The sequence below is a fragment of the Comamonas sediminis genome (assembly GCF_041107495.1).
GTDB lineage: Bacteria > Pseudomonadota > Gammaproteobacteria > Burkholderiales > Burkholderiaceae_C > Comamonas > Comamonas sediminis.
Map to the genome: position 1 here is coordinate 230,687 of NZ_JBGBDC010000001.1, position 57,671 is coordinate 288,357.

The window sequence follows — 57,671 nt, forward strand, 5'->3', positions numbered from 1 at the left end:
TCCGCATGGAGTATTCCACCTGAATCCAACAGCGATTTCTGGATAGGTTCCGGCGGGGGAGCAGGTACATTGAGAATTCTTAATGGAGGTACAGTATCCACCTCCAGCGATATTTATACTTCTTATGATCTCGGCAGCTCTTCCACCATTGACATTGATGGTGCTAACTCGTCGCTCAGCGCTAATGCATGGTGCTACTTCGGAATGGCAGCTCCCAGCCATATAACGATTACCAATGGCGGGCAACTAAATTGCAATCGCAACACCTATTTAGCCTGGGGCAGCGTATCTCTTAGTGGAATTGGTTCCAAGTGGAAGGTAAACACCCACCTCGACATTGGCCGCAGCCAAATACCTACCAAAGGCACACTCAGCGTTGGAGAAGGAAGTACTGTGGAATTAGCCGGTAATTTAAGACTAGCAGCAGATAGCAATAACCGTGGTGGAAGTGGAACCTTAAATATTGAAGGTTCGCGTGCACCCGGTGTATTGCTTACCCAAAATGTGCTATTTGGAGTCAGCGGCTACAACACGATCAACTTCAAACATACTGACAGCACTGGGAATTATCAGTTCTCCCCATCCATTTCTGGCGGGGGCAATGTTAATATTCTCGGCACTGGCACCACAGTCATGATGGGCAACAATGCTTATACAGGCCACACGAGTATTCAGGCTGGAGTACTGCGAGCAGGATCAGCCACCGCACTATCCAGCACTTCTGGCTATTCTATAAGCCCCAGAGGCACACTTGATATCAATCGCCACAGCTCTACGTTATATAATCTAACCAATGCTGGCAATTTAATCATCGGAGCAGGTGATACCAACGCCACAGTTACCACAACCTATGACTATTCGGGCCTGGCGAGCACGATTCACATGAATGCGGCATTGGGTGGCAATAATTCTCCAACACAAAAGCTGATAGTTAACAGAAGCACCAATGGCTCGTCCACCCTCAATATCCGCAATCTAGGCGGCACCGGCGCCCAAACGACCGGCAATGGCATTTTGGTCGTGCAAGTGGGCTGGGAATCCAACGGCCAGTTCACCCTCCCCGCCCCTGGCTATATCCAGGCAGGCGCTTACCGCTATACCTTGCACAAGGTCGGCCGCAACTGGTACCTGCAATCGGCGCCCGCCAATGCCAAAGCGGCAGCGGCTGATGACAGCGCTGCCTGCGTAGCTGACCCGCTGGCACAGGGCTGTGCGTTGGCACCCGGCCAGGGCGCAGTGGCGAAGGCCCTGCCGGCAGCATTGAAGGCGGGCACCGCGAATGCGGCGGCCGCAGAGGCAGAGGCAGCAGCGCCTGCGGCCGATGCCTCGGCGCAGCTGGAGGCAGCGCTGGGCGCGGACGACCTCAAAGACGATGGCGCCGTGGGCTTTGCCGGTGCGGTGCCGGTGCCTGGTTTGGGTATGGTGGGGATGGTGTCGCTCTCGTCCCTTATCGGCGTGGCGGGCTTGCGCCGCGGCCGCAAAGCGGTGTAAGCCACCCAAGGTGATGGCGCTGCGGTCACCGTGATAGAGCGCCAGGCCAGCTGGGGCGTTGGCCCCGCTGGCCCCTGGCCTCGACAGAAGCGGGCTGCATCTGCAGCCCGCTTTTTTTGTGGCGTCAGCATGACTGAACAGGCTGTTGCACCACGGGGGACGGTTCTGCGCTTCAATGCCTGGTGCCAGCCGTTTCCTTTTCCCTTTGCCTGTGCCTTGGTTGGCAGGGCTGCTGCTTGCACCAGGCAGCGATCCGGATGCCATAACCCCCCCCGCTACGCATGCCCACAATGCCTTCGCTTTTGAACCCCTCGCCACGGGCGTTACTGCTGCCCGTTCAGCGGCTCGCTCCGCTGCTCTTTCCGCTGCTGGTGCCGGCCACTGCCCATGGCCAGGCGGTGGTGCCGGCAGGCGATACCCGCCCAACCGCCTTTGTGGGCACCTTGGGCGCCCCCTTCAACGCTGAGCAGCTGGTGGTGGGCAACACCAGCAGCGGCAGCTTGCAGATGCGCTCGGATGCGGGGGTGTTGCATACCGGGGAGGCGGTGGTAGGCGCCCAGGCGGGCAGCAGCGGGCTCGCGACCCTCACCAGCGGGGCGCAATGGCATACCGCCCTGATAACGGTGGGCGATGTGGGCAGCGCCACGCTGCACATCCAAAGCGGTGCCCAGCTTGTCTCGCGCGAGGCCATCATCGGCCACCGCGCCGGCAGCCAGGGCCTGGTGACCGTGGCGGGCCGCGCATCGGCCTGGCATAGCGATGCGCGGGCGGGCTTGTTGGTGGTGGGCGATGCGGGCCAGGGCACGCTGAGGGTGCTCGATGGTGCGGCTGTCTCGAGCAGCCACCATCTCCGCACCGCCGAGCTGCCAGGCGCCACCGCCCGCGTCGACGTCGATGGTGCCGGTTCCACCCTGGCTGCCGGCTACTGTTTTTTCAGCACCCAGGGGGTATCGGCGGTGCGGGTCAGCCGTGGGGGGCGCATCCACTGCCGCAGCGAAGCCTGGCTGCGCTTTGGCGATTTTTCTGTGCAAGGCGCGGGCGCGGCATGGGCCGTGGGCACGCAGCTGACGGTGGGGGCCGACAGCGGCCCCGCCGCTGCGGTGCTCCGCATCGGGCAAGGCGGCGTGGTGGAAGCGGGCACGGCCCTGCGGCTGGCGCACAACCCGGGCCACCGGCCGGCTGGCCGGGGAGCCATTCATCTGGAAGGCACGACCGCACCGGGCCGGTTGCTAACGCCCCAGGTGCTGTTTGGTACGGATGGGCTGGGGGCGGTGCACTTTGACCATCACGATAGCTCGGGCAGCTATATGTTTTCGCCCTCACTATCGGGCCCCGGCAGGGGCGAGGTATCGGTCAACCAGCCCGGCATGACCACGCTGACGGGCGATAACGATTACGCGGGTGTGACGCGCATCCAGGCCGGGGTGCTGCGTGCCGGCGCTGCCACGGGCTTGAGCCATGCATCGGACTACACCGTTGCCCGCGGGGCCACGCTGGACACCCAGGGCTACAGCACGCGCCTGAACAGCCTGGCCCATGCGGGCACCGTCACCACCGGGGCCAGCGGCACCAGCGCTACGCTGACGGTGCGCCACCACTACCGGGGCGACGGGGGCCGCATCGCACTGGGTACAGTCCTGGGCGGCAGTGATGCAGCCACCGAACGGCTGCGGGTGCAGGGCGATACCAGCGGAACCACCACCTTGCACATCCGCAACCTGGGCGGCAGCGGCGCCCCAACGACGGGGGCCGGCATTTTGGTGGTGCAGGTAGACGGGGCATCGAATGGCAGGTTCCGGCTGCCCAACCCGGGCTATCTGCAAGCCGGCGGTTTTCGCTACCGGCTTATTCAGCAAGGCAAAAACTGGTACTTGCAGTCCGAAGCCGAGGCACCCCAGCCTGCTTTGCATCACGGCGCCCACTGAAACCCGTCTGCCGATCCGGTGGGCCGCTCCGCCCCGGTTTGCGCGCCACCCGTGGAACCGCAGCCCAGGCACACCTTTGCTTGCATACCCAGGTAGCGCATCTACAACAGTCAGTTTGCAATTGCGCTGCTTTGCCGCCTGTAGGTCTAAGGCCTTGATCCGCAAACGTTTGCGGGCTGCCAGGAAGGGGCTTTACCGGGCGGGGGCGGCATTCTAGGCCGTTTACCTTACAAAAAACTTACATAATTCATAGCTATTGCCCGTGGTTAGTAATAATTTTAATTTATGATCGAGCTTCCTCTGGAGGGAGGAAAAGTGCTTCTTAGGAAGACGACCTTTTGGGCCCGCCTTGTGCGGGCCCCTTTTTTGCCGCCATGGTTGCGCATACAACTAGCTACATCCGTACATCTGCATACGGCTCGGCCCCCTGGCAGATGCGGTAGGCTCGGGCAACCCTGCAAAAACACATGCGCGACGCCGCCCGCGTTGCAGTGCTGGATGACCGCTTGCCGATAGGCGCAGGGCGCCGGCGCCTTGGCAGTGCAGCTGCAAAGCGCGGGAGTGCCTCCGGCCGGGTAGGTCCGGCCGAGTAGGCCCCGCCGGGTAGGCCCTGCCGGGCCGTCCCACGCGGTGGGAGCACCTGCTGGCTTGTAGGAACTCACTGACATCTTTGTAAACAATGGTACAAGTACAATTTGCGCGGCCCGCCCGCGCTTTGCGGCGGCCTGTTCCTGCCTTACCTCCTCCCTCCTTCCATGCCCCACTCCTCTTCTCCGCAGCCGCGCAGCCTGTTCCCCTTGCCGCTGCCGATGCTGCTGGGGTTTGCCGCTGCGGCCATCGCCGCGCTGGTGATCGCCATCGTCAATGTCTACTCGGCCGATGTGCGCGCCCAGGCGGTGACCAGTATTGGCCGCATGACGGCGGCGATGCGCCAGCTCAATGAGTTTTCCGCATCGCTCAAGGATGCAGAAACCGGGCAACGGGGCTTTTTGCTGACCGGCGATGCCGCCTACCTGGCGCCCTACCGCCGCGCGCAGGACGCGCTGGAGAGCCAGTTGCGCGGGCTCGCGGCCAGCAATGACAATGCGCCGCTGCGCCAGGAGCGCGTGCAGGCCATCGATACGCTGGCGCACCAGAAGCTGGCCGAGCTGGAGGCCACGATCGACCTCAAGCAGGCCGGCCGGGGCGATGAGGCGCTGGCGCTGGTGCGCACCGACAAGGGCAAGCAGGTGATGGACAACCTCAACAACGAGGTGGCCGACCTGTACCTGCTGCAAAACAATGAGCTGGACCTGCGCCGCCGCGCCTGGGAGCAGGCGGCCACCACGTCGACCTATATCACCTGGGGCGGCTCGCTGGTGATGCTGGCGCTGGTGCTGGCATCGGCGGCGGTGTCGATGCGCGAGTTCCGCGCCAAGGCGCGCCAGACCTGGGTGTCCGACGGGCTGTCGGGCCTGGGCCAGCGGCTGCAGGGCGACCATGGCCTCGAAGAAGTGGGCGCGCGGGCGCTGGATTTTCTGGCGTCGTACACGGGCGCCAAGGTGGGCGCCGGCTACGCGCGCCACGGCATGGATGACCGCTACCAGCTGTTTGGCGGCTATGCGCTGCCCAAGGATGCATTGCAGGAGCATTTGCTGGCTGGCGAAGGCCTGGCCGGGCAGGTGCTGCGCAGCGGCAAGCTGCTGCGCGTGGGCGGGCTCGACCAGAGCCACTTGAAGATCAGCTCCAGCACCGGGCAGTCGCAACCGCTGGAGCTGGTGCTGGCGCCGGCCGTCGAGAACGGCAAGGTGCATGCGCTGATCGAGCTGGGCTTTGTGCGGCCGACCACGCAGGCGGAGCTGGAGCTGCTCGAAGGCGCGTCGTCGATCCTGGCGGTTGCAGTGCGCTCGGCGCTGGACCGCACACGCCTGGAGAAACTGCTGGAAGAGACGCGCCAGCAATCGGAAGAGCTGCTGGTGCAGCAAGAGGAAATGCGCGCCAGCAATGAGGAGCTGGAGCAGCAAAGCCAGGCGCTGCAACGCTCGCAGGCGCAGATGGAGCAGCAGCAATCGGAGCTGGAGCAGACCAATGCCTACCTGGAAGAGCAGACGCAAAAGCTGGAGCACCAGCGCGAGCAGCTGCTGCGCGCCAAGGATGCATTGACCGACAAGGCGCGCGAGCTGGAAGTGGCCAGCCAGTACAAGAGCGAGTTCCTGGCCAACATGAGCCACGAGCTGCGCACGCCGCTGAATTCCACGTTGATCCTGGCCAAGCTGCTGGGCGACAACAAGCCGGGCAACCTGACGGCCGAGCAGGTCAAGTATGCGCACACGATCTACGCGGCCGGCAACGACCTGCTGGCGCTGATCAACGACATTCTGGACCTGGCCAAGATCGAGGCCGGCCAGGCGACCGTGGTGCTGGAGCCGGTCAACCTGGCCACGGCGATGCAGTCGCTGATCGAGCCGCTGCGCCCGATGGCCCAGCAAAAGGGGCTGGCGCTGACCTGCCATATTGCGCCAGGCGTGCCGGCCTACACGCAGACCGATGGCCAGCGCCTGGGCCAGATTCTGAAGAACCTGCTGTCCAACGCGATCAAGTTCACGGACCGGGGCAGCGTCAACCTGCAGCTGACGCAAAACCAGCCCGGCACGTTGACGTTTGCGGTGCACGACACCGGCATCGGCATTCCCGAGCACCAGCAGCAGCTGATTTTTGAAGCATTCCAGCAGGCCGATGGCAGCACCCACCGCAAGTACGGCGGCACGGGCCTGGGCCTGTCGATTGCGCGCGACCTGGCGCAGCTGCTGGGCGGCCAGATCACCGTGCAGAGCACGCCGGGCCAGGGCAGCGTGTTCAGCTTCCACATGCCGCTGGTCAAGGCCGGCACCCCCGCAGCAGAGGTGCCGATGGCGCCGAAGGCGGCCGATGCGCTGCGCCCCACATCGCCAGCGCTGGCGGCAGCCGGAGCTGCGGCAGCCGGAGCAGCAGCACCGATGGCGGCGCCGGGCAAGAGCGCAGCGGCCGCTGTGGCCCCCCGCGCCACGGCGGCGTTCCAGCCCGCCAACACCGCAGATGCTGCAACGGTTTTTGCAAGCACCTCGGCCACCGCCAGCACGGCAACCTTGGATGCGGCCGCGCACAGCATGCCTGCCAGCGCCCCGGCCACGGCGGCGGCGGCGGTGCTGGAGCTGCCGACAATCATCCAGGGCCGCCATCTGCTGGTGGTCGAGGACGACCCGCGTTTTGCCGACATCCTGCAGGAGCTGGCGCGCGAGATGGGCTTTAGCTGCCAGGTGGCGCGCAATGCGGCCGAGGGCCTGGCCGCTGCAGTGCAGTTCCTGCCCAATGCGATCGTGCTGGACATCAACCTGCCCGATTTCTCGGGCCTGGGCGTGCTGGACCAGCTCAAGCGCAACCCGGCCACGCGCCATATTCCCGTGCATATCGTCTCGGTGGCCGATTACTCGCAAGAGGCGCTGGTGCGCGGCGCGCTGGGCTACGCGCTCAAGCCCGTGCAGCGCGAGGAACTGGCCCAGGCCCTCAAGCGCCTGGAGGCCAAGTTCACGCAGAACATCCACCGCGTGCTGCTGGTGGAGGACGACGAGCGCCAGCGCGACAGCGTGCACAGCCTGCTGGGCAACAGCGAGGTCGATGTGGTCTGCGCCGGCACCGCCGGCCAGGCGCTGGAGTACCTGGCCCAGGGCACCTATGACTGCATGATCATGGACCTGAACCTGCCGGACATGAGCGGCTTTGCGCTGCTCGAGCGCATGTCGGAGCAGGATGGCGTGTCTTTCCCGCCGGTGATCGTCTACACCGGCCGCGCGCTGTCGCGCGACGAGGAGACGCAGCTGCGCCGCTTCTCGCACTCGATCATCATCAAGGATGCACGCTCGCCCGAGCGCCTGCTCGACGAGGTGACGCTGTTCCTGCACCAGGTCGAGTCGCGCCTGTCGCCCGAACACCAGCAGATGCTGGCCCAGGCGCGCAGCCGCGAGGCGGCGCTCGAAGGCCGCAAGGTGCTGGTGGTGGAAGACGATGTACGCAACGTGTTTGCGCTGACCAGCATCCTGGAGCCCACCGGCATCAGCGTGGACATTGCGCGCAACGGCCGCGAAGCGCTGGAGGCGCTGGACCGCGAGGACAGTGCCGTGGACCTGGTGCTGATGGACATCATGATGCCGGAGATGGACGGCTATACCGCCATGCGTGAAATACGCAACCGCCCGCATTTGAAGCGCCTGCCGATCATTGCGCTGACCGCCAAGGCCATGAAGGACGACCAGGAAAAATGCCTGGCCGCCGGTGCCAACGATTACATTGCCAAGCCGCTGGACGTGGAGAAACTGCTGTCCCTGGTGCGGGTGTGGATGCCCAAGTAAAACGCCGATGCCATTACGCAAGAAGGCCGAGATTGCCGAGATTGAGCAGCGCCTGCTGCTCGACGGTATTTATTACCGTTACCACTATGATTTTCGCGGTTATGCGCAGGGCTCGATCAAACGCGGGCTGGAGGCAGCGCTGGTCTCCTTTGGCTGCAAGACCCTGTCGCAGCTGCAGGACCGGATCATGCATGACCCGGCGGCGTTCACCGCGCTCCTGGGTTATCTGACGGTGCAGGTCAGCGACATGTTCCGCGACCCGGCGTATTTTCTGGCGCTGCGCCGCGAGGTGGTGCCGCTCTTGCGCACCTACCCGTCGCTGAAGATCTGGGTGGCCGGCTGCAGCACCGGCGAGGAGGTGTACTCGCTGGCGATCCTGCTGCACGAGGAAGGCCTGCTCGAGCGCAGCCTGATCTATGCGACCGATATCAACTCGCAGGCGCTGCGCATCGCCGAGCAAGGGATTTTTGCGATCGAGCGCGCCGAATCATTCTCGCAAAATTACCTGCGCGCGGGCTGCAAGCATTCGCTTGCCGATTATTACACCGCGCACTACGGCCATATTGTGCTGGACAAGGAATTGCGCAAGAACATGGTATTTGCCGACCACAGCCTGGCGACCGACAGCGTATTTGCGGAAATGCATTTGATATCCTGCCGCAATGTGCTGATTTATTTTGATTCGGATTTACAGAACCGGGCGCTGGACCTTTTCCGGCAGTCGCTGTGCCACCGCGGTTTTCTGGGCCTGGGCATGAAGGAATCGCTGCGTTTCTCCAACCAGGCAGCGGCATTTGAAGATGTGGCGACGGTTGAAAAAATATACCAGAAGAAACCAACCCTTGAGTAGTTTATAAAATACCCCCCGGGGCGGGCAGCAGGCGCTGCAGGGTGCTGCGGGGATTGTTTTGAGTTGTAGTTCATGAACACCACTGACGGCATCAAGTGCCTGATCGTTGACGACATTCCGCAGAACCTGGTCGCGCTGGAAGCGCTGCTGCAACGCGACGGGGTGCAGTTCCTCAAGGCGCACTCGGCCCGCGAGGCGCTGGAGCTGCTGCTGCAGCACAGCGATATCGCGCTGGCGCTGCTGGATGTGCAGATGCCCGAGATGAACGGCTTTGACCTGGCGGCGCTGATCCGGGGCAGCGAGCGCACACGCCACATTCCGCTGATCTTCATGACGGCGGGCACGCATGAGCAGAACTGGCAGTTCCAGGGCTACGAGAGCGGCGCGGTCGATTTTCTGTACAAGCCGATCGACCCGGACATGCTCAGTGCCAAGGTCAGCATCTTCTTCGAGCTGCACCGCCGCAAGCAGGAGCTGGCCCAGCAGTTGCAGGAGCGCACCGAGGCGCTGCGCGTCAACGAGATGTTCATGGCCGTGCTCAGCCACGACCTGCGCACGCCGCTGCAGTCGATCAAGGTGACCGCCAGCCTGCTCAAGCGCCAGCCCGATGCCAGCAGAAACGAGGAACTGGCCGAGCGGCTGCTGAGCAACAGCCAGCGCATGGGACGCATGGTGGAGGATCTGCTCGATGTGACCCGCATCCGCCAGGCCGGTGGCCTGCGGCTGACCTTGACCGACATGGACCTGGCCAGCCTCTGCGCAGCGGCGGTGGATGACGCGCGCCACAGCGCGGCCGACCGGGTACTGCACTACGAGGCGCTGGGCAGCACCGAAGGCCGCTGGGACAGCGAGCGCCTGGCGCAGGTCATCGGCAATATTCTGGGCAATGCGCTCAAGCATGGCACGGCAGACGAGCCGATCACCGTGACCATCGATGGCAGCGCAGCGGCGGAGGTGGTCGTGGGCATCGAGAACGGCGGCACGATCCCTGCGGCCTTGCTGCCCGACCTGTTCAAGCCGTTTCGCGGCGGGGAGCGCCAGCCCGGTCAGCGCGAAGGTCTGGGGCTGGGCCTCTATATTGCGCAGCAAATTGCGCGGGCGCATGGGGGCGGCATCCAGGTGCAGTCCGCAGACGGGCGGACCCGCTTTGAGCTGCGGCTGCCGCGCCAGCCGCTGGCATCGCACCGCCAGGCGCTGCTGTAAGGCGGCTGGACCCTAGGCGCTGCGCTGGCCTGAACACGGGTTCGGGCCAGCGGCGGTCATTCGGTAGGGAGGAGCAGGCGACTGGGAGGCGGCAGGCCCGTGGCGCGTACCGCCCTCCGGGCGGGCGCCCGGCCGCAGCACCGGAGCGGTGCGCTCCGGCGGGTACTTATTGGAGGGTACCGGTGTGCTGGGTCTGGATGTGGCCGAGCAGATCTTCCAGCTCTTCGATCTCGAACGGTTTGAGCAGGGTGCGCACGTTCGGGCCCCACTGGCTGGGGTAGTGCCCCAGGTCATAACCGCTGCACAGCACAATCCAGCGCTGGGGCGCCTGCTGCAGCAGACTTTGCGCCAGATCGGTGCCCGATTGGCCAGGCAGGCTGACATCGGTGACCACCAGGTCAAACGGCGCCTGGCCGTCGAGCTGCAGCGCTTCTTCCGCATTGGCGCAGCAGGTCACGCTGCGGCCAGGCCCTTCCATGAGACAGCCAATCGTCTCTCGCAGTTCGTCGTTGTCTTCTATGTAGACTATTCGCATTGCAAACCCAATAATCAATGTTAATTGCAATAAAAGCTATTGCCGACTGAGATTTGCATGAAGAAATTTATCCATGTAGGACATTTTCTTTTTATGCCGCTGGAATATAGCACAGGACGGTTTCAGAAAATATGCGTGGCACCACGAAAACCCCTGGCAAAAATCGGATTTGGCACTGTAGTCCTATTCTGACAATGACCGTATATGCGCACCCACAAACGGTTTGCAAACCATCGTTAAAATGAAGTTCTGGCCATTGAGGCTTTTGAAAAAAGGGTATGGAGCTGACCATTGCGGCCAATCCATACCCGGCATCAAATTAATAAATAAGCAATACGGCTCTGGATATTCTCGCAGCGCATTACAGTCGCATTATCTGCAGGCCGAAATTAATGGGTCTGCGGTTCCCCACCTGCGGTAATCCGGTCCGGTTGCGCCGTTTCAAAGAAGACCGCGAGCAAGCCAGCCAACGCTGTGCTGCCGCCACCAAGGAAGACCAATGATCAACGTAGGACTTGTCGATGACCACGCTATCGTTCGCTCGGGGCTGAAGCAATTTCTGGCGGATTTCGTGGATATCCGCGTCGTAGGAGAGGCTTCCAACGGACGCGAAGCCATTGACCTGGTACGCAATGAATCGATTGACGTGCTGGTAATGGATTTGTCGATGCCGGGCCAAAGCGGTATTGATGCGCTGACGATGTTGCGCGCCAAGGAGCCCGACATGGGCATCCTGATCCTGAGCGGCTACCCGGCCGAGCACTATGCGATCAACCTGATACGCCAGGGTGTCAACGGCTACCTGAACAAGGAATGCGACCCGAGCGAGATTGTCGAGGCGATCCGCACCATCTCGCTGGGCAAGCGCTACCTGACCCCGATGGTGGCCAACCTGCTGGCCCAGCAGCTGGGCCGCAAGGACGATGCGCCGCCGCATGAGCACCTGTCCGAGCGCGAGTTCCAGGTGTTCCTGAAGCTGGCCCAAGGCGAAACCGCCAGCAATGTGGCCGAGCAGCTGTCGCTGAGCGTCAAGACCGTCAGCACCTACCGCACCCGCCTGATGGAGAAGATGACCCTGAACTCCAACAGCGACCTGACCTACTACGCGCTGAAGAACGGCTTGATCAGCTGATCGCCCTCCCCACCCCGCTCCAACACACGCCACCTTCGGGTGGCGTTGTCGTTGGCGGGACGCGGCGCTTGCTTGGCCCTGTGCCGCACGCTGCCTTGCAGAGCGGCATAAAATGCGATTAATTCTCATTTGACATTGCTTGGTGCTGCGCGCATGCCCTCCCCGGATCTCTCCATCGACGATGACTTGAGCGGCCTCTATGCTGCGCACAGCACCTGGCTGCAGCAGTGGCTGCGCAGGCGTCTGGGCGACAGCTTTGCAGCAGCCGATCTGGCGCAGGACACCTTTGTCAGCCTGCTGTCCAGCGCCACCCCCCGCGAAGCGATCCGCGAGCCCCGGCCTTTTCTGGCGACCATTGCCAAGCGGCTGGTGGCCCACCGCCACCGCCGCCAGCTGCTGGAGCGCGCCTACCTGGAAGCGCTGGCCTGCCTGCCCGAGGCGCTGGCCCCGTCGCCCGAGACCCAGCTGATCGCAGTGCAAAGCCTGCAAGAGATCGACCGGGTGCTGGACGGCCTGCCCCCCAAGGTGCGCGAGGCCTTTTTGCTGGCCCACCTGGCCGGGCTGAGCTATGCCGAGATTGCCGGCAAGCTGGCGGTGTCCGCCAGCTCGGTCAAGCAGTACCTGGCGCGGGCCAACCGCGAATGCCTGTTTGCGATCGCGCTGTAGCCGCATGCCTGCCTCCCCCACCGTAACCCTGCCCGGCGGCCGCGTGATCAGCCGGGCCACGGCCGATGCCGCGGCGGACTGGCTGACGGTGTTGATGTCCGGCGATGCCGGCGCTGAAGAGCAGCAGCAGTGGACCGCCTGGCGCCAAGCCCATGCGGACCATGAGGCCGCCTGGCAGCATATCGAAGCCGTGACCGGCCGCATGCAGGCCTTGGGCCCGCACCCGGCCTACACCGCACTGACGGCCCGGGGCGCGCGCAAGCCGGTATCGGACGCGCGCCGGCGTGCCACGCGGCTGCTGCTGTGGGGCGGCCTCGCTACCGGCGCGGGCCTGCTGGCATCGCGCACCACCGCCTGGCAGCGCCAGGTGGCCGATTACCGCAGCGCCACCGGCGAGCAGCGCCGCTTGGCACTGGACGATGGCACCGAGCTGCTGCTGAACACCGGCAGCGCGCTGAACCTGCGCTTTGGTTCAACAGAGCGCCGCTTGGTGCTGCTGGCCGGGGAGGTCATGGTGACAACCGCCCATGCGCTGGGCGCTGCCGCCGACCCGCGCCCGCTGCTGGTGGAGACGGCGCAGGGCAGCATCCGCGCGCTAGGCACCCGGTTTACCGTGCGCCAGCAGGCAGCGCACACGGAGGTGGCGGTGCTGGAGAGCGCGGTAGAGATCCGCTGCCGCGATGGCGCGGGCGGCACGCGCTTGCTGCAGGCGGGCACGCAAACCCGGTTCAGCCACAGCGCCATCAATGCACCCAGCGCGGTGGATGCGCAAACGCAGGCCTGGACGCGGGGCCAGCTGATGGCCGATGCGCAGCGCCTGGACGACTTTCTGGCGGAGCTGGGCCGCTACCGGCCGGGCGTGCTGCGGGCCGATCCGCAGGTGGCAGGGCTGCGGCTGTCGGGGGTGTTCCCGCTGGGCGATACCGACCGCATTCTGTCCACCCTGCCCAGTGTGCTGCCGGTGCAGGTGCGCACGCGCAGCCGTTACTGGGTGACGGTTCTGCCGGCCAACGCGCCCGCTTGAGAAAAAATATTTGCGCTCCACCCTGCCCGATTCGCTGGCTTGCGGCACCTAGCTGATGAGGGACCTGCATTTGCCCAGGCCCGCCCAGAGGAACCACATGCCGACATTGCCACCCGCCCGCCATGCAGGGCGCCCCCACCCCTCCCCGATCGCGCTGGCCTGCCTGGCCATGGCGCTGGGCTTGAGCGCTGGCGCGCCCAGTCTGGCGAGCGCGCAGAGCAGCACAGCGAACGCCCCTACAGACAGCAACACCGCCGCCACGGCCACCGCCGAGCTGCACATCCCCGCCGGCCCCTTGGCCCCTGCGCTGCGCCAGCTGGCCAGCAGCACCAACACGATGCTGAGCTTTACCGCAGCGCAAAGCGATGGCAAACAGACTGCCGGCCTGAGCGGCCGCCACTCGGTGGCCGAGGCGCTGGCGCGGCTGCTGGCGGGCACGGGCCTGCAGGCAGTACAGCTGGACAATGGCGCCTATGTGCTGCGGGCCAGCAGCACGGCAAGCGCGCCAGCGGCTGCCGCAGCCAGCGCCGATGCAACTGCCAGCTACACCTTGCCGCAGATCACGGTAACCAGCACGGCCCCAGGCCTGGGCAGCAGCGATGGCCGCACCGAGGGCACGCAGTCGTACACGACAGGCAGCATGCGCACGGCAACGCGCCTGGACCTGTCGATGCGCGAGACGCCGCAGGCGGTGACCGTGGTCACCCGCGAGCGCATCCAGGACCAGGGGCTGGCAACGGTCAATGATGTGGTGCAGACGGCGCCCGGCCTGACCTACCGCCGCTTTGGGCCCGAGCGCGCGTCGTTCTTTGCGCGCGGCATGTATGTGGACAACATCATGTACGACGGCCTGCCGGTGAGCCTGGACAGCTCCAACCTGTCGCAGGACCTGCTGGCCACCGACATGGCGATTTACGACCGGGTGGAGATCGTGCGCGGCGCCACCGGGCTGTCGCAAGGGGCAGGCAACCCGTCAGCCGCGATCAATCTGGTGCGCAAGCGGCCCACCCGGGAGCGGCAGATATCGGCCAGCGTCAGCGCCGGCAGCTGGGACCGTTACCGCGCCGAGCTCGATGCCGCTGGGCCGCTGTCGGACGACGGCAGCCTGCGCGGCCGGCTGGTGGCGGCCACGCAGGACTACGGCAGCTACAAACGCGGCGAAAGCAGCCAGGGCCAGACCCTGTACGGCATTGTGGAGAAGGACCTGACCGCCCGCACCACGTTGACCCTGAGCGCGCTGCACCAGGAGAGCAAGCTGCATGGCAATGGCTTTACCGGCCTGCCGGTGGCCAGCGATGGCAGCGATCTGGGGCTGCCCCGCTCTACCTCGTACGCCAATGACTGGGAGCACTGGGACAAGACCACGAACTCGGCGTTCCTCGGTCTGGACCACCGCTTTGACAATGACTGGCGCCTGCAGCTGTCAGCCTACTACGCACAGGCAGAGATGGACATGCAAGGCCACTACCTGAGCCACAACCTGACGACCGGCCTCTACAGCCAGCTGGGCGCGCGCAATGCGCACCAGGAAAAGCAATCGAGCATCAACCTGTATGCCAACGGCCCGTTTGCGCTGCTGGGCCGCAAGCATGAGCTCGTGCTGGGCGCCAGCTACCGCCATATCGACTTTGATGGCAACAGCCGCCAAGGCCTGGTGCTCAACAACAACCTGGATCTGCGCAGCTTCAACCCCAGCGCCGTGGCCGACCCGCAGATTCCGCTGCGCGACTGGATGGACGCCAAGATCACCCAGCAAAGCCTGTATGCGACCACGCGGCTGAACCTGGCCGACCGCCTCAAGCTCATCGTCGGTGGCCGGGTGGACTGGTTTGACTACCGGGACACCGTCAACACCTACCCGAACTTTGCCGCGAACACGCCGTCCGTCAGCGCCCACAACCGCTACGAGATCGAACATCGCCTGAGCAAGTACGCCGGCCTGGTCTACGACCTGAACGACCAGCATGCGCTGTACGCCAGCTACACCGATATCTTCAAGCCGCAGAACTACCTGGATGCGAACAACCAGCTGCTGAGCCCGGTGGTGGGCCGCAACTATGAGCTGGGCATCAAGGGCGAGTACTTCAACGGCAGCCTGAATGCGTCGGCCAGCGTCTTCCGCATGGACCAGCAAAACCGCGCCTACCGCGCCAGCGACCAGACCCAGTGCGCGAGCTACCCCGCCACCACCTGCTACGCCGCTGCTGGCGAGGTGCGCAGCCAGGGTTTGGAGCTGGAGCTGCAAGGCGCGCTCACCCCCAACTGGCAGCTGGGCGCCGGCTACACCGTGGCCATTGCGCGCTACCGCAAGGATGCCAATGCCGCCAATGTGGGCGCGCTGTTTGATACCGACACGCCCCGGCATTTGTTCAAGCTCTCGACCATGTACCGACTGCCCGGCGCGCTGCAGGGCTGGCGCATTGGTGGCACGGTCTACCGCCAGGGCGGCATCTACAACCAGGGCACCACCAGCGGCGTGCCCTTTAACATCCGCCAGCATGCCTATGCCATTGCCGACCTGGTGATCGGCTGGCAGGCCACGCCGCAGCTGGACCTGCGCCTGAACATCAACAACCTGTTTGACAAGACCTACTACAACGCCTTGTCCGGCACGGCGACGTTCCCCAGCAATGTCTATGGCGAGCCGCGCCATGTGATGCTGACTGCGCGATACCAGTTCTAAGCCACTGCGCCAGCAGATGTGCTGAGGCCCCCGCCCTGAACCAGGTGGATGGGCAAGGGCCAGTCAGCCTCGCCTCCATCCAGCGTAAAGAGCTTGGCTCCGTTGGGGGATGTAGAGCGGTGTGGCTCGGCGTGGTCTGCGGAGGATCCCCAGCGCTGTGATTTATGCTGCGCTCGCTTTGTGCGCCTCGGCAGCTTTCTCATGGGCACGGTGCAGCACCGCCTGGGCATCCTCGGTCAAGGCATACAAAGCGCTGTGCAAGCCGCCCTGCAGCCACCGGCTCAGCTTGAATGCGCCCTCCTCATCGGCACCCACCAGCAGCGCCGCTATCGCACTCATGCCATACAAGCGTGTGTTGATCGCTTGGGCTTCGCACTCGGTCAGTGCCAGGTCTTCCGTCAAACCGCTGGCCCTGCGGCGCCTGCAAATGTCGTGAATGTCCAAAGGCGGCTCGCCCTGGCCTGCGATGGCCTGGAGGGCATCGGCATGGGCGGTATCCAGGCGGGAGGTATCCGAGCTGGCATCCGCATACGCGGCGGTTGTGGCCGTGCTGTTCATGAGGACGCCTCCATCAGCCACAGGTTGCGGCGTGCAGGCAGTGGGCGTACAGCCAAGTTCCGCGCGTGGTGCGCGTCGGCATGCCGTTGGATGTGGGCGGTTTCGCCTAGGGGGGAGGTGGGCGCAGAGATGCGCGCGGGGAAGGACTGAGTCATGAGGGATTCCAGGTTGTTCGGAAAGCCGCAGACGCTGCGAAACAGAGACCACGGCTTACGTCGCAGAGGATTCAACGGGAGACCAATCCCGGCTGCGCTTTACCGGCGCAGCGCCATGACTGTAGCACGGCAGAAATGGCATGGCTTAGCCAGGTCTGCATGTAGCGGCTGGGCGTTTTTGGTCATGCCTGTGCACCCTTGCCTTGGGCCAGCGCCAGCAGATGGATGGCCAGGTCGCGCAGGCTCGATCGGGAAGCGGCATGGTGCCGGTGGGCGCAGCCGTCCACCTTACACCTTTGTGTAAATTTTGTCATTAAATGTGATTTTTGTTTTAAAATTGCTTTTTTCGATGGGCCTCACCCTTCGCGCATAGCCGCTGGCGCCCGCCAGCCCCGTGTTGGTGATGCCGCTTTTAACCGGATCCGGCGCCTCGCTGGTTCGGCCACCCCACCCCTTTGGCACCTATTGACGATCGCTCGCCTGCCTCGGCGCGAGCGGGTTTTTTTCGCCCACATCGATACACATAAACGATCAGCACCGGGTGCTCTCTTTTTAATAATTTATGCGTTCTATCAGAAAAGTTTGCCAGGCTTCGTCCCTGGCCTGCGTTGCAGCGCTGGGCCTGAGCAATGCCCAAGCCAGTGAATTGACCCTCTACATTTCCCAGCCCGTGCGCAACGCAGCCCTCAACGCAGCCGTGCCCGAGGGCGCGCTGCCCTGGTCAGACACTTACGGCGAGTCGTACACCATCGAGACCTTCAACGGCGAGACGCTGGGCGCGAAAACGTCCGGCAACTGGGCCATCGGAACGTACGAGGTGGGCACCGGCGGCAACACCAATGTGGCCGCTGCCAATGTATATGGCGGCGCAGGCACCGGTACGGCAGTGGGCAGCGGGGGTTCCAACTTTCTCAATGCAGGGACGACCGGCAACCCGTTAGGTGTCACGGTCACGTTGACCAACCCGGCGCGCTATGTCGGCTTCTGGTGGTCGGCAGGCTCGAACGGCAACAACGTCGAGTTGCTCGATGAGAACGACAACGTGTTGACGGCGATGACCACCGACGGTCTGATGGCGTTTTTGAATTCGCCCTCCAACCGCACGATGAAGGCATTGGACGGTACCACCACCTACAGCCGCGCCCAGTACAACGGCAATCCCTTTATCGAGGGCAACAACGGTGAGCCCTATGTCTATCTGAACTATGTGCTGAAGGACACCACGGCATTCGGCTCCACGACGATCAAGAAGATCCGTTTCTGGGGGGCGGGCTTTGAGCTGGACAACATCGCAGTGCGGGCAGAAAAGCTGCCCGGTCTGCCAGCTGAAACGGGGCTGCCGCCCAGCTGGGTGCCGACCGAGATCAAGAATGTTTTTGCCGATCCGCCGGCCACCGCCGACGACAACGCGAGCACGCGCATCAACACGCCCTCTGCGCCATTGGACCTGACCGCCAACGATCCCCATGCGCCAGCGGGCAGCTCGGTGACGCCACAGGCGTCGTCTGCCCACGGCGGCACGATTGCGGCCGATCCCGCCCATCCTGGCCAGTTCATCTATACGCCTGCCCCGGGTTTTGTCGGCACCGACACCTTCAGCTACCAGGTGTGCCTGGCGGCGCCCGACCAGACCAAATGCGCGACGTCGCTGGTCACGATGACGGTCACGGCCCCGGATCTGGCCATCGACCTGAGCGGCATCGTGGCGACGGCGACCGTGGGTGTGCCGTACCAGGGGCAATTCAGCTGCACGAACCGGGGCAATGCGGATGCGCTGTCCGACACCACCTGCACCATCGGCGCGCTGCCAGAGGGTCTCCAGGTTCAGGCTTGCACGCTGAGCCCCGACAACAGCGCCTGGACCGCTGGCAACCCGATAGCGCAAGGCGCGGTGGTGACCTGCACGGTGGGCGGCACACCGGCCAATGTGAAGAAAACGACGACCACCACCGGCACGACCGGCACCACCGGCGACAGCGACCTGCGCAACAACCTGGCGAGCCAGGACATCACGGTCTTGGGCGCCCCAGCCATCGCCATCGACCTGGGCGGTTTGCCAGCCACCGGCACCATCGGCACGCCCTACAAGGGCAGCTTTACCTGCAGCAACCAGGGCAGTGCCGACCAGCCCGATGCGGCTTGCACGGTATCGGGCCTGCCAGCCGGCATCCGCCAAGGCGCCTGCACCATCGTGACGCCAGCGGTACCCGCAGCCAGCAGCTGGACATCGCCCTCTGCGATCCCCGAAGGCGCGGTGGTGACCTGCCCCGTGGAAGGCAAACCGACCGAAGCCGGAACGTCATTGGTCAGCGGCTCGGGCCTGACGAGCAAGGCGAGCCGGGACATCACCATCACGGCCGTCCCCGTGCCCACCCCGGTTCCATCGCTGTCCATGTGGGCGCTGATGCTGCTGGCCGCCTGCCTGGGCCTTACCGGCATCGGACGCGCACGCAAGCAGCGCTGATCCGCGCGCCGCTGCCAGAGAAACGCCAGTCAGTGCAACGCTGACTGGCGTTTTTTTGCGCGCTATGGGCTGGCTGCGCTGCGCACGTCAGGCCGTTCACTGCGAGCCCCTTCCACCTGGCAAGAAACCGGGCGGACAACGCGATGCACGGGGTATTGCAAAAAAGCAAAGCTTTTTCAGATAAACCAAATACAACATCGACGGGCTCCAACAGCGGGCCACAAGCGTCGTTGAACGCCCGCTGCAGCGCGCCCTTGAAAAACGCACCTGGACGCCGATCCCGGAACACGCGGCGGCTCACCCCGCTCAGGCTGAACCGTCGCCAGGGGCGCCATCCCGGTTGTCCTCGGCGGGCGGCTGGGCAGCAGCGCTGCGGTGCCAGGCCACACGGTACTGCTTGGGTGACTTCTGCCAGAACTTCTTGAACTCGGTCGAGAAATTGGCCGAGTTCGGGTAGCCCACCTCGGTCGCGATATCGGCAACGCCCAGCGTGGTTTGCTCCAGCATGCGCGCCGCCCGGGTCATGCGCTCGTTGCGGATGAACTCGAACACGGTGATGCCATCGACCGCTTCAAACACCATGTTCAAGCGGTGCATCGACAAGCCCAGCGTCGCCGCGACACCGCTGCCTTTGAGCGCCGAATCACTGATACGGCTCAGGATGAATTCCGTCGCAATCTGCCTGATGGTCAGATTGGCGGGCAGCAGCTCCGACACCGGCTGCGGCGCGGTGGGGCTGGCACCGCGCAAAGCCGCCGCACGTTTTTGCGCCAACGTGATGTGGATGTGAATGCGCTCCTGGACTTCCTCGACATAGTAGGGCTTGAGGATGTAATCCACCGCCCCGGCCCTGAGCCCCATGACCCGGTCGTTTTCTTCATAAAGCGATGACAGAAAAATAAGGGGTATGTGGGCGGTCGCGGGGTTTTCCTTCAGCGTGCGGGCGACTTTGAGGCCCTGGCGCTCCGGCAATCGCAGATCCAACACGATCAGATCCGGCAGCTGGTACTGCGCACGGCTATAGGCCTGGTTTTCATGCTCCAGCACCGTGATGTCATAAGGAATACTGCGAAGCGCCGCGACCAAAGGGCGGAGCTGCTGCAAATCACGGTCAACGATCAGTACATGGGGTATTTTGCCCGCGCTATTACTCATATATGTTTTTACAGAACCATGGCTACAACTGCAGCCATCCTCTGAAATGAATATCTGAGTTTCCAACCCCTGCGCTAGATTCGAATCCGTCCCATTTCAGCGCCATGCGATGGCGCATACAAAACCGGTTCGGCACAGAATATCCACCACCTTTTCAGCAGATGGCCGATTAATCATGGCGGTCTAAATAGCGAAAACGACGAAAGCGAGGCGAGTGCACACCGGCGAGCCATGCACTGGCGGGAGGGGGTGGCTGACCGGCAAACCAGAAGAGGTGCAGCGATTCGCGGTCAATATAGGGGGAGTCAGGCCACTAACATTACTATTTTAAAAATTACAATCAGAGACAGTCACCCATCGAATAATTAAATAGCAATTATCAAAAATGCGGCAAGAAACCAAATTAATTTAGATTTAAACAAAAAAACATTTTAGATTTCACTGCTAGATTGGGATGCGTTTATGCATAACCAAACGCCCCATAGAAATTTCAAATGATCACCTTTCAGTGATTGTGTGGATTGTTATGGGCGCGGACTTTCCTTTTGTTTGTCCTGGCGATGGAGTTTTATAGATGAGAACAATGAATAAACAAACTGCATTTTTTGCGGTGACGGTGGTGGCGCTGGGCGCTGCCAGCAGTGTGCAGGCGGCCACGCTGGCCTGCGGCACGCCATTGCGGATCAGCACCGCCAATGTGGCGAACTGGTCCACCGATGCACGCTATGTGAGTGCTCCCACTGGCGCACCCGCAACCATCCGCGATGACTACAAATGGAACGGCTGGTTTGATCCCGCCACCCAGACGCATGGAGCCAGCTCCGGCTCGCTCAATGGCCAGCCGTTTGCGGGCAAGTGGTTGTCCTTTGGTGATTCTTCGTTTGTGGATGGCGCTGCCAACGGTGGCAATACCGGCAGTGGCACCTATCCGGCCGTGATTACCAACGGCGATACCGACAACGGAGCGTGGGTTGCGGGCCGCGTGACCTTTATCTACAACGAGCCCATCAATATCGCCAGCAACGTGAACCTGTCCACTATTCGTATCCGGGGTGCGGGCGGCTTTGACGACAATACGCAGTTGGTGGTGCGCCCTGCCACCCCGCCATCAGGCGCCACCGACTGGCTGAGAATGCAGAACCTGGGCGGCTCCTACGCTGCGCCAGGGATCGTGAATGAGGATGGCAGCCAGGTAGGCCTGGGCTTTTACTACGGCGACAACACCCTTGGTTTTGCGGTACAGAATACTTTTTCGGCCCCCACCACTTCGCAAGGCAATCCCACCGGTCTGATGGCCGATATTGAGATCACCGCCGATTGCGCGGCCGAACCCGCTCCTCAGCCCACCACCATTCTGGCCTGCCCCGCAGGCAGCCAGGCCGGCGATGAAGTGCGCGTGGGCCCGTTCACCACCAATGCACGCGACTGGAAATGGCTCTGGCGCACGAACGCGGCGGGTACCGCGGTGGAGAATGTCGAGCAGCCCTTGTTCGATAACTACAGTTGGGCAGGTGCCTATGTCAATCCGGCTTCGCTGCCGGCGGGTCAGGAAACCAATGCACGTTGGATCAGCCCTGGCACGACCTCCCCGAGTGCAAGCGATATTCCTGGCGTGCCCTACCCTGCAGCGTCTGGTCAGTCCAAATCTGGGTTCCACGCTTCTGTCTTCGTGATGAACCAGCCCGTGACCGTGGGTAGCAACGTGGATCTGGCATCCATCAAGGTAGATGGCCGGTTCGGGTTTGACAACTATGGCAATTCCATCTTTGTGCAACCTGCAGGAGGAGCGCCCGTCTTTGATAATTCGGGTCTGTACCTGCCTAACGGCTGGACCTCACTCCAAACGGCCACAACCCCTGCCATTCCAGGCTTCGCGCGCGGCCAGAACACCATTGGGTTGATGTTGGATGGCGGGGAAGCTACCAATGACTGTGCCAATGGCGGCTGCGCGATGGCTGCGATTGCCGACTTCTATGTAACCGCTGCCTGCACCGGCGAGCCACCGAGCGCGGACCTGTCCATTACCAACACCAGTGCCTCCACCAGCGTGGCCCCCGGTGCGACGGTGACCTACACCATCACTGCAAGCAATGCCGGCCCGACGGATGCCACCGGTGCCACGGTGACCGCCACGCTGCCAGCCGCATTGACCGGCGCCACGTGGACCTGCGCCGGCGCGGGCGGCGGCACCTGCGCCGCATCGGGCAGCGGCAATATCAGCGACACGGTGAACCTGCCGGTGGGCGCCACCGTGACCTACACGGTGACCGCCAAGGTGGCTGCCACTGCATCGGGTTCGCTGACCAGCACTGCCAGCATTGCCGCCCCCGCAGGCGTCGATGACCCCACCCCCGCCAACAACAGCGCGACCGCCAGCAGCGTGGTGGCCACGCCGGGCGCTGCGACGCCCGTGCCGGCCCTCGATCTGGCCGCGTTGGCGCTGCTGGGCAGCCTGAGCGCAGGTATCGGCGCCTTCGCGCTGCGCCGCCGCCAACGCGGACAGTGACCACGCTGATGTACGGGCCGGCCAGCCCGTAATGCCGGCCGCGAACCGCTTCCTTCGGGAGGCGGTTCTTTTTTTATACTCGCCGGTGGTGGGCCAACTCTGGCCCCGGAAAGGCAAACCATGCAGCGCAACGGCCAGGCCGTCGTCGGGTCTCCGATCGCCGATGTGATTTTTGAAGACAAACGGGTATTGCTGCTGCTGGACGATGGCCGCCAACTGGCCGCACCGCTGTCCTGGGTGGGGCCCAAGGTAGTCGCGATGAACGCGCGAGAACGGTCGCAATGGGTGGCTACTGCAGACCGGCGCGGCGTCAACTGGCCCGGCGCCGGCCAGACCTCTGCCGATGGCGCGCTCCATGTCTGGATGCTGGAGCAGGATGCACTGTTTGAAGCAGCGCTGGCGGAGCTGAAGGCCTTGGACTGGAGGACAGACCAGCTCCCTCACCGCAGCCGGGCGCTGGTGGCGTTGTGGCGCCTGGTGGCCGATGGCTATAACGGCGGGCTGCTGCAGTTTCTGGGCAACTGGGGCATCGCGGAGATGGAGGTGGCGCTGGCCGCACTGGCGGAGATTCAGGCCAGCGCGACGCTGGACGTGGTGACGGAGTTCTGGCGGCTGGTGGGCCCCATCGCTCAGTCCGAAGAGGTCCACAGCATCGACGATGTGTACCGTGCCGTGGCCGGTGCGCTGTCAGAGCGGATCGAGGAACTGGACGAACAGTTCTGGGAAGCGGCTGAGGAGCTGGTCAAACGGGTGCCGGAATTTTTTGGGCCCGCGCCGTCGGCTGCCTGATTCGCGACCAAGCACAAACCCACAGCCCTCAACGTGAAGTGAGGGCTGCTGTGCGCCTGGGCGCTACTTGTCGTTGTTGGCGCTCAGGTTGTCCAGCAGGTCATCGAGCGACTTGAATTCGATGGTTTCCACACCGTCGTCCTCGTCGATGGAGATATCTTCCAGCGCCAGTTCTTCGCACAGCTGCGCGCGTACCCAGCACTGCGGAAACTGCTTGGGCGCGACAAAGGACAGCAGCACGGCATCGGCGAACACGGCCACCGAATGCAGGCTCAGGTCATCGCGCAGGTCGGTAGGCTCTTCGACCTCGTCTTCTTCCACGGCCTCTTCCACCTCCACCGCAATATCGTTGATCAGCCGCTTCCAGTCGTCGGCCGGCATGGCCAGAAAACGCTGGGTATTGGCGATCAGGGCCTCCACATCCATCTCGGGGTTGTCGGCCAACTCCGGGTCGACATTGACAGGGATATCGGCACCGGCCGCCTGGAAGTGCACGCTGCCAACCACAAAGCCGTCGTCGGCCTGCACGTCGTTGAGCAGCTGGCTCGCTGCCATGGCGTCACGAAGATGGGCAATCTGGTTCATGGGGGCCGTCCTTGCGTTGGAGTGAAGGGCCATCATAAGCGGCTGCTGGCGATGTAGCCACCGTGACCGTGAATGACTGTCATCCGGCGAACTGGCATCGGCCGCAAGGCCGCTATCTGGATCTCGTTCCTGGGCGTGGCGCCGTTTGCGCTGGCCCTGTCCTATGTGGGCCTGGTGTGGACCGCTGTGCTCGCCATCGCCATCGGCCTGGTGATGTCGTCGGCCTTTGCCGCGCTGGTGGTCTAAGCGCAAGAGGCCTTGCCCAGCCCCATCAGCCTGCCGTGGCAGCCGCGGGGCTGCAGCGAGTTTGCACATCGGCTTCTGGCTGCCGCCTGCGGAATCGCATGGATACCGGCAGGATCAAAAGTCGGCATGACGCCAAGATGCCCCTCGACAGCTTGGCCCATGGACCAATGGCGACCAGCGCCAAATGGCGGCCTCCCTGCCGCATACAGTCCCCGCAGAAGCGTTCCTCCGCCCCTTTCGTCCCAGGGTAATCCCCCAAATACAACAAAAAGTTGCAAACGCAATAACTGATGAATACGATTGAGAATGATTCTTGTTTGATTTTTATAACATCGTCACTCTCATGTCACACACCAAGCAACGCAGACTCCAACCCAACCGGATCGTGATGGCTCTGATGGCGGCAGCCGCCACAGCCAGCGCATCTGCCCAACAAACCCAGCCCACGCACCAAGGGCAAGAGGCAGGCACCACCGCAGAGACCACCGCCAGCCCATCGGTCAACCTGCCCCAGGTAACCGTGCGCGACCGCTATGAGCGCGAAGACCTGCCCGCGCTGGCCCCCGGCCGCAAGGCGGCCAAGGGTGCGCGGCTGGGCATTCTGGGGGCGACCTCGATCATGGAGGCACCGGTCCATGTCAATGCCTATACCCGCGAGCTGGCCGAGGACTGGTCGGCGCTGTCGCTGCAGGATGTGCTGGAGAATGATGCGGCGGTGGTCTTCACGACCAACAAGGGCCATTTGCTGCAGAACTTCAACCTGCGCGGGCTGGATGTGACGGCGATGGACATAGCGACCAATGGGCTCTACGGCATTGCGCCAGCCAACTCGGTGCCGATCGAGATGTTTGAGCGGGTCGAGGTGATGCGCGGCCCCAATGTGCTGCTGTCTGGCATGCCGCCGCTGGCCAGCGTGGCAGGCTCGGTCAATATGGTGACCAAGCGCGCACTGGCCCAGCCGATTGCCGACTTGACCGCCACCTATGTCTCCGATTCCTACTACCAGCTGCATGCCGATGTGGGCAAGCGCTTTGGGCCGGAGCAGCGCCTGGGCCTGCGTTTCAATGGCGTTTACGGATCGGGCGATATGGGTGCAGAGGACGAAAGGCAGAAACGCAATGTCGGTGCGCTGGGCCTCGATTACCTGGGCGATAACTACCGCCTCTATGTGGATGTGTACAACAGCGTCAACAAGATCGACGGTGGCAGCCCCGGCATGTTCAGCTTTCTGGGCAGTGCGGCCATCCCTGGTGTGGGTTACCTGCTGCCGCCGCCCGATGGCGATGTGAACCTGTTCAAGGGCACGCATGGCAAGTACGACAACAGCGGCTTGCTGGCGCGGGCGGAGTTCGATTTCAACAAAACCTGGCAAGGCTATGTGGCGGCCGGCGGCTCGGAGGCCGAAGGCCAGGGCCTGCTGTTTGGCACGCGCGCCATCGTGACCGGCGCTGACGGCACCACGCGCGGCGCGATCTACAACGTACACACCAAGTCGGAGCGCCGCACCGCCGAGGCGGGCGTCATCGGCAAGTTCGGCACCGGCAGCATGCAGCACCGCCTGCAGCTGTCCTTCAACATCCTCAAGCACAAGGAAGGCACGGTCAACACCGCCTGCAACTACTGCTACACCACCAATATGTACCGGCCAACCGAGCCGGCCTTCCCGGCCGCGCCAACCTGGAAGGACTACACGACGGAGAACGAATTCCGATCGTTCGCGATTGCCGACACGATGGGCTTCTGGGAAGAAAAACTGCTGCTGACCCTGGGCCTGCGCCACCAGACGGTGAAGACCCCGCTGGTCAATGGCGTTGCCTCCAACTACAGCGAAAACCGCGTCTCGCCGATGGTGGCCGCCGTGGTGCGCCCCTGGGGTGACCACATCGCGCTGTTCGCCAACTACACCGAAGGCCTGGAGCCCGGCCGCACCGTGGGCGCGGGCTATGCGAATACCGGTGACACGCTGGCCCCCATGCAGACCAAGCAGGGCGAAGTGGGGGTGAAGCTGCAGGCGGGCGAGACCACGCACACCGTCAGCGCATTCCAGATCAAGAAGCCGTCGATCGTGACGAACAGCGCCAACTTCCAGGTGCTCGATGGCGAGCAGCGCTTGCGCGGCCTGGAATGGAGCGCCTTTGGCAAGCTGAGCGAGACGGTGGCCTTGCTGGGCGGAGTGGAGTACATCCAATCCAAACAGATCAACACCGGGCTGGAGAACTACGGCGTGCCCAAGCTGCGCACCCGCATCGGGCTGGACTGGGACACCCCCGTGCAAGGCCTGTCGGTGGGCGGGCGCCTCTTCCACACCGGCTCGCAATGGGCCGATTCGGGCAACCGCCTCAAGGTGCCATCGTGGAACCGCATCGATGCGATGGCCCGCTATGCCACCAAGTTCGGATCAACGCCTGTGCGCTTCAACGCCAGTGTGGAGAACCTGACCAACAAGAACTACTGGATCGGTATGTTCAACGATGGCTTTGTGATGCCCGGGGCGCCGCGCACCTACCGCCTGTCGGCCACCGTGTCGTTCTGATCACCACCAAGGCTCTGGCTATGGCCAGGGCCCACCAACACCACAGCCCGCTGGCACGTGCATGCCAGCGGGCTGTTTTTATCAGGGGCGTGAAGCGCTTTACTTCGTCAGGATCAGCTTGCCCAGCTTGGTGGCCTGCAGGGTGTAGACCGAGCCGTTGTGGGCAATCTGCACGGTCTTGTGGCCGGCCAGCAGGCTGGCACTGTCCACGCTGCGCACCTGCAGGTTGGCATCGTTCAGCGGCCGGGGCTGCAGCGCGATGGTCAGGGGCTCGGCAGCATGGGACCCGGCCTCGCAGGCAGCGGGCGTATCCGCGGCGTCCTGCGGCTGTAGCACAGCGGGGCGGCGGAGTTGCAAGGTACGGCGGACGCTGGTGGCGGCATGCAGAGTGGTCATGGTGGCGCTTATGGCGGGTTGGAAGGTGGTCAGGCACATTACTGGGAGCGAGTCTAGCATCAAATGAGATTGATTATCATTTATAACCATGCCAACGAAGCAGTTTGAGGTCTGTCCCACCCTCTTCGGCACGACCCTGCAGCCCGCTGCGCCGAATCTTGCGGATCACAGGGTCTGCCGTAGACCGACGCCGAACTTGCGTTCCACCGCCATGCGCCTATGGAATCAGGTAAAGATGCTCAGGTGCCTGACCTTCGCTGCTCCACCAAGGCAAGCGTATGAATTCCTGCAAAGTCGAACTGATCTAACAGCTCATGGAGCAAGGTGGCGAATTGGGATGCGGCAATCTCCTTGGCATGGCGTTCCATCCAGTTTTCTATGTCCGTCAGACGTCCGTGAAGCGCATAGCTGGCCAGTTCCTCGAGCGATTCATTGCCTAAGTGGTCCTTGATATCAGTGGGGCTGAGAGGTCTCGTTTCTGCGGCATGTGCAGGGAACGGATAGGTCGGTTGAGGGGTACAGAAGCGGGCGTCAGGCCGGTAAGAACCAGTGCTGGAGACAGGAACGCGAAGGTTGAAGGAGAACCTGCAACCATGGCCGGGACTACTCTCGACGCTCAGAGTCCCTCCCATTTCTGAAACGATGCGCTGGGCAATAAATAGCCCCAGCCCGGTGCTATTGCTAGTGGCCTGGATTTGTTGAAAAGCTCCAAAGATATCGACCCCTTGTGTGAGATCGATTCCTGGGCCGGTATCACTGACAGCGAAGTAAAGCCTGCAATACCCACTGGCAGTTTCGGAGGTGACCGATAGCGTCACGGCCCCATCATGCGTGAATTTAGCGGCATTCGATAGTAAATTCAGGAGCACCTGTTGCAAACGATTGCCGTCCATTTGGACTGCTATCGGAAGGCCTGGAAATGGTTCATAGTGGTAGCTATTGCGCTGTTGAGAGCACAACGCCAATGCATATTCCGAAATCTCGTTTAATAGACGCGGCAAATCCGTAGGTATGGGTTTGAGATGTAGCGGCTGCAGCTCTACCTTTGAGAATACCTGCAGTTCATCGACCAAGCCGAGCTGGTAATCAATACTGCGTTGGATGGACAGCAGCGACTTTCGCTGCTCATCGTTGGCATCCTTGAGGAGCATCGCTGTATAGCCAGATATCGTGGCCAGCGGAGCTCGTAAATCGTGGCTGATAAAACCAATCGTTTCCGTTTTTTGCTGGCTCTTCTTTTTTTCTTCAGAGATATATTTTTCTTGTAGCAAGTGGGCGCCATTGATCATCAAGCATATAGCTGTTAGGGGCACCACCGCAGAAAAAACGAAAATATAAGATATCTGGATAATTGAAAAAGCAACGGGGCTACTTGGAACCAGATGGGGAATAAATAAGGTGCTGAAGCGGATTAAATATACTAGAAACTCTATACCCAACGATGCCGACAAAAGCCGGTTTGTAAATGATTTGCTACCATACCGGACGACAGTATAAAATTGAATAAAAACAAAAATCGCCAAGAAGAAAGTGAAACATTTCAACCGACTCGGGTAGTGGGGATCTATACGGAAAAAATAGAAACCCAACACTTCAGATGCCAGGGTGCAGGGTACTATCAGCAACCACAGCGACGATTGGTTGTAGAATTTTCTAATACCGATAGTTTGTATAGCCACTCCCAGCGTTAAAAAATAGTTTCCCAATGAAAAAACAGAGTGGTCATTAAAAAAATTTGCGTAAAGAAAAAGCGCGAACGTTACGATGAAAAATCCTAATGCATAAATACCTATTTTCTTGATTCCGATCGGCCGAACGGAAAAAAGCAATGGAACAAGCACCAAGGATGAAACGAATGCGGATACTGCAAAAAATAGCTTGTGATTGATGACGATCATTTTGAGTTCATCGTTATTTTTGGAATTGCAATACCATAGGTCATGACCCCTTTCACATGCCTATTCGATATCACAATGATTTGGATTGACCACACTACTTAAGTCGGCGCGCAGTAATTACACAGTAGGAGCCTGACTTTGGCAAAAGCTACCAATGCTAACGCTTCATGCAATGTATTTCTTACTCGGTTTCCCTCGGTCGCTAGGGTCAGACTGCGGATTGATAAGTGATGGCTATTGGCACAGAGCGACTACCACCGCTCCAATATCGTCCAAATGCAGCTCAAATCCCGCTGCACCGCCCCGCAGCACCTGGCATGGACTACGATAGCGGCACTTTCAGCCACCTTCCCCACCAGCCCGTGCAAGCCAGCAACCGACCGTCCAAGATCCAAGATGTAGCCCGCGCTGCGGGTGTGTCTGCGATGACGGTGTCGCGGGCCATCAACCACCCCGAGCGGCTCAACCCGGAGACCTTGCAGCGTGTGCGCGATGCCATCGCCAGCATGCGCTATGTGCCCAATGCGCAGCCCATGGCCTGGGCATGATCCTGGGGCCCTTGGTGGGCACCCTGGTCTATGACCTGCACCCCGGCGCGCCTTATTGCTGGTGGCGGTGCTGCTGGTGTTGGTAGCGCTGTGGCCGACGGATGCGCCGGAGTCGGCGCTGGAGGCGGGGCGGGTGGGCTAAACCGTCCCTGCGTTTGAGACTCCGGCTGGATAGCGGTAAAGCAGCTAGAGGTAATCGCTTTCCAGCTGGTGCCGGATGGCACCGATGATCACCGTGGTTGCATCGTGGATCTCGAAAAGCGCTACGTAGCCAGCGCCACCAAAAGCGATGACTAACTCGCGCAAAAACGCGCTAGACCCGGCTTTGCGACAGCTGAACGGACTGTGCTCCAGGAAGCGGCAGGAGCGCCTGATTGCGTCAAGCGCACGTGCAGGTGTATCCAGGTCTCCTGTCGCACTGGCCAGCTCCCGCTCCAGGATGTGGTCAAACAAGCGTTCCAGATCTTCTGCCGCTTCCGGGCTGAATATCACCTGGTACTGGCTCATGCGCGTTGCTTGGCTGCTGCGAGTTTGGCCTCCAGCTTGGCGATCACGCTGTCGGCAGGGATGCCGCTGCCTGCCGCAACCGTGCTCTGAATCGATGCGAGACCGCGCCGCATGAACTCCGATTGGACTTGCCGGCGCTTGACCTCATTGCGGACAGCTGTTTCTACCAGCGAGGCCAGGCTTTCGTTGGTCTCCAGAGAACGCTCCATTTCCTGACGGAACGAAGGTTCTACGCGGACGGGTGGGATGGTAGCGGTTTTCATCGGCAAATTGTATTGCATTTGTGATTCAGACCACAAGCCTGAGAAACCAGATCGCTGTAGGCATTGGGGGACTCTGGCCCGCTAAACGCGAGAGGAATCCCGCTGCACCGCCCCACACCACCTGGCATGGACTACGATAGCGGCACTTTCAGCCACCTTCCCCACCAGCCCGTGCAAGCCAGCAACCGACCGTCCAAGATCCAAGATGTAGCCCGCGCTGCGGGTGTGTCTGCGATGACGGTGTCGCGGGCCATCAACCACCCCGAGCGGCTCAACCCGGAGACCTTGCAGCGTGTGCGCGATGCCATCGCCAGCATGCGCTATGTGCCCAATGCGCTGGCCAGCGGGCTGCGGCTGTCGCGGGCGCGGCTGGTGGCGGCCTTGCTGCCGACCTTGGTGGGGCCTGTGTTTCAGGAGCTGATCCAGTCGCTGGACCATGCGCTGAACCAGCACGGCTACCAGCTGATGATTGGCCGCACCGGCTATGACGCCGCGCAGGAGGCGGACCTGATCCGGGCCATCATCCAGCGCCGGCCCGATGGCATTGTGATGATCGGCATGGCGGCATCCGAAGAAGGCCGGGCGCTGCTGCAGGCCTCGCGCATTCCGGTAGTGGAGACCTGGGATTTGACCGATTCGGCGATCGACATGCTGGTGGGCTTTTCGCACAGCGCCATTGGCCACGCGGTGGCGGCGCATTTCATCGCCAACGGGCACCGGCAGCTGGGTATGGTCAGCGGTGATGATGCGCGTGCCCGGGTGCGCGTGGCCGCCTATGCACAAGCGGCGCAAGCGGCCGGCCTGCCCGAGGTGACGGTGGCCTACACCCCGGCGCCCAGCACCTTGGGTGGCGGCCGGCGAGGACTGGCCGAGATCCTGGCCGAGCGCCCCGAAGTGACCGCCGTTTTCTGCAGCTCGGACACCCTCGCTTTGGGCGCCTTGGTCGAGGCGCAGCACCAGGGCCTGCAGGTGCCGCAGCAGCTGGCCGTGGTCGGACTGGGCGACCAGGAGTTTGCCAAGGACACCGACCCGCCGCTCACCACCGTGCGGCTGGATGGCACGCGCATTGGCCAGCTGGCCGCCGACATGATCGTCGCCCGCACCCTGGACCAGCCGGTGGATGCGCCGCGTGTCGATATCGGCTTTTCCATCACCCAGCGCAGCAGCGGCTAGACAGCTCCCCGACACAATTCCCTGCCCCGCCCCACTGGCGATTTCGGGTAATTACTGATTTCTCAGCCAAAGTTAACGTTAACAATACGACAAATTTCAATGTTAACGTTAACTATACGAAGCGAACCATCGCTCAGCCAGATTTCAGCAACGCCTTGAAAGCAGGAGACAAACATGACCACCACCCCCACCACCGGATGGAGAAAAATAGCGGCACTCGTCTGCGCCAGCGCTGCGGCCCTGGCCGCCAGCCCGAGCGCCTGGGCCTGGCCGGACAAGCCGATCACCATCATCGTGCCCTTCCCCGCAGGCGGCGCGACCGACACGGTGGCGCGCGCGATTGGCAACAACCTGGGCCAGCAATGGGGCCAGTCGGTGGTGGTGGAAAACAAGGCCGGAGCCACCGGCAGCATTGGCGCCGCGCAGGTGGTGCGCGCCCCGGCCGATGGCTATACCTTGCTGGTCTCGTCCTTGGCACCGCTGGTCGTCGCGCCCCATCTGATCAAGGGCCTGCCCTATGACCCGACGCGCGACTTCAGCTACATCACCGTGGCGGTACAAACGGCCAATGTACTGGTGGTCAACCCCAGTCTGGCGCCCAAGGTCAACAACGTGCAGGACGTCATCGCGATGCTCAAGGCCAAGCCCGACACGGTCAGTTTTGCGACCTCGGGCGCGGGCTCGTCGGACCATCTGACCGCCGAGCTGTTCTGGCAGAAGACGGGCACCAAGGGCCTGCATGTGCCCTACAAGGGCGGCGCGCCGGCCACCGCCGATCTGCTGGGCAGCCAGGTGGACATGTCGTTCCAGAACGTGAACAGCGTGTTCCCGCACATCAAGTCGGGCAAGCTCAAGGCGATTGCGGTGACGGGCAACAAGCGCTCGGCCGTGCTGCCCGATGTGCCGACAATGGCCGAGGCCGGCATCGATGGCATGGACGTCTATGCCTGGCAGGCCTTTGCCGCCCCCAAGAACCTGCCGGCCGATGTCAAGGCCAAGCTCTACGACGGCATTGTCAAAGCGCTGCATGACCCTGCCGTCAGCAAGCAGTTCACCGACATGGGCCTGGAAGTGGTCGGCAACAGCCCCGAGGTCTTCACCGAGTTTCAACGCAAGGAGTTTGCGCGTTGGAAGCAGGTGATCACCACCGGCAACATCACCGCACAATAAACACGGAACTGCCCCCGCAGTGGGCCAGCCCATCCGCCCGCTGCGCAACTCCCAACTTTTCATCTTTGCCCACCATGCAAGCCACCCCCACCGCCTCCCCCAGCTCCACCCCCCGCATCACCGGCTACCGCGTGGTGCCCGTGGCCGGGCATGACAGCATGCTGCTCAACCTGAGCGGCGCCCATGCGCCGTTCTTCACCCGCAACCTGCTGATCCTGACCGACAGCGAAGGGCACACGGGGGTGGGCGAGGTGCCCGGTGGCGAGAGCATTCGCAACACCTTGGAAGATGCACGCGAGCTGATCCTGGGCCAGCCGGTGGGCCACTACAACGCGATGCTGAACGCGATGCGCAGCAACTTTGCGAACCGCGACAGCGCTGGCCGTGGCTTGCAGACCTTTGACCTGCGCACCACCATCCATGCGGTGACCGCTGCCGAATCTGCCTTGCTGGACCTGCTGGGCCAGCATCTGGGCGTGCCGGTGGCAGCGCTGCTGGGCGAAGGCGTGCAGCGCACCTCGGTGCAGATGCTGGGCTATTTGTTTTACGTGGGTGACCGCAACCTGACCGATCTGCCCTACCAGAGCTTTCCCGACGAGGCCGACGACTGGAAGCGCCTGCGCCATGAAAAAGCCATGGACCCGCAGGCCATCGTGCGGCTGGCCGAAGCCGCCTATGCACGCTATGGCTTTGAAGACTTCAAGCTCAAGGGTGGCGTGCTGCGCGGTGAGGACGAGGTCGAGGCGATCCGCGCGCTGCACGAGCGCTTTCCAAAGGCCCGCATCACCCTGGACCCCAATGGCGGCTGGTTGCTCAAGGATGCGGTGCGCATCACCCGCGATCTGCACGGCATCCTCGCCTATGCCGAAGACCCCTGCGGTGCCGAAGAAGGTTTCTCCGGCCGCGAGGTGATGGCCGAGTTCCGCCGTGCGACCGGTCTGCCGACGGCGACCAATATGGTTGCCACCGACTGGCGCCAGATGGCGCATTCGCTGTCGCTGCAATCGGTCGATATTCCGCTGGCCGACCCGCATTTCTGGACCCTGTCGGGCTCGGTACGCGTGGCCCAGCTCTGCCAGGCCTTTGGGCTGACCTGGGGCTCGCATTCGAACAACCATTTCGATGTGTCGCTGGCCATGTTCACCCATGTGGGCGCGGCCGCGCCCGGCAAGGTCACCGCCATCGACACGCACTGGATCTGGCAGGACGGCCAGGGCCTCACCAAGCAACCGCTGCAGATCAACGGCGGCTACATCGCGCTGCCGCAAAAGGGCGGCCTGGGCATCGAGCTGGACATGGATGCCGTCGAACGCGCGCACCAGCTCTACCTGCAGCATGGCCTGGGCGCGCGCGATGATGCGATCGCGATGCAGTACCTGGTGCCCAACTGGCGCTTTGACAACAAGCGCCCTTGCATGGTGCGCTGAGCCGCTGCGGCAATCCCCTGTTCGGCAGGCAGCACGGGGGACGCGCCACGGGCATCCGCGCTGGACTCAGGGGTGCCAGTGGCTGGCCCGGACCAGGCTTGCCGAAGGCCCCGCATTGCCTGCCAATTCGTAGGAGATCTGGTTGGCGGCCGCGATGACGGTCTTGGACATTTCCTCCAGCTTGTGCTGCGGCAGGCGCGATGCAGGACCGGACACACAGACGGAGCCCAGCAGCCGCCAGTGCTTGCCGAACACCGGCGCGGAAATGGTGGCCACACCCTGCTCGCGCTCGCCAATCGACCAGTGGTAACCGCGCTGGCGTATCGCTTCGTACAGATCCCCCGGCTCGCCGGAGAACGCCAGAATCACCCGCCCGGGAGACCCTTTGTCCAACGGCAGGCCCTCGCCCATGCGCGCATGGTGGCGCAAGGCCTGCGGGCCTTCGACCCGCACCAGGCAGGTGCGTACATTGCCTTCGCGCACATAGAAGGCAGCGCTCTCGTCGCTCGCCATCGTCAATGCGCGCAGCGCCGGCTCCAGCACGTTCTGCACATCAAAACCGGCCTGGTAGCGCGCGCCCAGCCAGCCCGCTGCCGGGCCCAGGCGCCAGTCGCCATCGTCGCGCTGCACCAGGTAGCCCGCCTGCGCCAAGGTGCGTGCAATGCGCAGCGCCGTGGTCTTGTGCAGGCCGCAGCGCCGGCTCATCTCGGCCAGTGGCAGATGGGATTCGCCCAACGCAAAGGCGTCTATCAATTGCATGGCACGCAGCACCGCCGTGACGGTGCTGGTGGACGATGCGCCCTCTTCTGGCACGGCCTCGGCAGGAGCCGGTTCAGGCACTGGCGGGGGCGCAGCAACGGGCGCGGTTGAGGCCCTGGAACGGCGGCTTTTGGGGCGCGGAGAAGGGTTGCTCATCGTGCAATGTGTTTCATTGGTTGAAACGGCATTGTATCCCTTGAAACTTTTTTTTAAAGTGGCGCACCGATTGGTCATCGAGGCTTTGAACAGGTTTTGAACCAAAAGGAATAAATCAACAGAACGATACGGAGACAAGGTATGACGATCACGACACGAGCGATTTCGATCTCGGCGCGCCTGGGCAGCCTGGTGCTGGGTACGGCAGTGCTGGCGGCAGCATCCACCTGCGCCTACGCCCAAAGCAACTACCCGGCCAAGCCGATTCGTTTGCTGGTGCCCTTTCCGCCCGGCGGCGGCACCGACATGATCGCGCGCGCCGTCGCCCAAAAGATCACCGAGAAAAACGGCTGGAGCATCGTCGTCGACAACCGGCCCGGCGCCGGTGGCAACCTGGGGGTGGATGCCGCCGCCAAGGCCGCCCCCGATGGCTACACGCTGGTGATGGGCCAAACCAGCAACCTGGCCATCAACCCGGCGCTGTACAAGAAGCTGCCCTACGACCCGCTGAAGAACCTGACCCCGGTCGCCCTCGTCTCCTCGTCGCCAATCCTGATGGTCAGCGGCGCCGGCACCTCGCTGCATACGATTGCCGAAGTGCTGAAGGCCGCCAAGGCCAAGCCCGATACCGTCACCGTCGGCTACTCCGGCAATGGCACCGTCGCCCACCTGGCCGTCACCCAGGTTGAGCAAGCCGTGGGCATCAAACTGCGCCATGTCCCCTACAAAGGCATTGCCCAGGCCATCACCGATCTGTCGGGCGGGCAGATCGACCTCTTTGTCGGATCGATCCCATCGCTCATCGGCCAAGTGCGCAACGACAAGCTCCAGCCCTTGGTGGTCACCTCCAGGCAGCGCTCGGGCGAGCTGCCCTCCACCCCGACGATGGCCGAATCCGGCAGCGCGGGCTTTGAGGCCATTACCTGGTTCGGCATCCTGGCCCCTGCCGGCACGCCTGACGCCGTGGTGCAAAAGCTGAACCAGGCCATCAATGCCGCGCTGGCCGAGCCGGATGTCAAGGAAAAGCTGCGCTCCGAAGGCGGCGACATCCTGGGCGGCAGCTCGGAAGACTTCGGCAAGCTGATGCGCGCCGAAGTACCCCGCTGGGCCAAGATCGTCAAGGACTCGGGCGCCAGCCTGAACTAAGACTGCCGCACAGCCGGTCCGCACCACCGTCCCCTCCAACCTATCCGCTGAGAGACCGCGCCATGCATTGCGCCAGCTTGGCTGTGCCCGTCCGTTTCTCGGCGGGCAGCACAGCGCCCTGCCCCCAAGCGCTGGGTGCTCTGCAAAACGCCGGCTCCGCCAACGCAGTGCATGCCATCCACCACGGAAAGACCCATGCGGCGCCCAGCGCCAGCCCAACCCCTTTTTTCTCCATCCCTCCCAACGGACCCACACCATGAGCCAACTTCCCGACATCATCCGTGACATCGAGCGCGTCAGCGCCGACGTCGTTGCCAAGGCCGGCAGCTTCCAGGCCGCCATTCTGGCCGACGTGGCCGGCCGCCGCGGCACCATGCATGCGCGGGTCGCACCGGTGCAGCACAACATGCAAGTCGCCGGCCCGGCCTTCACGGTCGAAGTGCGCCCCGGTGACAACCTGATGATCCACGCCGCCATTGCGCTGGCCCAACCCGGCGACGTGCTGGTGATCGATGGCAAGGGCGACCAGACGGCCGCGCTGATGGGCACCTTGATGCTCAGCGCCTGCAAGAAGCGGGGCCTGGCCGGCGTCATCGTCGACGGCGCCATCCGCGACAAGCTCGAGATCCTGGAGCTGGACTTCCCGGTGTTCAGCGCCGGTTTCAACCCCGCCGGCCCCACCAAGTTTGTGCCTGGCCGCATCAACCACCCCATCTCGGCCGGCGGCACCACCGTCAACCCCGGTGACCTGGTCGTCGGCGACGCCGATGGCGTGGTCGTGATCGAGCGCGCCAAGGCGCCTGCGATGCTGGCTCTGGCCGACAAGAAGGTCGCCGATGAAGCCGCCCGCATTGACGCAATTGCCCGTGGCGACACCGCATCTAAATGGCTGCCCGCTGCACTGCGTGCGGCCGGCGTGCTCAAGGAAGGAGAATCGCTGTGAACCCCCGCATCATCGTGACTGGCGCCGATCTGGCGCAGCAAGCGCTGGACCTGCTCGGCGGCTACGAGATCATCTACGCCGGTAAAACGCCGACCGAAGAGGACCTGGTCGCACTGGCCAAACAGCATGACCCGGTCGCCATCATCGTGCGCTACGGCAAGGTCGGCGCAGCGGTGATGGACGCGGCGCCGTCGCTCAAGGTCATCTCCAAGCACGGCAGCGGCACCGACACCATCGACAAAGTCGCGGCCAAGGCGCGCGGCATTGAAGTCGTAGCCGCCGTGGGCGCCAATGCTGCGGCCGTGGCCGAGCAGGCTTTGGCGCTGCTGCTGGCCTGCGCCAAGTCGGTCGTCGCGCTGGATGCCCGCATGCATGCCGGCCACTGGGACAAGGCCACGCACAAGAGCCTGGAGCTGGGTGGCCGCACCGTCGGCCTCGTGGGCCTGGGCGCCATCGGCCTGCGCTTTGCCAAGATGGCCGATGCGCTGGGCATGCGCGTGATCGGTTTTGACCCCTTTGCCAAGAACCTGCCGGCCTATGTGCAGAGCGTGGACCTGGAGACGATCTGGCGCGAGGCCGATGCGATCTCGCTGCACTGCCCGCTGACCGGCGAGAACCGGGGCATGCTCAACGCCACCACGTTGGCGCAGTGCAAGCGCGGCGTCATCGTCGTCAACACCGCGCGTGGTGGCCTGATCGACGAGGCCGCCTTGCTAGATGCCGTGCGCGCCGGCCAGGTAATGGCTGCGGGCCTGGACAGCTTTGCGGTGGAGCCGATGGCCGCCGGCCATCCTTTCCAGCGCGAGCCGCGTTTTATCCTCAGCCCCCACATCGGCGGTGTGACCAGCGATGCCTACGTGAACATGGGCGTGGGCGCCGCCCAGAACCTGCTGGCGGTGCTGGCCAAGGCGCCCGCCACGGCTTGAAGCGCTGGCGGGAGCACGGGCAAGCCAGCGTTGCTTGCCCGTAGCAAAGCGGGCCGGGCATGCACCCGGCCCCAGCAAATACCAAGAGGCCGCATGCATGCGGCCCGCTACCGAACCCCTGAGCCACACAGGAGACAACCATGAAGCAGGTTTTTAACCGCCGCTGGCAGATAGCGCTAGCGGCCAAGGCGCTGGCGGCCGTCGCCGTCACAGCAGGCATTGCCGCTGCGCTGCCCGCTCAAGCGCAGAGCCAATGGCCCGACAAGCCCATCAAGCTCGTCGTGCCCTACCCGCCCGGCGGCAATGCCGACAACACCGCGCGCCTGTTGGCCACCCAGCTGGGCAACCGGCTGGGCCAGCAGGTAATAGTAGACAACCGCCCCGGCGGCAGCGGCACCATTGGCGCGGCGGCCGTGGCCAAGTCTGCGCCCGATGGCTATACGCTGCTGCTCGATGCGACGGCCTTCACCGTCAACCCCAGCCTGTTCGCCAAACTGCCCTACCAGCCGGCCAAGGATTTCGCACCCATCTCGCTGATCAACCAGGTGCCCTTGCTGCTGGTGGTGCCCGCCAACTCGGCACTCCATTCGGTGGCCGACCTGGGCCGCGCCGCGCAGGCCGCGCCGGGCAAGCTCAGCTATGCCTCGGCCGGCAACGGCGGCGCGCAGCATCTGGCCGCCGAGCTGTACAAGCAAGGCGCCAAGCTGGAGATGACGCATATCCCCTATCGCGGCGGCGCACCGGCGCTGACCGACCTGATCGGTGGCCAGGTGGATGCGATGTTCAGCGCCACCACGGCCAGCGGCCCCTTTGTCAAAGGCGGCAAACTGCGCGCGCTGGCGATCACCTCGGCCCAGCGCAGCGAAGGCTGGGAGCAACTGCCGACGATGGCCGAATCCGGCCTGGCAGGCTTTGAGGTGAACGAGTGGAACGGCCTGTTCGCCCCGGCTGGCACGCCCCAACCAGTGCTGCAGCGGCTGGAGGCGGAAACCCGTGCCATCGTGGCCAGCCCCGAGATGCAGAAACGCTTCGCCGAACTGGGGGTACAAGGCGTAGGCTCCAGCGCGCAGGCATTCACGAGCTTTGTGCAGGCCGAGACCGCCAAATGGGCCGGTGTGGTCCGCGCCAGCGGCATTCGCATGGATTGAGAAAGAGACAAGCACATGTTCAAGAAGAAAAATCTGCCAGCACTGGCGCTGCAAACGCTGGTGGCGGCGGCAGCGCTGGCGGCCAGCGCCAGCTTTGCGCAAACCCCTGCCTACCCGGCCAAGCCGGTGCGGCTGGTGGTGGGTTTTGCGGCCGGCGGCCCCACCGATGTGGTGGCCCGCGCCTTTGCCGACTACGCAGGCCGCAACTTGGGCCAGCCTTTTGTCGTCGACAACAAGCCCGGTGCCAACACCATCCTGGCCGCGCAAGCGGTGGCCAGCGCCCCGGCCGATGGCTATACCCTGCTGTTTGCTGCTACCAACCACACGATGATTCCGGGCCTCTACAGCGGCCGGGTCAAGTTTGATGCGGTCAAGTCGTTCCAGCCGCTGTGCACCGTCAGCACCAGCCCGACGGTGCTGGTGGTGCCGCCGGGCTTGCCGGTCAAGAGCCTCGCCGATTACATGGCCCGCGCCCGCAAGGAGCCCGGCCACACGACGGCAGGCACCGCCGGCATGGGCAGCTCCGGCCACTTTGCGACCGAGATGTTTGCCCGCGCCAATGGCCTGCAGCTGAACCATGTGCCCTACAAGGGCGCGGCCCCGGTGGTGACCGATCTGATGGGCGGGCAGCTCGACAGCTCGTTTGCGACCCTGGGCTCGGTGCTGCCGCAGATCAAGAGTGGCAAGCTCACGGCGCTGGCTGTTGCCTCGCCCAAGCGGTCTTCGCTGCTGCCCGATGTGCCCACGTTTGCCGAGGCCGGTGGCGGCAAGTATGCAGCCGATGTCTGGTACGGCGTGATGGCGCCTGCCGGCCTGCCCGCCGCCATTGCCCAGCAGCTGGAAAAAGCCGCCCGCGACTTTGCCGGCAACGCCGCCACCGTAGAAAAGCTGCACAGCCTGGGCCTGGATGCCGACTCGACCTGCGGCCAGGCCTTTGGCAGCCAGGTGGCGCGCGAAGTGACGACCTATACCCAGATTGCCCGCGACCTGGACCTCAAAGCCGATTGACCCAGACCTCGCACCCCAGACATACCTAGACCCCTTCAGGAGACAACATGCCCCGCTTTATCCAACCGCTGATCGCCGCTTGCGCACTGGCCGCCACGATGGCGCATGCCGCCTTCCCCGAGCGCCCCATCACCATCGTCGTGCCCTACGCGCCGGGCGGCGCAGCCGATGCGGTGGCCCGCGTGCTGGCCACCCGCATGGGCGCCAAGCTGGGCACCAGCGTGATCGTCGAGAACAAGGCCGGCGCCAGCGGCACCATTGGCGCGAGCTTTGTGGCCAAGGCCAAGGCCGATGGCTACACCATGCTCTATGACGCGACGCCCTACTCGGTCAACCCGCATCTGTTCGCCAAGATGCCCTACGCCGCCAATGCGTTGCAACCGCTGTCGCTGGTGCTGCTGGCGCCCAATGCGCTGGTGGTGAAGACAGAGTCGCCGCTGAAGAACGTCAACGACCTGATCGCCAAGGCCAAGGCCGAACCGGGCAGGATCAACTTTGCATCGGGCGGCAGCGGCACGGTGCAGCGCCTGGCGGCCGAGCTGTTCCGCCAGAAGCTGGGCCTGGACATGGTGCATGTGCCCTACAAGAGTGGTGGCCCGGCGATAGCCGATGTGATGGGCGGGCAGGTGGACTTCATGTTCGCCACCGTGGCCGCCTCCTACCCATTGGTGAGCGGTGGCAAGCTGCGTGCGCTGGCCGTCTCTTCGCCCCAGCGCTCGGCCCGCCTGCCCGATGTGCCCACGGTGGCCGAGACCGTCATCCCCGGCTACGAAGCCTATGAATGGAATGGCGTGCTGCTGCCCGCTGGTACGCCAGACGCCATCTCCCAGCAACTGCACCAGGCGGTTGCCGAGGTGTTGAAGGAGCCTGAGGTGCAGCAGCGCCTGGCAGACCTGGGTGCGCAGCCGGTGGGCTCGACACCGGCAGAGTTCAGCGCCTTTCTGAAAAAGGAAGATGCCAAATGGGGCGAGGTGGTGAAGAAGGGCCATATCCAACTCGACTGAGCCACAACCCGAGTCACTGGCCGCCGCTGCTGCAGCGGCCCGCCCCGCCTTCATGAAACGCCTGCACTGCGATGACCTTGCCTGATCTCTCCACCCCTGTCCCGCATTCGGTCGGCCTGAACCGGCCCACGCGCAGCCTGCCTGCGCTGGCCTGCGACAGCCATATGCACATCTTCGACACGCGCTTTGCGCCATCGGCACACTGGCCGCGCAGGCCGCCTGATGCGCCGGTAGCAGCCTACCGCCAGCTGCAGCAGCGCCTGGGCACCTCGCGCACAGTGGTGGTCACGCCATCCACCTATGGCACCGACAATGCCTGCACCCTCGATGCCCTCGACCAACTGGGCGACAGCGCGCGCGGCGTGGCCGTGGTCGATGCCGATGTGGGCGATGCCGAGCTGGCCCGCCTGGCCACGCGGCGCGTCTGTGGGCTGCGGGTGAACTTTGTCTCGCCCCAATCCTGGGGCACCACCACGCCCGGGATGCTGCAGACCCTGGCACAAAAGCTGGCGCGCCACCCGGACTGTGCCGGCTGGCATATCCAGGTGTTTGCCGAGGCGGCGCAGATCATCGAATTGCAGCCGGTGCTGCAGCAGCTGCCGGTGCCCTTGGTGATCGACCATATGGGCCGCATGGATCCGGCCGAAGGCCCATCGGCCGAGGCCTATGGTGTGCTACGCCGCTTGCTCGATGGTGGCCGGTGCTGGGTCAAGCTCTCTGGCGCCTATATGCGCTCCCAGGTGCAGGGCCCCAGCTATGCCGATACCGTGCCACTGGGCCGCGCCCTTGTGCAGGCCGCGCCCGAGCGCCTGGTGTGGGGCTCGGACTGGCCGCACACCACCGAGCGGCCGGGCACCGTCAACGACACGGACCTGGTCAACCTGCTGCAGGCCTGGTCGGCTTCGGATGCGATGATGGACCGCATTCTGGTGGACAACCCCGCCCAGCTCTACGGCTTTCAGCCTTGCTGAACCCTGGCAAGATCCTGCTCCCCCACCAACCGTTTTTGATGCCAAGAAGGCTAGCCCATGTTTCTGCTGCAATCCCCTGAAGTCCGCACCCTGGAGACCTTCAGCGCCATGCCCGAGTCCTTTCGCCGCCGCGAGCGCAGCGCCTGGGCCGATGCCAACCGGGCCGGCACGATTACCGATTCGTTTCTGGAAGGCCCGGTGTTTGACGAGGCCGGCAACCTCTATGTCAGCGATATCCCCTGGGGCCGCATTTTTCGCATCGATGCGCAAGGCCAGTGGAGCCTGGTAGCCGAGTATGACGGCGAGCCCAATGGCCTGAAGTTTCTGGCCCCGGGCAAGCTGCTGATCACCGACTACAAGAACGGCCTGATGCAGCTCGATGTGGCCAGCGGCGCAGTCGCACCCTATCTGGAGCGCCGCAACAGCGAGCGCTTCAAGGGCGTGAACGACCTGATTTTTGATGCTGACGGCAACCTGTACTTTACCGACCAGGGCCAGAGCGGCCTGCATGACCCGAGCGGCCGCCTGTACCGCCTGCGGCCCAATGGCCAGCTCGATCTGCTGCTGAACCATGTGCCCAGCCCCAATGGCGTGGCGCTGTCACCCGATGGCCGCGTGCTGTATTTGGCGGTGACCCGGGGCAACTGCGTCTGGCGTGTGCCCCTGCTGCCCGATGGCAGCGTTGCCAAGGTGAGCCAGTTCTTTACCTCATACGGGCCGAGTGGTCCCGATGGCCTGGCCGTCGATGCCCAGGGCCATGTGCTGGTGGCCAACCCGGGCCTGGGCTATGTCTGGGTGCTGAACCACCTGGCCGAGCCGGTGCAGGTGCTCTGTGGCATCAAGGGCAGCTCCACCACCAACCTGGCCTTTGGCGGTACAGAGCGCAAGCAGCTGTTTGTCACCGATTCCACCTATGGCCGTATCTTGACGGCCAGCATGACAACCGCCGGCCTGCCGATTCACCAGGGGGTCTGAACGCGGGCGCGGGCGATCCGCGTCCATCCCACGGGGCGCAGGTTTGGCAGAACCGCCCTAGCGCAAGGTAAACGCAAAGCGCATCGTGTCATTGGCCGCCTGCGCCGGGACGCTAGCATGCACCTCGTTGGGGTAGCGCTGCAGCCGCACGCGCAGGCCCCAGCCTGACAGCGCTTCCAGGCGCTCGGCCAGCATGCGGGCCGATTCGGGATCGCCATCGGCATCGCGGTCGCCCACAACCACCATCAGGCGGCTGGTGGCCCCCACCTTGCCGGCCTGCACCTTGTCGCGGAACGCGCGCTCCTCGTCCAGAATGCTCTGGCCGTTCCACTCCATCGAGGGGCTGGCGGCCACAATCGCCTCAAAGGCCTGGGGGCGCTCGTACAGCGCGTAGAGCGCGAACAGCCCGCCAAACGAATGGCCGAACAGCGACTGCCGCTCCAGGTTGACGGGGTAGCGCTGGGCGATCTCGCGGCGCAGCTTGCCGATCAAAAAATCCAGAAACGGCGCGCGCGCACCGCTTTTGTATTGGGCAAAAGGGCGCACTTCGGGCGACAGCGGCTCGCGCAGCTGCGCCGTGTAGTCGGCCATGCGGCGCACATCCCAGGGCTTGTCGCCCGGGTAGCCCACGCCGACGATGATGGCCTTGCCAACAGGCAGGTAGTCCTGCACCCAGCGCGCCTGCGCGAACGAGCCAAAGTAGGCATTGCCATCGAGCACATAGAGCACCGGGTAGCCGCCCTTGGGGGGCTCGCCCTTGTCGGGTGCCGAGACAAAGATGCGGTAGACCTCGCCGTTGTCCGATGGCATGTCCCAGACCTGGGTGGCGGGCATCACATAGGGGCTGGCGGGTGTGGCTGCTGTGCTGGGCGTGGCCGCAGCGGCTGCATCGGCTGCAGTGCCTTGCTGGGCGGTTTGCGCCCAGGCCTGTGGCGCCGTGGCCAGCAAGCCGGCCAGCAGCGCCGCGCAGGCGCTCGGGTAGAGGGTGGACAAGCGCATGGGTGGCTTAGAAATCATGGCGCAGGTTAGCACTGAACTTGCGCGGCTCGCCAAACGGCGCGTACTCGCGGCCATACAGGTGGCGGTAGCTGCGGTCCGTCAGGTTGCTGACGACCAGGTTCAGCTGGGTCTTGGGGGTAATGCGGTACTTGGCGTTCAGGCCCACCAGCACCAGCGCGCCCTGCTCGATGGTCCAGGCATTGGCGCCCGAGCCGCCGTTCTTGTAGGCCTTGCTGGTGGCAGACACATTGCCGCCAAACGACCACTGTGTGCCCGGCAGCTGGTAGTTGGCTGCAACGCGCATGCTGTGGCGCGGCTGCTCGGTGCGGAAGCGCTGGTCCTTTTGCGGGCCGGCCACATACTCGGCCGAGGTATAGGTATAGCCCGCTGCCAGGTTCAGCGCGCGGCTCACCTGGCCGTTCACACCCAGGTCAATACCTTGGCTGACCACCTTGCCCGCTGCGGTGTAGCAGGCACCACCGCAGGCATTGCTGGGGTTGTTGGGCACCGAGTCATCGAGCACCGCCAGGTTGGACTGCGCCAGGCGGAACAGCGCGGCCGACACATTGAGGCGCTTGTTCAGCAGCTCGCCCTTGATACCCACTTCGTAGTTGGCGCCGACCACCGGGTCGAGCACATTGCCATCCTGGCTGCGGTTGGTCTGGGGGTTGAAGATGTCCGAGTAGCTGAAGTAGGCCGAGTACTGGGAATTGATGTCATAGACCAGCCCGGCATAGGGCGTGACCACGCCCTTTTCCTTGGGGGCCACGACGCCGGTCAAGCTGTTCTTGCGTTCGTAGTTGCTGATGCGGGTGCCGGTGATCAGCTTGAGCGAGTCGGTCAGGCTCCAGCGCGCGACGCCATAGACGCCCATATTGCTGGTCTTGGTCTTGCTGGTCGATGCGCGCAGACCATCGGGGATGGGGCCCAGGCCTTCGGGGTCAAAGGTGTAGACATTGATCGGCGTGGTGGACGAGTAGCCGGTGCCGGCGTTCTCGTCGCGGTAGCTGGTGCCGTTGACGCCCAGGGTCAGCTCGTGGCGGCGGCCCAGAAAATCAAAGGGCCCGGTGGCATAGACATCGACCACATTGGCGTGCATTACCGAGGTGTAGTTGCGCTGGCGGCTGCCGATGAACAGGCCATCGCCAGTCACAGGGTTCAGGCTGCCCGAGAGGCTGCTGAAGTTCTCGATGTCATTGTTGGTCTTCTGCCAGGCGTAGTTGGCCTTCAGGCTCCAGGCGCCGGCCAGCTGCTGGCTAAGGCCCACGGTGTAGATGTTGTAGTCGCGCACCGAGCGGTGGTCGGCATCGCCCCAGAAGGACGAGCGGGGCAGGCCAGCATCGCTGCCATCGGCCGCCAGCGGCACGCCAAAATGGCCCCGGCTGGTGTCCTTTTGCAGCTGCACGCTGGCGCTCAACGTGGTCGTGGGGCCCAGGTCCGCCTCCACAATGCCGTAGCCCGCATAGCGGTCGCGGTAGACATAGTCGGTGAAGGACTCGCTGTTATCGGACACGGCCACCAGGCGGCCCCGGATTACGCCCGAGTCGATCAGCGGGCCGGACACATCGCCGACCAGGCGCCGCTCTTTCCACGAGCCCAGCTGCACCTCGCCCTGCGCCTGGAAGGTGTCGGTCGGGCGCTTGAGCACCATGTTGACCGTGCCGCCCGGGCTGCCGGCCCCCGCCAGCAAACCGGCCGCACCTTGCAGCACCTCGACCCGGTCGACAAAGGCGCTGTCAAACTTGGGCGAGCGGTTGCCGCTGTCGATGCCCGAAGGCGTGGCCATGCCATCGACCTGGGCCTGCATGCTAAAACCCCGGCTGTAGTAATTGCTGCCAATGCTGCCGCCATCGACCGCAAACACGCCGCTCACCGCGCGCAGCGCGTCATCGACCGAGGTCATGCCGGCATCGTCCATCTGCTCGCGGGTGATCACCGTCAGGGTCTGCGGGGTTTCGCGTTGGCTCAGGTTCAGTTTGGCGCTGGTGCTCGACTGGGTTGCCGCATAGCTGCCGGTGCCTTCGGTGGTGCCGCTGCGGTGGGCCGCCGCCGTCACGGTGACCGTGTTCAGGGTCATGTCCGATGCGGCCGCGCCCGCCGCTGCTGCAGGGTTGGCCGCCGGCAGCTTGCGCAGCACATAGGTAGCGCCACCTTGCTTGACCACCTCAAAGCCACTGCCGCGCAGCAGCTGGGCAAAGCCCTCCGCCTCGCCATAGCTGCCTTGCAGGCCACTGCTGCGCAGGCCCGCCAGGGTGGACGGCTCAAACACCAGCGGCACACCGGCCGTTGCCGCGTACTGCGCCAGCACATCGGACAGCGGGCCTGCTGCAATGGCGTAGTGCCTGGCGCCGGCTGCCGGCTCTGCCGCCAGGGCCCAGGGTGCCGCCAGCGCCAGGCCTGCAGCGCTGCCCCCAGCCAGGGTGGCGCGGATTGCGCCGTGCAGCAAAGCCAGTGCAAAGCGCTCGCGGTGCCGGCGGCAGCGGTGGGAAGAGAGAGTCATGGGTCGTCGTCCTGGTGATGGTCTGGGAAAAGAAAGCGGCACTGCATGGCGCCATTGCCCTGTACACCGAACGAGATCCAGAAAGTGATCACCTGGATTGAAAAATAGTCGAAAAAATTTTTTGCTGTCACCAGTGCACTCAGTTGCGACATCTTTCGCCTGTTTCCCAAAAAACCTTAGCAAGGAGTAAGGGCCGCGTAAGTTTACAAAGATACATTTTGCAACACCGAACTCATTAAAAATATCTTTAACACAGTTTGGTTAACAGCTTGACAGACTCCTACACATGTTTAAATAGAATTTCTACTATGACCAACTAATTTAATTAGACGCATTACTTCTTTTGAATCCAACGCAGTTTAATCTGATCGATTTATTTAAAGGGAATTTATAAATGGCAAGATTTATCGTCAACTCAAACCAGCAAGCCAATGGTGATTTCGAAGTGCACAATAAAACAACTGGCTGTTCATATATGCCTTTATTGGAAAATCAGGTGGATCTTGGAGAACACATCAGTTGCCATGGAGCAGTGCTACTAGCAAAGCAAAAATGGCCAGCAGCTAGAATCAACGGCTGCTACTATTGCTGCAGAAGCTGCCATACAACTTAACAGTAAATTATAAAACTAAGATATATGAGACACAATTAAATATTCGAACTCATATATCTTATCTGAAAGCTCAATCTTAATCCCCGAGTCATTCACAAGCTCAAGCTGCAATTAAAAAAGCAATTTAAAGTTAATTGCACGAAATAATAAATCGATTGACCCTGCAATTAATGAAGCTCACATTGCATTAATTTATCAATATTCATTCATCCTAAATAAGGACAGGGGGACACCATGGCAAGACGCAAGAAAAGCAGCGGGTTCGAAGACATGCTGGATCTGCTGGCGCTTCTCCCCTGGTGGATCTGTGTGGCACTGGCGGGGGCCAGCTATGTGTTCCTGCACCGGGTGGCGGTGGTACCGCCAACGGCAGACCTGGTGGGCCGCCCCGGCGACATGATGGCGGCCGTGATTCAAAAGGGCTTCATCTTTGGCCTGGCCTCCATCGGCCAGTACCTGCTGCCCTTGATGTGTTTGATAGCGGCCGCTATGTCGGCCTGGCGCAGAAAGCAGCGCAAGGCCCTGGTCAGCACGGTGGCTCAGGCGCAAGATGCCGCCGCGCTCGACGGCATCAGCTGGCGCGAGTTTGAGCTGCTGGTGGGCGAGGCCTACCGGCTGCAGGGCTTTCGCATCATCGAGCTGGGCGGCAATGGGCCCGATGGCGGCGTGGACCTGGTGCTGCTCAAGGGCAGCGAGAAATTCCTCGTGCAGTGCAAACAATGGAAGGCCCAGCGCGTGGGCATTGCCACCGTGCGCGAGCTCTATGGCGTGATGGCCGCCAGGGGCGCAACAGGTGGCTTTGTGGTCACCTCCGGCCGGTTCAGCAACGATGCCCAGGAATTTGCACGGGGTCGCAATATCACCCTGGTCGATGGCCACCAGCTGTTTGCGATGGTGCAGCGCGCGCGGCAATCGCTGGTGAAGGGGCCCAAGGCTACGCAAGCCAGCAGTACCCCAGCTGCTGCGCCAGTGCGCACCGCTGTTGCGACGGCCTCGGCTACCGCCCCTGTCGCAACCAGCCCTGCCCCTGCCCAACCCGCCTGCCCGCGCTGCAGCGCCGCAATGGAGCTGCGCACCGCACGCCAGGGTGCCAATGCCGGCAAGTCCTTCTGGGGCTGCTCGACCTTCCCCGGTTGCCGTGGCACGCTTGCGGCGGCGTGATGGATGGCTGAAGGTCTGTCGATGCGCTTGTTCTCCACGCCTCTCCATGCAAGCCGCGGCCCATCCACGCGGTCGCTGCTATTGCTGGCCCTGGTCTGCTGCGCCGCGCCTGCCTTTGCACAAAAGCCTGTCTACCGCTGCGAAACGGCTGGGCGTGTGAGCTATTCGGATGCGCCCTGTGTAGGCGCTACGGAAATCGACGCGACTCCGACCCAGGGCATGGACAAGATGACGGGTAAGAGCCGCAAGGGCAAAGATGTGCGGCGCGACGAGTACAACACCGCCCTGGCAGAAGCCATCCAGCCCCTGACAGGAATGAACGCCGATGAGTACCGGGTGTACCAGCGCCGCTTCAAGCTCAGCCCCGCAGACAAGCTTGAATGCGCGCGTTTGGACAACCGCCTGCCAGCGCTCAAACAAGCGGTGCATGCAGCGGCAGCCCATGATCTGGCCCAAGCCGAGGTCGATCTGTACAAGGCGCGCAAGCGCTTCCATGATCTGAACTGCTAAGCGCCCCGCTGCGGCAGACTCAGCCACCCGCAACTTTGCGCGGTGGTCGCTCAAGGATTCAGCGCTGGTGCAGGTTCCACGGCGTGCTGCGCGAGCTATGCACCGGGGACTCGATTCAGCGCCCGGTTCCTCCTGTCTGGTCGATGTCGGCATCTACACCAAAATGGGCGCGCGCATGGCCGGCGAGCTGCAACTGGCGCGCGCCTTCAAAGTCCGCAAAGACGAGACCACAGCGCGGCTTCAGCCCTAGATTGCCCAAGGTGAGCCAGTCTCCTGAGAACCCGCCCGCGACCTCCAGACAAAAAAACGCCAGCTCGGTTGGCGGAGCTGGCGCAAGGCCGGTAAGCGAGAGAGCGCTTGTTCCACCGGCGAGGAGACGGGCAAGCGGGCACCGGCCGCGCTTGCATAAGGGTCAGGTCAGGGCATCAGAAGGCGGCGGGGCGCCATTTGAGCAGGCGTTTTTCCAGGCGGGTCAGCAAGAAGTCGGCGCCCAGGGCCACCACGGCCAGCACGATCATCGCGGCGAACACACCGCTGGCGTTGAAAGCGCCCTGCGCGGTGGAGATCAGCAGGCCGATGCCCTCCTTGGCGCCGAGGAACTCGCCCACCACGGCGCCGACCAGTGCAAAGCCAAAGCTCACATGCAGGCTGGCCAGAATCCAGGACATGGCCGAAGGAATCACCACCGACAGGGTCACCTGGCGCGGCGATGCACCGAGGATCTGGGCATTGGCGATCATGTACTTGTCGGCTTCACGCACGCCCTGGAAGGCATTGGCAAACACCACAAAGAAGACCATCACGACAGCCAGTGCCACCTTGGACGCCATGCCCAGGCCCAGCGCAATGACGAACACGGAGCCCAGCACCACGCGGGGGATGGAGTTGGCGATCTGGATGTAGATGGAGAACACATCGGACAGCAGCTTGTTGCGGCCCAGCACAATGCCGCAGATCACGCCAGCGATGGAGCCGATCAGAAAGCCGATGACCGTCTCTTCCAGCGTGACCAGCACCTGCTGCCACAGCGGGCCTTGCGATGTGCCGTCGCGCACCCATTCCACAATCTGGTTCCAGATCATCGAGGGCATCGAGTAGAAGAAGGGGTCGATCCACTTCATGCGCGCCGAGACTTCCCAGCCGCCCAGCACGGCGACCAGCACCAGCAGGCGCAGACCAATGATGACGGCCTTGCGGCGTTTGATGGCCGCCTGCGCGGCCACCGATTCCTGCGCGAGCGCAGCGTCGCTCACGGCAGCGGGGGTGTGGTCTGGCGCAGCCGGTGCGGGTGGCGGGCTGCGGGTGGCGGCGGGGTTGAGGGTGAGTTCAGACATGGTGTATTCCTTGCCTTGTATTACTGGATATGGACTTCTTCGCGCAGGTCTTCCCAGATGCGCTTGGACAGGTCGATGAACTGCGGGTCGTAGCGCACCTCGCTCATCACGCGGGGGCGTGGCAGGTCGATCTCGTACACACGCTTCAACGTGGCGGGGCGGGCCGTCAGCACAAACACGCGGTCGGCCAGCGCAATCGCCTCTTCCAGGTCATGGGTCACGAACACGACCGAGCCGCCGGAGGCCGACCACAGGCGCAGCAGCTCGTCCTGCATCAGGGTGCGGGTCTGCATGTCCAACGCCGAGAAGGGCTCGTCCATCAGCAGGATTTCCGGCTGGTTGATAAAGGTCTGCGCCAGCGCCACGCGCTTGCGCATGCCGCCCGAGAGCTGGTGCGGGTAGTGGTTGCCAAAGTTGGCCAGGCCCACGCGGTGGATCCACTCGTCGGCCAGCTTGAGCGCCTGCTCGCGCGGCGTGCCGCGAAAGATGGGGCCGGCGGCCACGTTGTCGCGCACCGATTTCCAGGGGAAGACGGCGTCAGCTTGGAACACAAAGCCGATGCGCGGATCGATCTGCTCGACCTTCTTGCCCATCACGCGCACCTCGCCCACCGTTGGTTGCAGCAAGCTGGTGATCAGGTTCAATGTGGTGGATTTGCCACTGCCGGTGGGGCCGACGATGGCGATGAATTCGCCCTTGGCCACCGACATCGAAAAATTGCGCAGCGCCAGGGTGGCCGTGCCGTCTGGCGCAATAAAGCGCAGCGACACCTTGTCGAATTCAATAGCCGCATCGGCTGATTTTGCAGAGGCAGCGGCGTTTTTGGGCTGCAGGCTGCTGGACGGTTGCTGGCTGGCAACCGCCCGGGTGGCATAGGACATGGTGGTCTCCCGGATGTGGGTGGTGGTGCGCGCGGGCTGCAGCACGGCGGGGCCGCGCTGCGGGGCGGGTTGCGCCGCTTTTTACTTGGCGCTCAGGTAGGCGTTGGAATAGGTCTTGGCCAGGTCAATGTGCGCGCTCTTCACATTGGGCTTGTAGGCCGACAGCACCTTGAGCACCGTCGCGGGGCCGCCTTCGGGCATCTTGCCGTCCTTGGTGTACATCGGCAGCGAGGCCTTCAGCGCCGCCACATACAGCTCCTTGTCATTGCCGTAGTAGTCCTTGGGCATCTTGTCGGCGATGTCTTCGGCGCTGTGGCTGCTGATGTACTGCATGGTCTTGCCAAATGCGCGGGCCAGCTTGGCCGCCTGGTCCTTGTGGCTGGCGGCCCATTCGTTGCGCACATACAGGCTGGCGGCAGGGTACAGGCCGCCCAGTGCTGCCTGGGTACCCTCTTCGCTGCGCATGTCGACGAGCACCTTGGCGTCGCCGGTCTTGAGCATTTGCGACACGGTTGGTTCGGTGGTCATGCCGGCCTGGATACGGTCCTGCTTCATGCCGGCGATGAAGGAGTTGCCAGCGCCCACGGGCAGCAGCGAGTAGTCCTTGCTGGCCACGCCCTGCTTGTCGACCAGGTAGCGGGTCAGGAACTCGGTCGACGAGCCCAGGCCGGTGACGCCCAGGGTCTTGCCCTTGGCATCGGCCATCGACTGGAAGCCGCCTGCGGCCGCCTTGGTGGACACCAGTTCCACCTCACCGGGCACCTTGCAGAACACCGCAATGGCCTGGATCTCCTTGCCCTTGGCCTGCAGGTCGATGGTGTGGTCATAGAAGCCCACCACGCCTTGCACGGCCCCTGCGATCAGCTGGTTTTCCGCATCCACGCCGGCCGGCTGTGATTGCAGCTCGACCTTCAGGCCCTCTTCCTTGAAGTAGCCCAGCGACTCGGCCAGCTTGGCGGGCAGGTAGATGATCTTGTTGATGCCGCCCACCATGATGGTGACGGTATCGTCTGCCGCCTGGGCAGCCGTGCTGGCCATGCAGCAGACAGCGGCAGCGGCGATGGCGGCCAGCGCGTTGCGGCGGGTAGCGTGGAATGGGGTCATGCAGTGTCTCCTTGACGTTGTGGTCCTGGCACCTTCAGCACAGCCGCCCTGGGCGACCGCATAATGCACCGGATAGGAACAGAGTCTAGAAACTGCACCCTTTCAGTGCGCTTTCGCTGCACTGCAGCATTTTTAGTGGTTATCCCTGATCTTTTTTGCGGGCGCCCGGTGTGCCCCCTCCTCCGATGAAGATCCTTCTGGTCGAAGACAACCTGGAACTGGCCCAGTCCCTGGCCGGGCTGCTGCGCCAGCATGCCTTTGTGGTGGACCATGTGGACCGTGGCGACGCCGCTGACCAGCTGCTGAGCCAATCGCACTATGACCTGCTGCTGCTGGACCTGAACCTGCCCCAGCTCAGCGGCAAGGCGCTGCTGCGGCGCCTGCGCGAGCGCGGTGACAGCCTGCCGGTGATCGTGCTGACGGCGAGTGATTCGCTCGACCAGAAAGTGCTGTGCCTGGAGATTGGCGCCGATGACTACCTGGTCAAACCGGTGGAAGTGCGCGAGCTGCTGGCGCGCATCCAGGCCATTGCCAGGCGCCAGATGCCCGGGCGTGAGAACCATGTGCGCTGCGGCAACCTGCAGCTTGATCTGCGCACCCGCTTGTTCAGCGTGGCGGGCGAGGAGCTGGCCCTGCCCCCGCGCGAGCGCAGCGTGCTCGAAGCGCTGATGCTGCACAACGGCAGCGCGCTGCCCAAGCAACGCTTGATGGACGTGATCTACGGCATGGACGAAGAGGCCAGCGCCGACGCGGTGGACCTGTACGTGCACCGCCTGCGCAAGAAACTGCAGGCGAGCGACACGACGATCATGACCTTGCGCGGCGTGGGCTACCTGCTCAAGCAAAAACTGGCCGGCGGGGACTGAATGCTGCACAGCCTGCGCGCACGCCTGGCCCTGTGGCTGCTGCTGCCGCTGGCCGTGCTGGTGGGTCTGTGCGGCTGGTTTGCCCATGAGCATGCCGAGGATGCCGCAGACTATGTGCAGGACCATGACCTGCTGTCATCGGCCAAGATCCTGGCCGACCGCCTGATCTGGGAAGACGGCGATGTACGCGCCAGCGTGCCACCCTCGGCGCTGAGCCTGTTCATGTCGCCGGCGCGCGACCATGTCTACCTGAGCGTGATGGACGCGCAAGGCCAGCTGCTGGCGGGCCAGCAGAACTTTCCGCAGCCGCCGCAACTGACGCTGAGCGGCAGCGACAACGCCCAGTGGTATGACGCCCTGTGGCAAGGCCAGCCGATCCGTGCCGTGATCACGCGCCGGGCCATGTATGACGTGGCTGGCGCGCGCGAGATCACCATCCTGGTCGGCAAGACCACGCACAGCCGCGACAACATGGTCCAGACCTTGTGGTGGCCGACGATGGAGTACCTGCTGTGGGCGCTGGCCGTGGCTGTGCTGGTGAGCGCCACCGCGTTGACCCTGGAGCTGCGCCCGCTGCTGCGCATGGCGCGCCAGCTGGCCGGGCGCCCGGCTGGGGATGTGGATTTTCACCTCGACTCGCGCCAGCTCCACCAGGAGTTGCGGCCGCTCGCCGATACCGTCAACCAGTTTGCCCGCACCATCCGCGCGCAGGTGGCACGCCAGCGCCAGTTCATCTCGGATGCAGCGCACCAGCTGCGCACGCCGCTGGCCATCCAGGCCCATACCTTGGAACAGGCCTTGGGCCAGACGCCGGCCGAGTTGGCGGCCCTGTCGGTTGCGCAGCGCCTGGCCGTGCTGCAACGGCTGCAGCGCAGCAACCAGCAATTGCTGAATGTGGCCAACCAGTTGTTGACCTTGGCACAGGCCGAGGCCGGCAATGCCGCACACGCGGCCCAACCGCCGCAATGGGTGGACCTGCGCGCGCTGTGCCTGCAGTGCCTGGAGGCGATGGCGCCGGCGGCCGACCTCAAGCAGATCGACCTGGGCTGGGAGGAAAGCCAGGCAGTCGCTGCTGCACCGGCAGATGCGGCCACGCGCGCTGCCGACCCGCATGTGTTTTCGCTGTACACCAGCAGCCGCCTGCTGCCCGAGTTGATTGCCAACCTGGTGGACAACGCCATCCGCTACACCCCGCCGCAAGGCCAGGTCACGCTGGGCCTGGAGGCCAGCGCCGACAGCCTGCTTTTATGGGTGCAAGACAATGGCCCGGGCATTCCAGCACAAAGCCGCGATCTGGTGCTGGAGCGCTTTTACCGCCTGGCCAATGACACGCCCGGCACCGGCCTGGGGCTGGCGATTGTGCAGGAGGTGGCGCAGGCGACCGGCGCCAGCCTGCAACTGGCCGATGCCCAGCAGCGCTACACGCCACCCTTTGGCCCAGGCCTGCGCATCAGCGTGCGCTTTGTGCGTGTGGCCGGCCCCGGCTAGGCTTTGTTGGTTGTAGCAGAAGCGGTGGTAGCACGCGGCTGGCGCGCCAGTTCGATAAAGGCGCGCACATAGTCGATGGCCACATCCGATTCCCGCGCGCCCAGAAAAATCTGCTTGGCAATGCCACGCGGCCCCAGCCGCACCGGCACCACGTCCATCTTGGCGGCGTACTCCTCGACCAGCCAGCGTGGCAGCGCCGCCACACCCCGGCCGCTGGCGACCATCTGCACCATGATGTCGGTGGTCTCAATCGCCTTGTGGCGGCGCGGCGTGACCCCGGCGGGCAGCAGGAACTGGTTGTAGATATCGAGCCGTTCGATGTCCACCGGGTAGCTGATCAGCACCTCTTGCGTGAGTTGCTCGGGCTTTACATAGGTGGCAGAGGCCAGCGCATGGCCACGGGGCACCACCAGCACCTGTTCATAGTCAAACACAGGCTCAAACCGCAGCCCGGGTTTGAACAGCGGATCAGGCGTGACCAGCAGGTCGATCTCGTAGCCGAACAGCGCACCAATGCCGCCGAACTGGAATTTCTGCTTCACGTCCACCTCCACATCCGGCCACGCGGCCAGATACGGCGAGACGACCTTGAGCAGCCACTGGTAGCAGGGATGGCATTCCATGCCAATGCGCAGCGCACCGCGCTCGCCCTGCGCAAACTGGCCCAGACGCTCTTCGGCCAGATCCAGCTGTGGCAGCACACGGTTGGCCACCGCCAGCAGGTACTGGCCGGCCTGCGTCAGGCGCAGGCTGCGGCCCTCCCGCAGCCATACCGCTGTGCCCAGTTGTTGCTCCAGCTTTTTCATGCTGTGGCTCAGCGCGGATTGGGTCAGGTTCAGCACACCTGCAGCGGCCGTGAGCGAGCCCTGCTTTTCGACCTGCTGGACGATGCTGAGATGGATACGTTCAAGCATTCAAATGAACCATATTCATGGATATATGAGATAAAACCATTTTACTTCATGGATTGCGCGTTCTAACATCCGGCCCATCGACCTGAGCGGCGTGGGCTGAAACAGCCCATACGGCCCGGAAGCCCGCAGACATCCACGATCGGACCCGCATGAGCAGCGACTTTTCCTTCAGCATCGAGCGCCTGCGTTTTGATGAGCACTACCGGCCATCGGACAGCACGCGCATTACCACCAACTTTGCCAACCTGGCCCGGGGCGAGAACCGGCAGCAGAACCTGCGCAACACCTTGCGGATGATCGACAACCGCTTCAACGCGCTGGCGCACTTGGACAACCCGGAGGCCGACCGCTATGCGGTGGAGCTGGACATCGTTTCCGTGGCACTGCACTGGGGCACGCAGCAGCACGGCGAGGCGTTTCCGCTGATCGAGATGCTGCAGACCCACATCCTTGACCAGCACACGGGCCAGCGCAGCGACGGCATCGTCGGCAACAACTTCTCGTCCTATGTGCGGGATTACGATTTCAACGTGCTGCTGCCTGCGCACAACCTGAACCGGACCGGCTTCAGCACGCCCGCGCATTTTGGCCTTCTGCATGGGCAGCTGTTCCAGCAGTTCATCCGGTCGGACACGTACCAGGCCAGTTTCCGCAAGGCGCCGGTGATCTGCATCAGCGCGTCGACCAGCAAGGTCTACCAGCGCACCGGCAACCAGCACCCGGTGCTGGGCATTGAGTACCGGCAAAACGAGGCCTCGCCGACGGACCACTACTTTGCCCGGATGGGCATGCAGGTGCGCTTCTTCATGCCCGCCCACAGCGTGGCGCCGCTGGCCTTCTACTTCCACGGCGACCTGCTGGGCGACTACAGCAGCCTGGAGCTGATCGGCACCATCAGCACGATGGAGACCTTCCAGAAGATCTACCGCCCGGAAATCTACAACGCCAATGCAGCCGCCGGCGCGCGCTACCAGCCCAGCCTGAAGCATGAGGACTACTCGCTGACGCAGATTGTCTATGACCGCGAAGAGCGCAGCGCGCTGGCCGTCAAGCAAGGCTGATTTGCCGAAGAGCACTTCATCAAACCCTACCAGCGCATGCTGCAGCAAGCGAGCGCTGCGGCAACGGTCTGACGGCAGGCCCCGGCGCGCTGGACCAGCCGCATCGCCTTGCCCTGCCCCGCCCTGCCCGGTGTCACCTATGGCACCCGGTTGCGCGACGGGGTCCGCACAATGCGCTGCACACAGGCCTGCCTGACTCCCCATTTTTTGAAAGGAAATCCTCCATGTTCGAAACCTCCATTGCCGGCAGTCTGCCCAAACCCGCCTGGCTGGCCGAAACCAACAAGCTCTGGCCCCAGTGGATGGCAGAAGGTGATGCGCTGCGCCAGGCCAAGGCCGATGCAACGCTGCTGTGGATCAAGGCCCAGGAAGATGCCGGTTTGGACATCGTTGGCGACGGCGAGCAGGCACGCCAGCACTTTGTGCATGGCTTTCTGGAGCAAGTCGAGGGCATCGACTTCGACAACAAGGTGAAGATGGGCATCCGCGACAACCGCTACGACGCGATGGTGCCGCAGGTGGTAGCGGCCTTGCGCCTCAGGGGGCGCGTGCATGCGTTCGAAGCGCAGCTGGCACGCACCCATACCCAGAAAAAGCTCAAGTTCACCCTGCCCGGCCCGATGACGATTGTGGACACCGTGGCGGACCGCTTCTATGGCGACAAGGTCAAGATGGCCATGGCCTTTGCCGAGTTGCTCAACCAGGAGGCGCTGGCCCTGCAGGCCGATGGCGTGGATATCATCCAGTTCGACGAGCCAGCCTTCAACGTCTATATGAAGGACGCAGCTGACTGGGGCGTGCAGGCACTGGAGCGCGCCGCGCAGGGCCTCACCTGCACCACCGCCGTGCACATCTGTTACGGCTACGGCATCAAGGCCAATACCGACTGGAAGAGCACCTTGGGCGATGAATGGCGCCAGTACGAGACGGTGTTCCCCGCCCTGGCGCGCAGCAGCAT

47 protein-coding genes and 2 pseudogenes (2 of these 49 running past the window's edge) are annotated in these 57,671 nt (G+C 63.5%); 33 read left to right on the top strand and 16 right to left on the bottom strand.

The genetic code is table 11. From position 1 onward, the window contains the following. From AB7A72_RS00990 to AB7A72_RS01010, 5 genes are all read left to right on the top strand, one after another. Positions 1-1,491, top strand: partial view of an autotransporter outer membrane beta-barrel domain-containing protein gene (locus AB7A72_RS00990; protein WP_369458742.1) — the 3' portion only. Its footprint begins 273 nt before the window's first position; only the last 1,491 of its 1,764 coding nucleotides appear in the window; its start codon lies beyond the left edge, outside the window; it ends in the stop codon at positions 1,489-1,491. 290 nt (positions 1,492-1,781) lie between these two features. After that, positions 1,782-3,416, top strand: a complete 1,635-nt coding sequence (locus AB7A72_RS00995) for an autotransporter outer membrane beta-barrel domain-containing protein (RefSeq protein WP_369458743.1) — start codon at positions 1,782-1,784, stop codon at positions 3,414-3,416. A 755-nt stretch (positions 3,417-4,171) separates the two neighbouring features. Next, complete coding sequence (locus AB7A72_RS01000) at positions 4,172-7,780, top strand: response regulator (RefSeq protein WP_369458744.1); 3,609 nt, start codon at positions 4,172-4,174, stop codon at positions 7,778-7,780. Positions 7,781-7,787: 7 nt separating this feature from the next. Next, positions 7,788-8,630 (top strand): CheR family methyltransferase, encoded by an 843-nt coding sequence (locus tag AB7A72_RS01005; protein ID WP_312525820.1) that lies wholly within the window; start codon positions 7,788-7,790, stop codon positions 8,628-8,630. Between the two features lie 72 nt (positions 8,631-8,702). Further along, positions 8,703-9,833 carry a hybrid sensor histidine kinase/response regulator gene (locus AB7A72_RS01010; protein ID WP_312463623.1) on the top strand — a complete coding sequence of 377 codons (1,131 nt, stop codon included), beginning with the start codon at positions 8,703-8,705 and terminating at the stop codon, positions 9,831-9,833. A 166-nt stretch (positions 9,834-9,999) separates the two neighbouring features. On the opposite strand, the gene AB7A72_RS01015 is transcribed toward AB7A72_RS01010, so the two are convergent. After that, the gene (locus AB7A72_RS01015) at positions 10,000-10,368 is read right to left on the bottom strand and encodes a response regulator (RefSeq protein WP_239811484.1); all 369 of its coding nucleotides are present in this window, start codon (positions 10,366-10,368) and stop codon (positions 10,000-10,002) included. 499 nt (positions 10,369-10,867) lie between these two features. Here AB7A72_RS01015 and AB7A72_RS01020 point away from each other — a divergent pair, with 499 nt between their 5' ends. From AB7A72_RS01020 to AB7A72_RS01035, 4 genes are all read left to right on the top strand, one after another. Further along, positions 10,868-11,500 (top strand): response regulator, encoded by a 633-nt coding sequence (locus tag AB7A72_RS01020; RefSeq protein WP_133855691.1) that lies wholly within the window; start codon positions 10,868-10,870, stop codon positions 11,498-11,500. Between the two features lie 153 nt (positions 11,501-11,653). Further along, on the top strand, positions 11,654-12,166 hold the full coding sequence (locus tag AB7A72_RS01025) for a sigma-70 family RNA polymerase sigma factor (protein WP_369458745.1): 513 nt from the start codon (positions 11,654-11,656) through the stop codon (positions 12,164-12,166). A 4-nt stretch (positions 12,167-12,170) separates the two neighbouring features. Then, positions 12,171-13,190 carry a FecR domain-containing protein gene (locus AB7A72_RS01030; protein WP_369458746.1) on the top strand — a complete coding sequence of 340 codons (1,020 nt, stop codon included), beginning with the start codon at positions 12,171-12,173 and terminating at the stop codon, positions 13,188-13,190. Between the two features lie 97 nt (positions 13,191-13,287). Continuing rightward, entirely contained in the window at positions 13,288-15,873 is a 2,586-nt protein-coding gene (locus tag AB7A72_RS01035; protein ID WP_369458747.1) for a TonB-dependent siderophore receptor, read from the top strand. 162 nt (positions 15,874-16,035) lie between these two features. Here AB7A72_RS01035 and AB7A72_RS01040 read toward each other — a convergent pair whose 3' ends face one another. Further along, the gene (locus AB7A72_RS01040; protein ID WP_369458748.1) at positions 16,036-16,431 is read right to left on the bottom strand and encodes a hypothetical protein; all 396 of its coding nucleotides are present in this window, start codon (positions 16,429-16,431) and stop codon (positions 16,036-16,038) included. An 825-nt stretch (positions 16,432-17,256) separates the two neighbouring features. Between AB7A72_RS01040 and AB7A72_RS01045 the strand changes: the two genes are divergently transcribed. Continuing rightward, positions 17,257-19,050: an IPTL-CTERM sorting domain-containing protein gene (locus AB7A72_RS01045; protein WP_369458749.1), complete on the top strand. Its 1,794-nt coding sequence runs from the start codon at positions 17,257-17,259 to the stop codon at positions 19,048-19,050. Positions 19,051-19,356: 306 nt separating this feature from the next. On the opposite strand, the gene AB7A72_RS01050 is transcribed toward AB7A72_RS01045, so the two are convergent. Next, entirely contained in the window at positions 19,357-20,205 is an 849-nt protein-coding gene (locus tag AB7A72_RS01050) for a response regulator transcription factor (RefSeq protein ID WP_369458750.1), read from the bottom strand. Between the two features lie 583 nt (positions 20,206-20,788). On the opposite strand from AB7A72_RS01050, the gene AB7A72_RS01055 reads away from it, so the two are divergent. Beyond that, a complete protein-coding gene (locus AB7A72_RS01055; RefSeq protein ID WP_369458751.1) occupies positions 20,789-22,711 on the top strand; it encodes a DUF11 domain-containing protein in 1,923 nt (640 codons plus the stop codon). Between the two features lie 120 nt (positions 22,712-22,831). Beyond that, positions 22,832-23,500, top strand: coding sequence for a DMP19 family protein (locus AB7A72_RS01060; protein ID WP_369458752.1), 669 nt, complete (start codon positions 22,832-22,834; stop codon positions 23,498-23,500). A gap of 63 nt (positions 23,501-23,563) precedes the next feature. Here the strand turns inward: AB7A72_RS01060 and AB7A72_RS01065 are convergent, their stop codons facing one another. Next, positions 23,564-24,085, bottom strand: a complete 522-nt coding sequence (locus AB7A72_RS01065) for a hypothetical protein (RefSeq protein ID WP_369458753.1) — start codon at positions 24,083-24,085, stop codon at positions 23,564-23,566. 96 nt (positions 24,086-24,181) lie between these two features. Here AB7A72_RS01065 and AB7A72_RS01070 point away from each other — a divergent pair. Both AB7A72_RS01070 and AB7A72_RS01075 read left to right on the top strand, forming a co-directional pair. Further along, positions 24,182-24,328 (top strand): annotated as a pseudogene (locus tag AB7A72_RS01070) (MFS transporter); the annotation flags it as partial. Between the two features lie 346 nt (positions 24,329-24,674). Next, on the top strand, positions 24,675-26,864 hold the full coding sequence (locus AB7A72_RS01075; protein WP_369458755.1) for a TonB-dependent receptor: 2,190 nt from the start codon (positions 24,675-24,677) through the stop codon (positions 26,862-26,864). Positions 26,865-26,963: 99 nt separating this feature from the next. On the opposite strand, the gene hemP is transcribed toward AB7A72_RS01075, so the two are convergent. Together hemP and AB7A72_RS01085 are read right to left on the bottom strand one after the other, a co-directional pair. Beyond that, a complete protein-coding gene (gene hemP, locus AB7A72_RS01080) occupies positions 26,964-27,260 on the bottom strand; it encodes a hemin uptake protein HemP (RefSeq protein WP_369458756.1) in 297 nt (98 codons plus the stop codon). A 239-nt stretch (positions 27,261-27,499) separates the two neighbouring features. Continuing rightward, entirely contained in the window at positions 27,500-29,158 is a 1,659-nt protein-coding gene (locus AB7A72_RS01085) for an ATP-binding protein (protein WP_369458757.1), read from the bottom strand. 317 nt (positions 29,159-29,475) lie between these two features. Here AB7A72_RS01085 and AB7A72_RS01090 point away from each other — a divergent pair, with 317 nt between their 5' ends. Next, on the top strand, positions 29,476-29,706 hold the full coding sequence (locus tag AB7A72_RS01090; protein WP_369458758.1) for a LacI family DNA-binding transcriptional regulator: 231 nt from the start codon (positions 29,476-29,478) through the stop codon (positions 29,704-29,706). Positions 29,707-29,892: 186 nt separating this feature from the next. Here AB7A72_RS01090 and AB7A72_RS01095 read toward each other — a convergent pair whose 3' ends face one another. Both AB7A72_RS01095 and AB7A72_RS01100 read right to left on the bottom strand, forming a co-directional pair. Further along, positions 29,893-30,213: a type II toxin-antitoxin system RelE/ParE family toxin gene (locus AB7A72_RS01095; RefSeq protein ID WP_369458759.1), complete on the bottom strand. Its 321-nt coding sequence runs from the start codon at positions 30,211-30,213 to the stop codon at positions 29,893-29,895. Next, complete coding sequence (locus AB7A72_RS01100) at positions 30,210-30,494, bottom strand: YlcI/YnfO family protein (RefSeq protein ID WP_313329512.1); 285 nt, start codon at positions 30,492-30,494, stop codon at positions 30,210-30,212. The genes AB7A72_RS01095 and AB7A72_RS01100 overlap by 4 nt, the downstream gene beginning before the upstream one ends. A gap of 108 nt (positions 30,495-30,602) precedes the next feature. Between AB7A72_RS01100 and AB7A72_RS01105 the strand changes: the two genes are divergently transcribed. The 3 genes from AB7A72_RS01105 to gudD all read left to right on the top strand — a co-directional run bounded on the left by AB7A72_RS01105 (position 30,603) and on the right by gudD (position 34,246). After that, positions 30,603-31,649: a LacI family DNA-binding transcriptional regulator gene (locus AB7A72_RS01105; RefSeq protein WP_369458760.1), complete on the top strand. Its 1,047-nt coding sequence runs from the start codon at positions 30,603-30,605 to the stop codon at positions 31,647-31,649. 174 nt (positions 31,650-31,823) lie between these two features. Next, a complete protein-coding gene (locus AB7A72_RS01110) occupies positions 31,824-32,819 on the top strand; it encodes a Bug family tripartite tricarboxylate transporter substrate binding protein (RefSeq protein ID WP_239811466.1) in 996 nt (331 codons plus the stop codon). A 74-nt stretch (positions 32,820-32,893) separates the two neighbouring features. Next, positions 32,894-34,246, top strand: a complete 1,353-nt coding sequence (gene gudD, locus AB7A72_RS01115) for a glucarate dehydratase (RefSeq protein ID WP_312834608.1) — start codon at positions 32,894-32,896, stop codon at positions 34,244-34,246. A 66-nt stretch (positions 34,247-34,312) separates the two neighbouring features. On the opposite strand, the gene AB7A72_RS01120 is transcribed toward gudD, so the two are convergent. Continuing rightward, positions 34,313-35,005 carry an IclR family transcriptional regulator gene (locus tag AB7A72_RS01120; RefSeq protein ID WP_369458762.1) on the bottom strand — a complete coding sequence of 231 codons (693 nt, stop codon included), beginning with the start codon at positions 35,003-35,005 and terminating at the stop codon, positions 34,313-34,315. Here AB7A72_RS01120 and AB7A72_RS01125 point away from each other — a divergent pair. The 9 genes from AB7A72_RS01125 (at position 35,004) to AB7A72_RS01165 (ending at position 43,282) form a co-directional block, all read left to right on the top strand. Further along, on the top strand, positions 35,004-35,261 hold the full coding sequence (locus AB7A72_RS01125) for a hypothetical protein (protein WP_369458763.1): 258 nt from the start codon (positions 35,004-35,006) through the stop codon (positions 35,259-35,261). The genes AB7A72_RS01120 and AB7A72_RS01125 overlap by 2 nt on opposite strands. 41 nt (positions 35,262-35,302) lie before the next feature. Further along, positions 35,303-36,307 (top strand): Bug family tripartite tricarboxylate transporter substrate binding protein, encoded by a 1,005-nt coding sequence (locus tag AB7A72_RS01130; protein ID WP_239811464.1) that lies wholly within the window; start codon positions 35,303-35,305, stop codon positions 36,305-36,307. Positions 36,308-36,563: 256 nt separating this feature from the next. Further along, positions 36,564-37,250, top strand: coding sequence for an RraA family protein (locus AB7A72_RS01135; protein ID WP_369458764.1), 687 nt, complete (start codon positions 36,564-36,566; stop codon positions 37,248-37,250). Beyond that, positions 37,247-38,176, top strand: a complete 930-nt coding sequence (locus tag AB7A72_RS01140; RefSeq protein ID WP_369458765.1) for an NAD(P)-dependent oxidoreductase — start codon at positions 37,247-37,249, stop codon at positions 38,174-38,176. Before AB7A72_RS01135 ends, AB7A72_RS01140 begins: the two co-directional genes overlap by 4 nt. A 140-nt stretch (positions 38,177-38,316) precedes the next feature. Next, positions 38,317-39,324, top strand: a complete 1,008-nt coding sequence (locus tag AB7A72_RS01145) for a tripartite tricarboxylate transporter substrate binding protein (RefSeq protein ID WP_369458766.1) — start codon at positions 38,317-38,319, stop codon at positions 39,322-39,324. 15 nt (positions 39,325-39,339) lie between these two features. Then, on the top strand, positions 39,340-40,332 hold the full coding sequence (locus AB7A72_RS01150; protein WP_369458767.1) for a Bug family tripartite tricarboxylate transporter substrate binding protein: 993 nt from the start codon (positions 39,340-39,342) through the stop codon (positions 40,330-40,332). A gap of 47 nt (positions 40,333-40,379) precedes the next feature. Beyond that, positions 40,380-41,336: a tripartite tricarboxylate transporter substrate binding protein gene (locus AB7A72_RS01155; RefSeq protein ID WP_369458768.1), complete on the top strand. Its 957-nt coding sequence runs from the start codon at positions 40,380-40,382 to the stop codon at positions 41,334-41,336. A gap of 71 nt (positions 41,337-41,407) precedes the next feature. After that, entirely contained in the window at positions 41,408-42,307 is a 900-nt protein-coding gene (locus AB7A72_RS01160; protein WP_369458769.1) for an amidohydrolase family protein, read from the top strand. 57 nt (positions 42,308-42,364) lie between these two features. Further along, complete coding sequence (locus tag AB7A72_RS01165) at positions 42,365-43,282, top strand: SMP-30/gluconolactonase/LRE family protein (protein WP_369458770.1); 918 nt, start codon at positions 42,365-42,367, stop codon at positions 43,280-43,282. A 57-nt stretch (positions 43,283-43,339) separates the two neighbouring features. Here the strand turns inward: AB7A72_RS01165 and AB7A72_RS01170 are convergent, their stop codons facing one another. Genes AB7A72_RS01170 through AB7A72_RS01180 form a run of 3 tightly spaced genes read right to left on the bottom strand, consistent with a single transcriptional unit; the run spans position 43,340 to position 46,933 of the window. Beyond that, positions 43,340-44,281, bottom strand: a complete 942-nt coding sequence (locus tag AB7A72_RS01170) for an alpha/beta hydrolase (protein WP_369458771.1) — start codon at positions 44,279-44,281, stop codon at positions 43,340-43,342. Between the two features lie 7 nt (positions 44,282-44,288). Further along, complete coding sequence (locus tag AB7A72_RS01175; protein ID WP_369458772.1) at positions 44,289-46,781, bottom strand: TonB-dependent siderophore receptor; 2,493 nt, start codon at positions 46,779-46,781, stop codon at positions 44,289-44,291. Then, positions 46,778-46,933, bottom strand: coding sequence for a hypothetical protein (locus AB7A72_RS01180; RefSeq protein WP_369458773.1), 156 nt, complete (start codon positions 46,931-46,933; stop codon positions 46,778-46,780). The genes AB7A72_RS01175 and AB7A72_RS01180 overlap by 4 nt, the downstream gene beginning before the upstream one ends. A 695-nt stretch (positions 46,934-47,628) precedes the next feature. Between AB7A72_RS01180 and AB7A72_RS01185 the strand changes: the two genes are divergently transcribed. Continuing rightward, positions 47,629-48,555 carry a restriction endonuclease gene (locus AB7A72_RS01185; RefSeq protein ID WP_369458774.1) on the top strand — a complete coding sequence of 309 codons (927 nt, stop codon included), beginning with the start codon at positions 47,629-47,631 and terminating at the stop codon, positions 48,553-48,555. A gap of 81 nt (positions 48,556-48,636) precedes the next feature. Next, positions 48,637-49,065, top strand: a complete 429-nt coding sequence (locus tag AB7A72_RS01190) for a DUF4124 domain-containing protein (RefSeq protein WP_407064946.1) — start codon at positions 48,637-48,639, stop codon at positions 49,063-49,065. A 425-nt stretch (positions 49,066-49,490) separates the two neighbouring features. Here AB7A72_RS01190 and AB7A72_RS01195 read toward each other — a convergent pair whose 3' ends face one another. The 3 genes from AB7A72_RS01195 to AB7A72_RS01205 all read right to left on the bottom strand — a co-directional run bounded on the left by AB7A72_RS01195 (position 49,491) and on the right by AB7A72_RS01205 (position 52,318). Continuing rightward, entirely contained in the window at positions 49,491-50,399 is a 909-nt protein-coding gene (locus AB7A72_RS01195; protein ID WP_369458775.1) for an ABC transporter permease, read from the bottom strand. 20 nt (positions 50,400-50,419) lie between these two features. Continuing rightward, the gene (locus AB7A72_RS01200; RefSeq protein ID WP_369458776.1) at positions 50,420-51,280 is read right to left on the bottom strand and encodes an ABC transporter ATP-binding protein; all 861 of its coding nucleotides are present in this window, start codon (positions 51,278-51,280) and stop codon (positions 50,420-50,422) included. A gap of 81 nt (positions 51,281-51,361) precedes the next feature. Next, complete coding sequence (locus tag AB7A72_RS01205) at positions 51,362-52,318, bottom strand: ABC transporter substrate-binding protein (protein ID WP_369459092.1); 957 nt, start codon at positions 52,316-52,318, stop codon at positions 51,362-51,364. Positions 52,319-52,569: 251 nt separating this feature from the next. Between AB7A72_RS01205 and AB7A72_RS01210 the strand changes: the two genes are divergently transcribed. Both AB7A72_RS01210 and AB7A72_RS01215 read left to right on the top strand, forming a co-directional pair. Further along, positions 52,570-53,250, top strand: a complete 681-nt coding sequence (locus AB7A72_RS01210) for a response regulator (RefSeq protein ID WP_369458777.1) — start codon at positions 52,570-52,572, stop codon at positions 53,248-53,250. Beyond that, the gene (locus AB7A72_RS01215; protein ID WP_369458778.1) at positions 53,251-54,738 is read left to right on the top strand and encodes a sensor histidine kinase; all 1,488 of its coding nucleotides are present in this window, start codon (positions 53,251-53,253) and stop codon (positions 54,736-54,738) included. On the opposite strand, the gene AB7A72_RS01220 is transcribed toward AB7A72_RS01215, so the two are convergent. After that, entirely contained in the window at positions 54,735-55,652 is a 918-nt protein-coding gene (locus tag AB7A72_RS01220; RefSeq protein ID WP_369458779.1) for a LysR family transcriptional regulator, read from the bottom strand. The genes AB7A72_RS01215 and AB7A72_RS01220 overlap by 4 nt on opposite strands. Before the next feature lie 149 nt (positions 55,653-55,801). On the opposite strand from AB7A72_RS01220, the pseudogene AB7A72_RS01225 reads away from it, so the two are divergent. Next, positions 55,802-56,710: pseudogene (locus AB7A72_RS01225) on the top strand (DUF1852 domain-containing protein); the annotation flags it as partial. Between the two features lie 227 nt (positions 56,711-56,937). Then, positions 56,938-57,671 carry the 5' portion of a methionine synthase gene (locus tag AB7A72_RS01230; RefSeq protein WP_369458780.1) on the top strand. 292 nt of this gene lie beyond the right edge of the window, so 734 of the gene's 1,026 nt are visible here — the first part of the coding sequence; the start codon lies at positions 56,938-56,940; the stop codon falls past the right edge of the window.

Excerpts from the sequence above, each read along its gene's own strand:
- AB7A72_RS00995 (WP_369458743.1), top strand. The coding sequence starts at position 1,782 with ATGCCTTCGCTTTTGAACCCCTCGCCACGGGCGTTACTGCTGCCCGTT.
- AB7A72_RS01000 (WP_369458744.1), top strand. The coding sequence starts at position 4,172 with ATGCCCCACTCCTCTTCTCCGCAGCCGCGCAGCCTGTTCCCCTTGCCG.
- AB7A72_RS01005 (WP_312525820.1), top strand. The coding sequence starts at position 7,788 with ATGCCATTACGCAAGAAGGCCGAGATTGCCGAGATTGAGCAGCGCCTG.
- AB7A72_RS01010 (WP_312463623.1), top strand. The coding sequence starts at position 8,703 with ATGAACACCACTGACGGCATCAAGTGCCTGATCGTTGACGACATTCCG.
- AB7A72_RS01015 (WP_239811484.1), bottom strand. The coding sequence starts at position 10,368 with ATGCGAATAGTCTACATAGAAGACAACGACGAACTGCGAGAGACGATT.
- AB7A72_RS01020 (WP_133855691.1), top strand. The coding sequence starts at position 10,868 with ATGATCAACGTAGGACTTGTCGATGACCACGCTATCGTTCGCTCGGGG.
- AB7A72_RS01025 (WP_369458745.1), top strand. The coding sequence starts at position 11,654 with ATGCCCTCCCCGGATCTCTCCATCGACGATGACTTGAGCGGCCTCTAT.
- AB7A72_RS01030 (WP_369458746.1), top strand. The coding sequence starts at position 12,171 with ATGCCTGCCTCCCCCACCGTAACCCTGCCCGGCGGCCGCGTGATCAGC.
- AB7A72_RS01035 (WP_369458747.1), top strand. The coding sequence starts at position 13,288 with ATGCCGACATTGCCACCCGCCCGCCATGCAGGGCGCCCCCACCCCTCC.
- AB7A72_RS01040 (WP_369458748.1), bottom strand. The coding sequence starts at position 16,431 with ATGAACAGCACGGCCACAACCGCCGCGTATGCGGATGCCAGCTCGGAT.
- AB7A72_RS01050 (WP_369458750.1), bottom strand. The coding sequence starts at position 20,205 with ATGAGTAATAGCGCGGGCAAAATACCCCATGTACTGATCGTTGACCGT.
- AB7A72_RS01055 (WP_369458751.1), top strand. The coding sequence starts at position 20,789 with ATGAATAAACAAACTGCATTTTTTGCGGTGACGGTGGTGGCGCTGGGC.
- AB7A72_RS01060 (WP_369458752.1), top strand. The coding sequence starts at position 22,832 with ATGCAGCGCAACGGCCAGGCCGTCGTCGGGTCTCCGATCGCCGATGTG.
- AB7A72_RS01065 (WP_369458753.1), bottom strand. The coding sequence starts at position 24,085 with ATGAACCAGATTGCCCATCTTCGTGACGCCATGGCAGCGAGCCAGCTG.
- AB7A72_RS01075 (WP_369458755.1), top strand. The coding sequence starts at position 24,675 with ATGTCACACACCAAGCAACGCAGACTCCAACCCAACCGGATCGTGATG.
- hemP (WP_369458756.1), bottom strand. The coding sequence starts at position 27,260 with ATGACCACTCTGCATGCCGCCACCAGCGTCCGCCGTACCTTGCAACTC.
- AB7A72_RS01085 (WP_369458757.1), bottom strand. The coding sequence starts at position 29,158 with ATGATCGTCATCAATCACAAGCTATTTTTTGCAGTATCCGCATTCGTT.
- AB7A72_RS01090 (WP_369458758.1), top strand. The coding sequence starts at position 29,476 with ATGGACTACGATAGCGGCACTTTCAGCCACCTTCCCCACCAGCCCGTG.
- AB7A72_RS01095 (WP_369458759.1), bottom strand. The coding sequence starts at position 30,213 with ATGAGCCAGTACCAGGTGATATTCAGCCCGGAAGCGGCAGAAGATCTG.
- AB7A72_RS01100 (WP_313329512.1), bottom strand. The coding sequence starts at position 30,494 with ATGCAATACAATTTGCCGATGAAAACCGCTACCATCCCACCCGTCCGC.
- AB7A72_RS01105 (WP_369458760.1), top strand. The coding sequence starts at position 30,603 with ATGGACTACGATAGCGGCACTTTCAGCCACCTTCCCCACCAGCCCGTG.
- AB7A72_RS01110 (WP_239811466.1), top strand. The coding sequence starts at position 31,824 with ATGACCACCACCCCCACCACCGGATGGAGAAAAATAGCGGCACTCGTC.
- gudD (WP_312834608.1), top strand. The coding sequence starts at position 32,894 with ATGCAAGCCACCCCCACCGCCTCCCCCAGCTCCACCCCCCGCATCACC.
- AB7A72_RS01125 (WP_369458763.1), top strand. The coding sequence starts at position 35,004 with ATGGCACGCAGCACCGCCGTGACGGTGCTGGTGGACGATGCGCCCTCT.
- AB7A72_RS01120 (WP_369458762.1), bottom strand. The coding sequence starts at position 35,005 with ATGCAATTGATAGACGCCTTTGCGTTGGGCGAATCCCATCTGCCACTG.
- AB7A72_RS01130 (WP_239811464.1), top strand. The coding sequence starts at position 35,303 with ATGACGATCACGACACGAGCGATTTCGATCTCGGCGCGCCTGGGCAGC.
- AB7A72_RS01135 (WP_369458764.1), top strand. The coding sequence starts at position 36,564 with ATGAGCCAACTTCCCGACATCATCCGTGACATCGAGCGCGTCAGCGCC.
- AB7A72_RS01145 (WP_369458766.1), top strand. The coding sequence starts at position 38,317 with ATGAAGCAGGTTTTTAACCGCCGCTGGCAGATAGCGCTAGCGGCCAAG.
- AB7A72_RS01150 (WP_369458767.1), top strand. The coding sequence starts at position 39,340 with ATGTTCAAGAAGAAAAATCTGCCAGCACTGGCGCTGCAAACGCTGGTG.
- AB7A72_RS01155 (WP_369458768.1), top strand. The coding sequence starts at position 40,380 with ATGCCCCGCTTTATCCAACCGCTGATCGCCGCTTGCGCACTGGCCGCC.
- AB7A72_RS01160 (WP_369458769.1), top strand. The coding sequence starts at position 41,408 with ATGACCTTGCCTGATCTCTCCACCCCTGTCCCGCATTCGGTCGGCCTG.
- AB7A72_RS01165 (WP_369458770.1), top strand. The coding sequence starts at position 42,365 with ATGTTTCTGCTGCAATCCCCTGAAGTCCGCACCCTGGAGACCTTCAGC.
- AB7A72_RS01170 (WP_369458771.1), bottom strand. The coding sequence starts at position 44,281 with ATGCGCTTGTCCACCCTCTACCCGAGCGCCTGCGCGGCGCTGCTGGCC.
- AB7A72_RS01175 (WP_369458772.1), bottom strand. The coding sequence starts at position 46,781 with ATGACTCTCTCTTCCCACCGCTGCCGCCGGCACCGCGAGCGCTTTGCA.
- AB7A72_RS01180 (WP_369458773.1), bottom strand. The coding sequence starts at position 46,933 with ATGTCGCAACTGAGTGCACTGGTGACAGCAAAAAATTTTTTCGACTAT.
- AB7A72_RS01185 (WP_369458774.1), top strand. The coding sequence starts at position 47,629 with ATGGCAAGACGCAAGAAAAGCAGCGGGTTCGAAGACATGCTGGATCTG.
- AB7A72_RS01195 (WP_369458775.1), bottom strand. The coding sequence starts at position 50,399 with ATGTCTGAACTCACCCTCAACCCCGCCGCCACCCGCAGCCCGCCACCC.
- AB7A72_RS01200 (WP_369458776.1), bottom strand. The coding sequence starts at position 51,280 with ATGTCCTATGCCACCCGGGCGGTTGCCAGCCAGCAACCGTCCAGCAGC.
- AB7A72_RS01205 (WP_369459092.1), bottom strand. The coding sequence starts at position 52,318 with ATGGCCAGCACGGCTGCCCAGGCGGCAGACGATACCGTCACCATCATG.
- AB7A72_RS01210 (WP_369458777.1), top strand. The coding sequence starts at position 52,570 with ATGAAGATCCTTCTGGTCGAAGACAACCTGGAACTGGCCCAGTCCCTG.
- AB7A72_RS01215 (WP_369458778.1), top strand. The coding sequence starts at position 53,251 with ATGCTGCACAGCCTGCGCGCACGCCTGGCCCTGTGGCTGCTGCTGCCG.
- AB7A72_RS01220 (WP_369458779.1), bottom strand. The coding sequence starts at position 55,652 with ATGCTTGAACGTATCCATCTCAGCATCGTCCAGCAGGTCGAAAAGCAG.